The following is a 57,245-nucleotide window of genomic DNA, read 5'->3' as shown; positions in this document are numbered from 1 at the left end:
AAACCGGACAACTCGAAGATATTGTGAGGAACATTGCAAAACCTTTTGAAGCCCAGAAGGAAAAATACGATGTAACCTATTATAATATTCAGCTAAAGGATGATTTTCCTTTTCCCTGGCCTGGTGATGTTTTTTTCAATACCTTTCCAGAGTCTTATTTACAGATTCCAAAAGAAATTCTGCCTCCATCGGAAGAAATTCTGAACAAAAAGTACGACCTTATTCTTTTCGGGTATCAGGTATGGTATCTCACACCATCCATTCCTATCATTTCATTTTTAAAGAGTGGTTATGCAGAACGTATTCTTAAAGATACACCTGTAGTCACTATCTCCGGAACCAGAAATATGTGGATGCTTTCCCAGGAGAAATTAAAGGTATACTTAAGAGATTTACAAGCTAAACTTGTCGGGAATATTGCACTGGTAGACAGACATGACAATTATACAAGTGTATTAACTATCCTTCGATGGCTTACAACAGGGCAGAAAGAAAAATCCGGAATGCTTCCCGCTGCAGGGGTTTCCGATGAAGAAATCACAGGCTCGGTAAAGTATGGCGAGATTATTGAAAGACATTTTAATAATAATGACCTTAATAATTTACAGCCGGATCTCGTAAAAAACGGAGCCATTGAAATTCGTGCGTTTTTAGTACGGGTAGAAAAGGTAGGAAACAAAATTTTCACAGTATGGTCTAATCTGATTATTAAGAAAAAAGAGAAACGCCCATTGCTGATAAAATTCTTTAAGGTATATTTGATGGCAGCGATATGGATTATCTCACCTGTCGTTTTGGTTTTACACCTGCTTACAACCCCTATATTTTGGTTTAAAAGACAAAAACAAAAAAGATATTTACAAGGAATTAATTTAAAATAGAATGTACGACGTATTTATAACAAAAGCATCAAAATACTTACCCAATGAGCCGGTAGCGAATGATGAAATGGAGACTTATCTTGGGCTTATCAATGATGCGCCATCTAAAGCAAAATCACTTATCCTAAGAAATAATAAAATCACAACAAGATACTACGCTTTAGATAAAGAGGGAAATCCTACACACTCTAATGCGCAGCTTACTGCAAAAGCGATTGAGGGACTTTTTGATGAAAATTTCAAAAAGGAAGACATGAAACTATTATCCGTAGGAACTACTTCACCAGACCAGATCCAGCCTTCTCATGCTTCTATGGTACATGGTGAACTGAACATCGGAAAATCTATTGAGATTAATACTTCAACAGGTCTTTGTAACTCAGGGATGAATGCTCTGAACTATGGATTCCTTTCTGTAAAAGCCGGTGTACAGGAAAATGCTGTATGTGCTGGTTCCGAAAGAATGTCTGCATGGATGACTGCTGATAAATTCAACCACGAGGCTGAAAATTTAAAATTACTGGAAGAAAGGCCTATTATTGCTTTCAAAAGAGAATTCCTTAGATGGATGCTTTCTGACGGAGCAGGTGCTTTCTTATTAGAAAATAAACCGAGGGAAAACAGTACTTCCTTAAAAGTAGAATTCATTGATTTCTATTCTTATGCGCACGAAATTGAAGCATGTATGTATGCCGGATGTGATAAACTGGAAGACGGAAGCCTGAAATCATGGGCAGATTACCCTTCTGATGACTGGTTGAAGCAATCTATTTTTGCCATCAAACAGGATACTAAAATCCTTGATAAATATATCCTTGTAAAAGGAGCGGAAAGTTTAAGATCTTCTTTCGACAAACATAATCTGGATCCGGAGAAAATCGACCATGTATTGGCTCACATTTCTTCAGGCTATTTCAAAGATGGGCTGAAAGAAGAATTTGCTAAAAAAGGAATGGATTTCCCTGCAGAAAAATGGTTCTATAATCTTTCTGAAGTTGGAAACATCGGAGCAGGATCTATATTTATTGCCCTTGAAGAATTGATGAACTCCGGAACATTGAAAAAAGGAGAAAAAGTACTTCTTTGTGTTCCTGAAAGTGGAAGATTCGCTTATTCTTGTGCTCTATTAACCGTTTGCTAATGGAAAACAGACTGCCGACCTCCGATAAAGATTTTGTAGAAAGCCTTATTCCGCAACGGTTTCCTTTTGTGATGGTGCATGAATTGTCAGAATATTCTGAAAACCACCTTTTATCCGGTTTTGAAATAAAAGAAGATAATCTTTTTATTCAGGACGGTTTTTTTCAGGCTTCAGGACTGATTGAGCATCAGGCACAGAGTGTTGCGCTGCATACCGGATATAAATATTATCTGCTGGGAAAAGATGCTCCTACCGGATATATTGGAGCCATTAAATCTTTTGAAGCTGAAATTTTGCCTAAAACAGGAGATCATCTGACATCTGAAGTAACAATCCTTAATGAAGTAATGGGAGTAACTCTCGTAGATATCGTTACGAAACTGAACGGTGAAGTGATTGCAAAATCTCAAATGAAAACCGCTGTAAAATAAACTGTAAATGGAAATAAAGGAAGAGAATATCATCAATATACACAACTTTTTACCGCATCGCGAACCGATGCTAATGGCAGACTATATCCTGGAGCTGACCAAAGAAAAAGTAGTGACTTCCTTTGAAATAAAAGAAGATAATATATTTGTTCACAACAATGAGTTTACTGAAGCAGGATTAATTGAAAATCTGGCGCAGACCTGCTCATCTATCCTTGGACAAAGCTTCTTTGAAAATCCTGAGGCAGATACAAAAGTGATCGGGTTTATTACTAATATTAAAAAAATTGAGGTTTTTGCCCTTCCAAAAGTGAATGATAAAATCATTTCCAGAGCTTCACTTATTTCTCAGTTTGAGAACATCTGCCACATCTTCTGTGAGACATTTCATAATGATGAATTATTGATCAGAGCAGAAATCAACCTGTTTATTCAGGAAGTAAAATCTTAAAGATCAATTCAACATATTAAAAAGCTGTACAAAATGTGCAGCTTTTTTTATTCTATATATTAATCTTAAGTAGATTTGTGTATACTTCGGTGACATCTGTGTTTAGAGGTTAGGTTTCGGCTAAAGCCAGTTGATTTTTTCCATTTTTTGCAATTGGGCTAAAGCCCACTCATATTGAATTGATTACAACTGTCTTACAATAAAAAAGCATTCATTTTCATATATTTAAAGCTAATCAACCCAACTACAACTCAACTGATAACCAATGCAATACAAATAAAAAACTTCATCGTAAGAGGAATTATTTCACGTGAAACATTATAAAAATCCGTGAAACTCTGATCATCAGGGAGAAACAGTTTAAAACAAGAAAAAAGCGGAACATTTCTGCCCCGCCTATGATTTTTACTTAAAGGTTTTATTTTTTATAAAACAATAAATTACGATCAGATTTTATCTGAGGTATTGAATATCTCCTTAGATAATCACCTCATAATCATTTCCACCGCAAATCTGCTCTGCAGAAGAAGCAATATCAGTGTTGACATTCACATTACGGATTTGACCATTGGTTCCATTAGCACATGAAATGTAAGCAGTTAGTCCTCCTTTCACTTCTTTTAACTCATTCTTTGTAAGTAACTTTAAATTTTTCATGAAATTTAATTTGTTGTTGATTATTAGTTTTTGTTGTTTAACACAAACAAATATAGATAAAACAATCAAATAAAAAATACATCCTTAATAATTAACAAAACTTTATAAATCTGCTATTTAACATAATTAGATTGGGTCATCAGTACCTATGGAATACTTTTGGTACAGCCTATGTATCAAGCAACAGCTCCCTTAGATTTAATATGATTTACATATAATGTATTTTCACTATTTTAGCCACCTGATTATAAGAATCAGAAAACAGGTGAAGATTTTTCATCTGGAATCTAAAAAAATTGACATTATTTAGATGAAAAAACAAGATCTGCCTCAAGACGAAAGTAACCTGAAATCCGCCAACATGACTGAAGTTCTGTATGTGACGGATGAGAATGACAACTACACGACAGCGAACAGTACCGGCTGGGATGCCAAGAAAGCTGCTCTGGATGAATCGATGGAACTTATTTATGAAAGAATTGAGGAAGCAAAACAAAATGTTGCCCATCATAAAGTAAGCCCCATTGTTTATTTTATGGAACTGAATAAAATGGATCTGGGTGTCCTTGCTTCTTATGTAGGTATGTGGCAATGGAGGGTAAAGAGACATTTTAAGCCCAAAGTATTTAACACACTAAGCGAAACTGCACTGAAAAAATATGCCGAAGCATTCGGGATTTCAGTGGATGAATTAAAAAAATTCAACGGGAAATAAATGAAATAAGGCGATATATAGTGCCTGATCCATTTGACCCATGAAAAGATACAATCAGCAAATGAAATTAAACTTTGAACACCATCAGACTGCGCATTGCGAAAACGGTGTTGCTTCTAATCTACTGCTTAATAAAGGCCTGAAACTAAGTGAGCCCATGATCTTCGGGATCGGTTCCGGGTTGTTTTTTGTCTATCTTCCTTTTTTAAAGGTGAATTTTGCTCCGGGCTTCAGCTATCGTCCGATGCCGGGTGCTATTTTCAGCAAAGCAGCGAAAAGATTAGGAATTAAAATCAAAAGAGAAAAATTCTCAAATCCTAAAGATGCCCAAAAGGCCCTTGAAAGAAATCTGGAACAAAATATCCCTACAGGACTTCAGGTAGGTGTTTTTAACCTTACTTACTTCCCTGAAGAATATAAGTTCCACTTCAATGCTCACAACCTTGTGGTGTATGGAAAAGAAGATGGAAAATTCCTTATCAGTGATCCTGTGATGGATTATACCACTTCTCTTTCCGAAGCCGAACTGGAAAAAGTAAGATACGCCAAAGGAGCACTGCCTCCAAAAGGGCATATGTATTACCCTATTTATGTTCCGGAAAATGTAAACCTTGAAGAAGCCATAAAAAAAGGAATTAAAGACACCTGCAAAAACATGCTGGCTCCGGTACCTCTTATTGGAGTAAAAGCCATGAGATGGGTAGCAAAAAGCATCCCGAAATGGGCAGAAAAGAAAGGAACCAAAGTAACCAACCATTATTTGGGACAGCTTATCAGAATGCAGGAAGAAATTGGAACCGGAGGTGGCGGATTCAGATTTATCTACGGAGCATTTCTTCAGGAAGCATCAGTTATTCTTAAAAATGATGAACTAAAAGAATTATCAAAAGAAATTACTTCTATTGGTGATCTTTGGAGAGACTTTGCCGTGGATATTGCCAGAGTGTACAAAAACAGAAACTCAAAAAGTAATATCTACAATGAACTTTCAAAAACGATGCTGCATATTGCAGATCTGGAAGAAGCTTTCTATAAAAAACTGAGAAAAGCGATCTGATATGGCAGAAAATATGATCGAGATTAAAAGCCTATATAAGAAGTACAAAAATTCTGATGAGTTTTCTGTAAATGATATCTCTCTGAATATCAGCAAAAATGAAATTTACGGAATTCTCGGACCCAACGGAGCAGGAAAAACAACTTTGATTTCTATGCTTTCGGGGCTGATAAAACCTACTTCAGGACAATTTACCATCAATGGATTATCTCCACAGAAGGATGGTTTTAAAATAAGACAGATTATCGGTATTGTTCCGCAGGAATATGCATTATACCCAACGCTTACAGCCAAAGAAAACCTGATGTTTTTCGGAAGTCTGTATGGCTTAAAGCATAACCAGCTTAAAAAGGTAATTGATGAGTCCCTGGAAATCATGGGACTTTCAAAATTTGCCAACAAACAGGTAGGACAATTTTCAGGAGGAATGAAACGCCGTTGTAACCTCATCGCCGGAACGCTTCATAATCCTAAAGTTCTATTCTTAGATGAACCAACCGTAGGAGTTGATGTTCAGTCCAAAAAAGCAATTATTGACTATCTTTTAGATTTAAATAAACAAGGTACCTGCATTATTTATACTTCCCATCACCTTTCGGAAGCAGAAGAATTCTGTACTAAAATTGCCATTATAGACCATGGAAAGATCCATGCAGTAGGAACACCTGAGGAATTGGTAAACAGAGTAGCAAGCGCTGAAAACCTTGAGGATGTTTTCATTTCATTAACCGGAAAAGAACTAAGAGATGTTGTTGTATAAACTGTGGAGAAGCTTTATTAAAGAAATTCTTCTGCTGAAAAGAGATATCGGGGGTATTGTAATCATCTTTGTGATGCCGCTCCTTTTGATTGTTACTATTACCCTTATTCAGGATTCTACCTTTAAAAATCTTGAAGGATCAAAGATTCCGATTATATTCATTGACAATGACAAGTCTGAAGTTTCAAAGAATATAAAAGCAGAACTGGAAAACAGCAAAACATTCCAACTGCTCACTAATTTCAATGAAAAATCTGCTCAGGATGCTGTTTTTTCCGGAGATTATCAGATGGCCATTGTTATTCCCGACAATTTAACGAAAGATTTAAATTCCAATATTGATTCTAAAGTTCAGACCATTGTAAGTTCATTCGGACTGGAAGGAGATTCGGCAAAAGTAAAAACAGCCGCTCCAAAGGCCAAAGAAATTCATTTGTACTTTGACCCTGCGACCAATGCCGGATTCAAAAACTCAGTGATGAATTCCGTCAACAAAATGGTTTTTGAGATTGAAAATAAAAAGATTTACAAAGCGTTCCAGGAACAACTGGGAACAACGGAAAATCTTGATGAAAATAAAAACCTGATCAGCTTTAAAGAAATCACACCAAAGAAAGGTGCAATGGACGTCATGCCGAATTCTGTTCAGCACAACGTTCCCGCCTGGACTCTTTTTGCAATCTTCTTTATTGTAGTCCCTTTATCCATTAACCTGGTGAAGGAAAAAAGCCAGGGAACAAGTGTAAGAGCAAGAATAAGCCCTACTCCGTATTTTGTTCATATTTTAGGAAAAACATTTACTTATCTTATCATCTGTATTATTCAGTTTCTATTGATGGTTGCGGTCGGAATTTATCTTTTTCCATATATGGATCTTCCGGCATTTGATGTATCCGGAAAAATGTTCCAGCTTGTTACTGTAACATTATTTGCAGGATTGGCAGCCATTGGATTTGGAGTTTTATTGGGAACTATTGCCGATACTCAGGAACAGTCTGCTCCATTTGGTGCAACTTCTGTAGTGGTTTTGGCAGCTATCGGTGGAATCTGGGTTCCTGTATTTTTAATGCCGGAATTCATGCAGACCGTAGCGAAATTCTCTCCTATGAACTGGGGACTGAATGCCTATTATGATATTATTTTAAGAAACAGCGGAATTGGTGGAATTACCAAAGAACTGGTTTTCCTTTTCTTATTCTATATTGCCACTGTAGCTATTTCTATATTTTATGAAAGAAAACAAAATGCAGTCTAAAGAAAATATATTAACCTGTACTGAAGAAGTAAGAGTACGATTCAATGAGACAGATCCACTGGGAATTGTCTGGCATGGACATTATATCGTTTATTTTGAAGACGGAAGAGAAGCTTTTGGCCGTCAGCACGGCTTAACCTATCTTGATATCCAGAATGCAGGGTATGTGACACCCATTGTAAAAAGTACCTGCGAACATTTTCTTCCTTTAAAATATGGTGAAACTTTCAGGATTGTAACAACATATGTAAATTCGATATCTGCCAAGCTGATATACAGATATGAAATCTTCAACAAGGAAGATCAATTGGTATGCAGCGGAGAAACCATCCAGGTATTTCTGGACAGTAATGGAAGCTTATGTCTGTACAATCCGGAATTTTTTCAAAACTGGAAAGATAAAATGGGGTTATCATGAGGAAAGAAGTCTATATCACAGATTACAATTGTGTAACTCCGCTGGGATTCACAGCAGATACTAACTGGAAGGCACTTTTGGAAGGAAAATCCGGAGTTGCTTTACATAAAATCATAGACAATCAGGATGCTTTTTATGCTTCCATGATTGATTCTGATAAACTTAATGAAGAATTTAATAGATTCTTCGACAATGCTCAGAATGATATGCTCAATTTCACAAGGCTTGAAAAAATGCTTCTTTTAAGTTTAAGGCCTCTTATTGAAAAACATGCCCCATCAGATAACACCGCTTTTATCCTTTCAACAACAAAAGGAAACATCAGCCTGTTAAAAAACCAACCTGAATTACCGGAAGGCGTTTATTTATCGAAATTAGCACAGAAAATAGCAGATTTCTTTGGATTCACAACAATGCCTATTGTTGTTTCCAATGCCTGTGTTTCAGGAGTAATGGCGATTTCAGTGGCGAAGAATATGATTCAGGCGGGAAAATATAAAGATGCTTTTGTTATTGCGGGGGATGAGCTTTCTGAATTTGTTATTTCAGGATTCAATTCATTTCAGGCTATAGGATCAGGGCCATGCAAGCCTTATGATAAAAACAGAGACGGGATTAATATCGGTGAAGCAGCAGCAGCAGTTTATGTGACCAGCTGTCATTCTGACGAAGGAAGAATCTCACAAAACGAAAAACTTAGATTTAAAATCCTGGGAGATTCTGCAGTGAATGATGCCAACCACATCTCCGGACCTTCAAGAACGGGCGACGGTTTGTATGCCAGTATCAAAAATGCGATGACAGAAGCGAATGTTTCTTCAAAACAGATTGATTTTATTTCTGCCCACGGAACGGCAACTTTATATAACGACGAAATGGAAGCCATTGCCTTCAACAGACTGGAACTCCAAAACGTTCCCCTCAACAGTATGAAAGGCTATTACGGACATTGCCTGGGAGCATCAGGACTTCTTGAAAGTATTATTTCTATGGAAAGTGCTCTTCACAACACTTTGCTCCCATCAAAGAATTTTGAAGAAACAGGGGTAACCCAGCCTTTGAATATCATCAGAGAAAACCAATCTGCAGCTGTAAGATACATTCTGAAAACGGCTTCAGGTTTTGGTGGCTGCAATGCAGCTGTTGTGCTGGAAAAATGTTAAAATAAGCGTCATGAAGAAAACAAACATCTGTACCATAGAACATTCAAAAATAACCGTTGACGGAAATCTTATTTTTGAAAGCCCTGGTGAAACATTTCAGGAATTTGCCAAAGAAGCCTATAAAAGTTTAGACCTAAGCTATCCCAAGTTTCATAAAATGGATCAGTTGAGTAAACTTGCCTTTCTTTCTGCTGAAACCATTTTAAAAGATGAAGATCACAGCAGAACAGCCATCGTTTTTGCCAACAGATCTTCCAGCCTGGATACAGATTTCAAATATCAGGAAAGTATCAATGATCAGGATAACTTTTACCCGAGTCCGGCCGTTTTTGTCTACACTCTTCCTAATATCTGTGTAGGTGAAATCAGCATTAAACACAAAATGCAGACAGAAAATGCTTTTTTTGTTTTGGATGAATTTGATGAAAATTTTTTAAACGATTATTCAGAACAAATCCTGCTGTCCGGGAAGGCTGACAAAGTATTGTGCGGCTGGGTGGAATTGTATCAGGAAAATTACAAAGCTTTTGTATATTTGCTAACCTTATAAAAATGTAACAATATAACAGTGTGATGATATAATGATCTTAATGACATACTGAAGCACTGATAAACCAACTTAATTATGGAAAACTTAAAAACAGAATTGAAACACAAAATTATTGAAGTTCTTAATCTTGAAGACGTATCGGTAGAGGAAATCAAAGATACTGATCCATTATTCGGAGGAGGATTAGGACTTGATTCTATTGACGCTTTGGAACTGATCGTTCTTCTTGATAAAGACTACGGAATAAAATTAGCTGATCCTAAAAAAGGAAAGGAAATCTTTCAATCTATTGACACGATGGCAAAATTCATCGAAGACAACAGAACGAAATAAATTAATATAACAATCTAACAGTGTAGCTATGTAGCAATTATTAATCAATTGTTAGATCGCTGCACTGTTACATTATGTAATACCATGAGTCAAAAAATTGCCATAACGGGAATGGGCATCATTTCCTCCATCGGAAACAATGTGGAGGAAAATTTTATTTCATTACAATCCGGAAAACATGGAATTTCAGACATTGAAATGTTTGAAACCCGACATGCCGGAATTATTAAAACAGGTGAAATAAAATTATCCAACGAAGAACTTGTACAAAAGCTTCAACTTGATGAAGACAACAATGTGACAAGAACTTCTTTATTGGGGATGGTTGCTGCTAAAGAAGCTGTAGAAAGTGCAGGAATTTCAGATATCAACGGATACAAAACCGGATTGATCTCTTCCACCAGTGTAGGAGGAATGGATATTACTGAAAAATACTTCTACTCTTACGAAGACTTTCCTGAAGAGCAAAAATATATTGACGCCCACGATGCCGGAAATTCATCATTGGTGATTGCCGATTATCTGGGATTAAAAGGTATGGTTTCTACCATCAGTACAGCCTGTTCATCAGCAGCTAATGCCATTATGATGGGTGCTAAACTGATCAAAAACGGAGTATTGGACCGTGTCATTGTAGGAGGAACAGATTCTCTTTCAAAGTTTACACTGAATGGATTCAATACCCTGATGATCCTTACGGATTCTTACAATACACCCTTTGACAACAACAGAAAAGGATTGAATCTTGGGGAAGCTGCTGCTTTCTTAGTTCTTGAATCTGAAGAAGTAGTCAAAAAAGAAAATAAAAAGGTTCTTGCTTATCTTTCTGGATACGGAAATGCCAATGATGCACACCATCAGACAGCCTCTTCTGAAAACGGACAGGGTGCATTTTTAGCGATGCAGCAAGCATTAAAAATTTCAGGATTAGAAAAAGAAAATATAGATTATATTAACGTTCACGGAACGGCTACTCCTAATAACGATTTATCAGAAGGAATTGCCATGATCAGAATCTTTGGTGAAAACCAGGTTCCTGAATTCAGCTCTACAAAAGCATTTACAGGACACACTTTGGCCGCTGCAGCAGGAATTGAAGCTGTATTTTCAATATTAGCCATGCAAAACAGTCTTATCTTCCCGAACCTGAATTTCAAAACAAAAATGGAAGAATTTGATCTCACTCCCGTTACCGAACTGAAAGAAAAAAACATTAATCATGTACTTTCCAATTCGTTTGGGTTTGGAGGAAACTGTTCAACCTTAATTCTTTCAAAATCATGAGTGCAGTATACATCAACAGTGCATCCTGTATCTCAGTTCAGGACACTTTAAACGAAAATATTCTTCAGAACCTTACTCCTGAGAATTCTTCCAATATCATCAAAGCAATAGAGCCCAATTATAAAGAGTTCATTCCGCCAGCCATGATCAGAAGAATGTCCAAAACGGTAAAAATGAGTTCTGTAGCCTCACATTATGCTTTAAAAGAAGCAGGTATTGAACAGCCGGATGCTATCATCATAGGAACCGGAATGGGATGCTCACAAGATTCTGAAAAGTTCCTGAAAAATGTGATTGATAATCATGAAGAGTTCCTTACCCCAACCTTTTTCATCCAATCTACCCACAATACGGTAGCAGGACAGATCGCTCTGGGACTACAATGTCATGCTTATAATTTCACCTATGTAAACACCTCTTCTTCACTGGAGTTTTCATTACTGGATGCTCAGCTTCAGATCAATGACGGAGAAGCAGAAAATGTTTTGGTAGGTTCTACAGATGAACAGACTGCCAGAACAATGGAGCTCTACTGTTTAAATAATACGATAAAAAAAGAAGCAGATCTTCCTGCTGATTATTTGCATTCCAATACCAATGGAGTGGTTTGGGGTGAAGGTGCCAGCTTCTTTGTTGTAGGAAAAGATAAGACTGAAAGTTCTTACGCAAAACTTAAGAATATTTGTATCAGTAATAAAATTGAGTTAGATGAAGTACAAGACTTTATCCAGAACTTCGTAGCTCAGAATAATCTTTCAAACGGAGATATTGATGCTGTTATTTTAGGATTCAGCGGAGATGCAGATTCTGACGCTTACTATACCAAAGCAATGGATCTGTTTCCTGACTCATCTTTGCTTTATTACAAGCATTTGAGTGGAGAATTTAATACAGCCAGTGGTTTTTCAACATTTATCGCCTGTCATATCCTTAAGGAACAGCAGATTCCGGAAGTAATGATGATCAATGCAGAAAAAAAGGAAAGTATAAAGAATGTACTTCTTTATAATCATCTGGCAGGTGATGATCACAGCTTGGTATTATTGGAAAAGGTTTAGTTGAAGAAAAAACAATAGTGTTTACAATTAAAGCAGTACAGTTGTCATTCTGACGAAGGAAGAATCTCTTCTTTTCATATTATAGATTCTTCATTTCGCTCCGCTACACTCAGAATGACAAAATGTGTATAAATCAAGAAAGTTAAACCATATAAACCACCCAGCAATGAAACATTATCCATTCATCCTCTTCTATCTTTTTTGTAACGTTTTTATTTATGCGTTTCATGGAAGCTTTTGGGTGTATCTGTTTTGTTTTTTTGCTTTTTCTGCAGTTGTAGTCTGGGGTTCTTTTGATATTGAGCTGGGATATTTCGTTAACAGTATCACTCATAAGCGGACAAAAACTAAAGAAGTAGCTCTTACTTTTGACGATGGCCCTACTGAGTTTACCCCAAAGTTTTTAGACTTACTTAAAGAACATCAGATAAAGGCAACCTTTTTCTGTATCGGAAAACAGATTGAAAAATACCCTGAAACTTTTCAGAGAATTATTGCAGAAGGTCATACAATCGGAAATCATACGTTATCACATTCCAATTCTACAGGATTTTTATCAACCTTAAAAATGATTGAGGAAATTAAAAAGTGTGACGAAGTGATTAAAAATACGGGAAATATAAGCACTAAACTCTACCGTCCACCTTTCGGAGTAACGAATCCCAATATTGCAAAAGCTATCAAAAGAACGCATAAAATAAGCATCGGATGGAATGTCCGCTCTTTAGATACCATCATTGATGATGAAAAGAAAATCTACCGCAGAGTGACTAAAGGCTTGAAAAAAGGCAGTATTATCCTGCTTCATGATACTTCGGAAAAGACCTGTCGCGTGCTGGCCAATTTATTAGTATTTTTGAAGGACAAAAAATATTCAACGTTTACTGTTGATACAATTATAAATTCAAATAGAAATGATTAAAAATATTGCTTTCGGAGCATTCTTACTGGTTTCCGGTTTCTTTTTTGCACAAAACACGGCCATGTCAGGAGCTGAAGCCAAAGCATTTGTGTCGAAAGTATCTTCGGAGACTAAAGAAATTAAAACTTTACAAAGTGATTTTACCCAAACCAAAAAAATGGACTTTCTGGATAAAAGCATTGTTACTTATGGGAGAATGTCACTGCAAACACCCAATATGCTGAGCTGGAAATATACCAAGCCTTATCAGTACAGTATTATTTTTAAAAGCAATAAGATCTTCATCAACGATCAGGGGAAGAAATCATCTGTAGATGCCAAAAGCAAAACATTTGAGAAGATCAACAAACTGATTGTAGGGAGTTCAAACGGAACGATGTTCAATGATCCTGAATTTACGGTAACGTATTTTAAGAATGGCAATTATAATGTGGCGAAGTTTATTCCTAAAACATCACAGCTGCTGAAATACATCAAACAGATTGAGCTGTTTTTCCCAAAGAATCAATCAACGGTTTCACAGGTGAATATGACTGAGGCTTCCGGAGATACTACGAATATTGTTTTCAAAAATACCAAGATCAATGCTTCCATTCCTGCGTCAGAGTTTTCTTTATAGCCTGATCCTGAGTCTGGCTGTTTCCTGTAAAACGTATCAGCTAACTGATGCTAAACCAGTTCCTACCTCTGAAAAGACGGTTGAAAATTTATATTTCTCTTCCGGTGAAGATTATGTGTACAAATGCCAGATGGACATTTATAAAAACCATGTAAGCGGTATTCTGATCATCAAAAAACTGAACGAAACAACGCATCGTGTAGCATTAACATCAGATTTTGGGAATAAACTGATTGATTTTGAGGTTTCTGACAATAATTTCAAGCTGAATTATGTACTTCCTGACCTGGATAAGAAGATAGTCATCAATTTCCTCAAAAATGACTTCCAGCAGCTTTTGAAAAAACAGTACCCGGTAAGCGAAAGTTTTGAGAATGACAATGCTAAAATCTTTCTTTCAAAAATTGAGAATAAAAGCTATTATTTATTCTTCAATAAGGAAAATAGTTTACTGAAACAGATCATTTATACGAAAAATAATAAGGAAAAAATCGATTTTACTTTTGATGCAAAAAAACCTATCTTCGCGGATAGCTTAAACTTACAGCACAAAGATTTTAAGATCAATATAAAACTATTTCAAATAACCGAAACAGAATAATTTCCAACAGGAAAACTGTACAATAAATGAACGTCGTTTTTCAGACCGGACTGTATTGTACGTTTAATCTTAAAAATAAGATCATGCAAACCATTCTTACAGACTTTTATACTTTAACCTCTTATGAGAAAGCAGAAGACGGAAAGTTTACTGCTCACATCCATCTTAATAAAGACCACGATATTTTCAAAGGTCATTTTCCTGGAAACCCGGTAACTCCCGGTGTTTGCATGATGCAGATCATCAAAGAACTGACTGAGGAATTTACAGGTTCAAAATTGTTTTTAAAAACCGCATCCAATGTAAAGTTCATGGCGATCATCAATCCTTTTGAGACTCCTGACTTACAGCTTCAACTGGATATTAACGAAAATGAAGATGATGTTAAAGTAAAAAACACTACTTCTTTTGGCGAGACTATTGCATTAAAACTGTCTGTAAGCTATAAAAAAATACCATCATGAAACTTATCTTATCATTCATAGCAGCATTTGTTTTTTTCTTTCAGTCTGACCTTGAAACGCTGAGAAACAGCTATGCTAAAGCCAATGAATCCAATACCAATACCGCCAGCTTCATCGAAACTGCGGAAAAACAATCCGGTTCTGATGCCGTAACTGTTGGATATAAAGCTGCAGCAAAAATTATGGAAGCAAAAATTGTCAAAAGTAACAGAAAGTCCCTGGTAAAAACAGGAGCTACAAGTCTTGAAACTGTTATCAAAAGTAACCCCAACAATGCAGAGCTTCGTCTGATCAGAATGAGTGTTCAGGAAAATATCCCGAAAATTGTGGGATACCGCGGAAGTCTGAAGGATGATAAAGCATTCCTTCTGAATAATTACAGCAAACAGAATACAGCGCTAAAAGGCTATATCAAAAGGTTTGCAATGCAGTCAAAAACTATTACAGAGGCGGAAAGAGCCACTTTAAAATAAAAAAATGTCCCTTGCTGAAGTACAAAATGCAATTTCTGAAAAGAAGATATGCGTTTTAATACCTACCTACAATAATGAAAAGACCCTGAACAGGGTTATTGACGGTGTTCTCAACTACACCGGAAGTATTATTGTGGTCAATGATGGCTCTACAGATTCTACGCCTGAAATTCTTACTCAATATCCTCAGATTACTATTATCTCATTACCGGAGAACAAAGGAAAAGGAAATGCCCTTAAAACAGGTTTCAGAGCGGCAAAGAAAGCAGGGTATGATTATGCTATCACCATTGATTCGGACGGGCAGCATTATCCGGATGATATTCCTGTATTTGTAGAAGCGCTTCTTCAGGAAAAAGAAGAGGTTCTTCTGATCGGAAACAGAAATATGTCTCAGGATGGTATTCCCAAGAAGAGCAGTTTCGGAAACCGTTTTTCCAATTTCTGGTTTTGGTTTGAAACCGGAATAAAGCTGGAAGATACACAGTCCGGTTACAGACTTTATCCTTTACATAAAATTCCAAAGAAATATTTTACACCTAAGTTTGAATTTGAAATTGAAATCATTGTAAGAACTGCATGGAGACATGTTCAGGTAAAGAATGTTCCGATTAAAGTTTTATATGATCCGGCAGAACGGGTTTCACATTTCAGACCTTTTAAAGATTTTACGAGAATAAGTATTTTGAATACGATTCTGGTAACCATCACCCTATTTTATATTATTCCGAGAAATTTTCTGAATAATTTCAAAAAAAAAAGCTTTAAAAAATTCATACAGGAAGATGTCTTAGAAAGTGACGGAAGCAACCGTACAAAGGCATTTTCTATTGCGCTGGGAGTCTTTATAGGTCTTTCGCCTTTCTGGGGATTTCAGACGCTTTTGGTCATCAGTTTATCTGTACTTTTTAAACTCAATAAAGTACTTGCATTTGTAGCCTCCAATGTGAGTCTTCCTCCTTTTATTCCTTTTATTATTGCCGCATCTCTGTTTCTGGGAGCACCATTTGTAAGTGGTGACAGCGATATTTTAAGTCAGGATTTAAATTTTGAACTGATAAAGAATAATTTGGTTCAATATATCATTGGCAGTTTTATCTTAAGCACTTCTCTTTCTGTTCTTACCGGGGTGGTATCTTTTCTATTTTTGAATAAAGTAAGCCCGGAAACCAATTGAAAAAGCCCGGAATAAAATTCCAGGCCATCACAAAGTAGTTATTATTTTTTTTTCGCTGAATACATTATTTCAGGATAAACTGTACAAGATCTTTCAAAAACTGTTCATCAACTTTTCCTTTTGTTTCATAATCTTTTGGAGATGGTTTTCCGGAACCTGCTATGAATAAGTGGCTTAAGGTTGGGTACAATTTAAATACTGCTGTTTTATCGTTTTTCAAGGTTTCTTTCCAGAGGTTGAAGTCTTTCTCGGTGACCTGGTAATCTCTTCCGCCTTGTGCAAAAAACATGGGAGCTTTTACTTTTTTAACCTCATTAAGCTGGTTGTAGTCTTTTAAATATTTCCAATACGCAGCAGATTGTCCCAATGGAAGTTTTGATGTTGGTGAACTTAAACTGAATTGGGGTGAATTTAAATAGGCAACCTGTTTTTTTACTTCCTGAACAGCTTCAGCAGGAACTTTAGCCGGATCTATGGAATGAAGATAATCATACTGTTCTACCAACAAATTCTGCAGCGGTCTGGCATTACCCGCCATGAAAACATATTTTGAAGCCTGAGCTTTCTCTGCAATTTCAGGCATCATATAAGCTCCCTGGCTATGTCCCAGGATAATGATCTGATATCCTTTATAATCTTCATTGTTTTTAAAATATTGGGTCACATTTACCGCATCATTAATTGTTTCCTCCTCTACAGTAGATTTTTCGTTGAATGTTTCAGGATAAGTATATGTTCTTTTATCATATCGGTAGGAAGCAATTCCATTGTTTAAAAGGTATTCTGCAATATCTTTAAATGGTTTATTTTCTCCAACAGTTTCGTCTCTGTCATGCGCTCCTGAGCCATGGACAAAAATGACTAACCTCTTTTTATCGTTGGAAGGAGGAATCAATAATGTCCCATTCAATTCTATGGCATCACTTTTTATTTTTAATGTGGTCTTTTCATCCTGCTTTTCAAATGGCTTATGAGGAACCAAAAAGAAGCCAACCATTTTATTATTTTCTCCAAAGCTGATCTGAATATCCAGTTTGGCCTTTTCAAATTCTGAATAGTAATAGTAGATATTTCCCTCATTATTCACTTCAAGAACCGTTTTCAAACTTCCAATCTGTCCCTGAAGCTGTTCTGTAACCGCCTTAAGCTGATCTACCGGAATCTGCCCTGCTATGGAAGGATCAAAATAGGAATGTGCTTTTTCAATATTTTTATCTACCAATAACGTTTTGATGAAAGTATTTCCGATCTCTTTTCTGTCCTGAGAAAAGGATAATAGAAAACATACGGTAAAGCATAGGGTTAAAAGTTTTTTCATAGATCAATTATTTATAAACCACATCAGAAAATGCTAACGGAGTCATCATGATGGTGACAAATATCGCAATAATTACCAGAGCTAACTGCGTTATATGATAAATTTTTTCTCTTTCGTTTTCGTCAATATCAAAAGTAAATTTTATTTTATCCGGCCTTCTGATAATCAACCAGATAAACAGGAGAATCACCAGATTCATAAGTACCGGCATCACAAGAAATAGTTTGCTTCCGTAATTGTCCTTCATATTTCCGTACCCATGAATGGTTATGGTTTCAGGTATTGAGCTGTAAACGGTACACAAATAAACCGAATAGCAAATAATGATAATAAAGGGAATGCAAAACAGCAGTTTTATATATTTAGGAATCATTTCAGTTTGTTTAAAGTTTTCTTCAGGTATTTTTCTACATTTTTTCTGTCCGGAACCGTTGTAACTTCTTTCGTCAAAGCTTTTTCAAATTCAGTTTTTGCCTTTGAATATTCTTTTTTGTTAAAATAATATTTTCCTGACTGATAGTAAACCAGCCAAAAATCCGGATTCATAGATTGATAGGAAGGAATAACTCCGTCTGTCAACAGTGTATTTTTATCATCGGCTGCCTCATTGATCTCTTTTCCGTACATTTTGGACAATTCGTAGTTTTTAAATTCCTCAGAGTCTGCAAAGGGATCACGTGGAATATTCAAACTTGATTTTGAAAAGTCATCAGGCTGTAGCCCATTGTCTGAAAAGATTTTATTCAGATCATAGCAAACAAATTCTCCCAGCTGATAAGGATTGGAAGACACCCAAACCAGTTTTTTCTGAGGCGAAAATATAACGGCATGGTGCGCCAGAAGCTGATTGAGTGCTTTTTCATTGCCATAACCAATAGATTCATCTTTTAAACCGGATCTGTTCCTTAAAATGGATGCCATCTTTTCCGGAGTGATCTTTTTTTCTTCCTGCAAAAGCTCCTGAAGTTTTTCATATCGGTATTCCGAATGACTTTCTTCAATATGCTTCTGATTTCTTTTGTCATCTTTATAGACCTCTGACTGGAAATGGTTAGTACAAAGAACCCGGCTGGTATTCTGCACGCTGTACACACCGAAGTTTTTAGGTGAAACTTCAATAATTACGGCATTTTTATCATTGGCACTTCCTACGAGGATAGATTCAGATACAAAAACTTTCCTTTTTTTAGCAATGGCAATGGCTTCATCAATATTTTTAGCGTATTGCAAAATTTCTCTTGTAACAAGGGAAATAGGTGTTTTTGCAGTCAAAGGAATTTTTGATTTTCCTGCGTTAATGGTCACTGTAATTCCTTCTTTATTCATTCCGGATACAACACCAATCATTCCCGGCCAGCTTACCGACATATAGGGAATTCCTTCTTCCGGCTGAACAAACTCTACCAGTTTATTTTTTGCAAAATCGTCACCTACATAAAAATCGAAATTTCTTCCTATCAACAGATCTCCATCTTCCGTATTTTCGTTCCAAACAGCCAGTGAAGTGCAGCCTACCATCGCCAGATCCTGCATGGCATGCCCGATATCATGAGCTCCGTGCAGATAAAGGTTTCTTAAATATTTGGGAGCAATAAAATCATACTGATCAGATGAATATTGTGATAAACCGTATAATTCTGCCTGATAGTCTTCTCTTACATTGAGATACATTTTTCTGTTGTACCATTTTAAAAAGCCCCTCAGCAGCCTCTGTTTAAATTTTGACGGTACAAATCCCTCTACTTTTGAAAAGAAAATACTTTCCTGCTTCTGCATTAAACTTTGGGTGAGTGCTCCATTATTATATCCCAACTGCAATGGATTTCCTTTGATATAAAGTTCCCAGAGCTGCTGTTTATTTTTCGTAAGATAATTCTGTTTATAACTGAAAGTGCTGTCATTGATACGGGTTACTTCCGGAACCTCGAGTGAATAGTGTTTTACATCAGGAATATGATGGATAGATTTTGATATTCCGCAGGCAGTGAGGAAAAAACAAAAAGTAAGGTAAAGAAGAGTTCTTTTATAGGATGAATAAATGGTTTTCGTTTTTTTCACTTTAGTTTTTATTAATCATTTGTGTCAACCGCATGTCAATCGTTTCTTTTCCCAGAATCTCTGCGCAGGTATTAAAAGCACCGATGGTTACTCCTAAAATCCCATGCATATTCACAGATTGTCCTGTCAGAAAAAGATTGTCAATTTTCGTGCGGGGAGAAACCATTGTTTTAAGCGGATTCTCCGAACTTTTCATGTATCCGTACATATTTCCTTCAAAATTCCCGATATAGTCCCGGTAAGACAAGGGAGAAGAAGTATATATGGTTTTGATGGCATGCCTTAGATTAGGAATTTTCTTTTCCAGGGCATCCAGCATTTTCTCAGTCTTTTCAAACTTAAATCTTTCATACGCTTCTCCTCTTTGATGCTCATCAGCTACAGTATTGAATGTATTTTCCCATTCTCTCACCTCATCAAAATCCATATAAGAAATTGCGGTAAGACTTTCTGCAAATTCAGGATGATGTTTTGAAGGGGTAGATGACAGCATATAGGTTTCCGGCCAGACTTCTTTCCGGTAACGGAATGCATTCCAGACCTGTTCTTCTGATGAATAGTGGTATCTGTTGTAATTGAAATTCGGAAGGCTCTGAGGTCTTAAAACCAAATAAATACTAAAGCATGATGAAACCGGCTTCCAGCTCAAAACCCTGTTCAGAAAGGATTTTTTTAGTCTATCCTCCCCGATTAGTTGAATAGTGGAACGAATCTCTATATTTGAAATAAACTGTTTCGCGGAATATTCTTTCCCTGCTTTCGTTTTTACGGATACCAATACATTATTTTCATTAAAAACAAATTCAGAAACTTCCGAATGCTTGTGAACTTCCGCTCCATACTCCCGAAGTTTTCTGATCAGAAGTTTAGAGATCTGACTGCCTCCTTTTACACATTTATAGGCACTTTGGATATAAGAGTTTACTGTTAAAGCATGTACGTAGAAAGGTACATCTTCAGAGTCTCCGGCGTATAAAAAATTAGAACCCAGTAAAACAGCCTGAAGCCTTTTGTTCTGGGTAACGGATTCTATAAATCGTTTGGTATTCAGATGCAGTATTTCCTCGTTGTAATTATCTTTTCCTACTACATGGTATCTTGGAAACTGGCTGCAGACATACTGAATCTCTTCACAGTAGTTTTCAAGGTTTCCTTTCTCTTCGGGGAAATATTTGGAAAGCTGTTCAACAAAATTCTGATAACCCTGTGCATGCGGATATTCTATTTCTTCTTCTCCGAAACTGATTTTGTCATATCCATCTTCATCCATCTGCTGAAGCTCGAGATCATCCATAATTTCCAGATAGGAAAAGAACTGGTTCAGATTCTGGCCTTTGGATAAGCCTCCAAGATAATGAACTCCTGTATCGAAAATCAGTTTGTCACGTGAAAAAGTCTGCAGATTTCCTCCGTATTGATTATTTTTCTCAAGAACGCACACTTTCATACCTTCTTTCGCCAAAATAAGAGCCGAAACAAGACCTCCCAATCCGCTGCCGATTACAAGTATGTCATATGCTTTCTTCAAAAGAGAATGTGCTTTTAATAATTAAGAAACAGGGAATTTAAGATATTTAAAGATTACTTTGGTACAGTAAACAAAGAAATTTTATTTGGAAAATACTATTTAATGATCTTAATTCTTAGTAAATCTTAATGGTTTTTAGTTTTTCGTTTGTTTTTATGGGATAAAAATAGAAAAATTAATCAACATCATCCCAAAAATCAAAATAATTAAACCACTGAAGAGGATATTTTTTCACCATAGTTTCAAGATTCTGAACATATGACTGTAAAAGCCCCTGTGAATCACGATTTTTGATATTCTGAGCCACTCTCGCGTATAAGTGGTAATGAAGATTATTTTCCTTCATCACATACACATATACTACAGGAACGCCTAATCTTGAGGCAATCAAAAACGGACCGGCCGGAAACTTTGCACTTTTTCCCAGCAGTTCTGCTTCCAGATATTTGGATCCTTCAAAATAACGGTCTCCGGTGAAGCAGATCAACTCGTTTTCTGACAAAGCTTTGTTAATTTCAAAGATATGTGACATATCTTCTTTTACATAGATGAACTTGATATTACTTTCTTTTACAGCAACGCTCTCCAGATACTCCTTAATCACGGTAACTTCCTGATCTGTAGTCACCAGATTGATCTGACAGTCGAAGTCGATATCTGCAAAAAAATGTTCAGCAATTTCAAAATTACCGATATGAGCACTGATGAGGACACCTCCTTTTTTAGCAGCTAAAAGATCTCTGAGATTTTCAATACCATCGAATTCATAGGTATATTTTTCTCTGAGCCCTGCAGAAATAGCAGTTTTGTCGATCAGGACTGTTCCGAAAGTAAAGTAGCTTTTAAATATAGAAGTTTTGGATTTCCAATATCCATAGTTCAGCCTTTTTTGAAAGTAATAGCGTATATATTGATTACTCTTTTTCTGAAATAATGAGTAATAAGCCGCGACAAAGTAAAGCACCCCATATGAACTTCTGATCCCGATATTTCTAATACACCAGACGAATATTCTGTATCCGAGTACTGTTCCTTTAGATTTACCTTTCCACTTGTTCATATATAGAATTTAATATAACAGAGAACCAATGTAATAATACCTTTTTTAAGTGTCCATTACTGAATCACCTTGATATTATTACATTGGCTCATTTTTATAGAATAAAGATTTACTCAATAACTACGCGTTTTTTTCAGCAATCTTGTTTTCAATCGTTGTATAGAAATCATCAAATGTTACCATTTTCTTGAAATCTGCTTCTCCTAATTTCACCCCGAAATTAGATTCGATCACGACTACCATGTCGATATAGTCCAGACTGTCTAAGCCCAGTGTATTTTTAAGGTTGGCATCATTACTGATTTCGTCTCCATCAACTTCAAATTCGTTGACAAGAAAATCATTAACAATAGCAACAATTTTTTCCCTTTCCATGTTTTTAATCAAATTTTTTAACTATTAGTGCAGAATTGGTTCCCCCAAACCCAAAAGAATTCGACAAAAATACATCAATTTTTTGATTTTTTGTTTTTGCGACCAAATTTATCTTTTGTGCTTCATTATCAGGATTTTCCAGGTTAATATTCGGGGCAACGAAATCATTCTGCATCATCAGAATTGAGTAGATCACTTCACTTGCACCTGCCATCCAGCACTCATGTCCTGTCATAGATTTGGTAGAACTTACCGGAACTTCACTTCCGAAAATCTCATAGATTGCTTTTGCCTCATTGGCATCACCAATCGGGGTAGAAGTCGCATGAGCATTAATATAATCAATGTCTGAAGCTTTTAATCCTGATTGTTTAAGCGCTCTGTCCATTGCCAAAGCAGGCCCATCCACATTGGGTGTTGAAATATGTCCTCCGTTTGAAGAAAAACCGTATCCGATAATTTCTGCAATAATTGGGGCTCCTCTTCTTTGGGCTGATTCTAAACTTTCAACAATCAGACTGGCAGCACCTCCGCTTGGAATCAATCCGTCTCTTTCTGCATCGAAAGGTCTGGATGCTTTCGTAGGCTCATCTTCTCTGGCTGAGAAAACTCCCAGTCCATCAAAGCTTGCCATAGAATATTTATTGGTTTCCTGAGCTCCCCCGCAAATGATCATATCCTGGAAACCATTTTTAATCATCATATAAGCCAGCCCCAATGAGTGTGAGCCGCTTGCGCATGCTGCACTTATGGTAAGATTGATTCCTTTCAGTTTAAAGATGGTAGAAAGGTTCATTGTCACCGTTGAGTTCATTGATTTGAAGATCGCTCCCGATCCCATCAATGTCGTATCTTTCTTTTCCCTTGCAATATCGATAGATTCTACGACTGCCTGGGAAACACTGTCATTTCCGTATAAGATCCCCACTTCATGAGTATCTAAGAATTCTTCGTCCAGATTCGCCTGCTTCAATGCATCCATGGTCGCCAGATAAGCATATTCGCTTTCTTCTCCCATACTGATACGCTGGCGTCTGTTTAAGAGGTTTTTCAGATCGGGTTTTGGAACAACTCCTGTAAGGCCGGACCTGAAACCAAATTCTTTTCTGTCCGGATCTAAAACAATACCGGATTTACCTTGATATAGGGATTCCCTGACCTCTTCTAAAGATGTCCCGATGCAGGAATAAATTCCCATTCCGGTAATTACAACCCTATTTTCCATGTTATGAATAAATTCCTCCGTTAATATTAATCACTTCTCCTGTAATGTAAGAAGATTTTTTAGATGCTAAGAATGCGACAAGATCTGCCACTTCTTCTGCTTCTCCGAATCTGTTGGCAGGAATCATGGCTTTCAATTCTTCTTCATTGAACTCCTGAGTCATATCTGTTTTGATAAAACCCGGAGCTACTGCATTTACCGTAACGTTTCTTTTGGCAACTTCCTGAGCCAAAGCTTTTGTAGCCCCTACTACAGCACCTTTTGCAGCTGAGTAATTTGTCTGGCCGGCTGTTCCTTTTACTCCGGATACCGAAACCATATTGATGATTCTTCCGTATTTGTTACGAAGCAGCTTTTGGATAAAGAAATTGGTTACATTGAAAAATCCATCCAGACTTGTATTGATCACGCTGTTCCAGTCTTCTTTCTGCATCCACATAAAAAGACCATCTCTTGTGATTCCGGCATTATTGACGATCACTTCTACTACTGCATCAGGATTTTTCTCCTGCCAGTCCGTTAAAACAGTCTTTGTCTCTTCGGTATTTCCTACATCAAATTTAAGAATTTCTCCGGTAGCACCCAATTCTTCCACTTTAGCCAACGTTTCGTTTGCTGCGGTTTCGTTTGAAGCGTAGTTGATAAGGATGTGATAGTTTTTCTCTTCAGCCAGTTTTATACAGATTGCCCTCCCGATTCCTCTGGAGCCTCCTGTTACAATTGCACATTTCATGCGTTAGTGTTTATATCGTTTTTAGTTTTTTTAAGTTGAGAGAGTGTCTTTCATTGAATAGACAATCTATGACAGCTAATAGTTACATTCCTTTCAGATATTTCTTCACTTCCTCCAGGTAAGGATACATCACCATATCATCTGAGAAAGCAGGAATAATTTTTCTGATTTCATCATACAATTCCTTTGTAGAAGATGAAACCTTATCCTGGAACCCAAGATATTCAACAGCCTGAATAATGGTAATCGCCTCTATCGCCAATACTTCAAAAGCATTTTCAATCACTTTTCTGCAGATCACCGCAGCATTGGTTCCCATACTAACGATATCCTGATTATCATTATTGTTTGGAATACTGTGAACATACATAGAATTCGACAGCATCTGGCTTTCTGCCGTGGTAGAAGTTGCCGTAAACTGTACTCCCTGCATCCCGAAATTGAAACCTAATTTACCTAAATTTACAAAAGGAGGCAAAATTTCATTGATTTTAGCATTCAGAAGATAGTTTAGCTGTCTTTCTGCAAGCATCGTAAGTTTGGTAACCACAATTTTCAGCTTGTCCATTTCCAGAGAGATGTAATCACCGTGGAAGTTTCCTCCGTGGTAAACATGCTGGTCTTCAACATTGATAATCGGGTTATCATTCGCGGAATTGATCTCGTTTTCAAGAACTTTCTCTGTATATTCCAGCGTATCTAATACCGGACCCAAAATCTGCGGAACACATCTTAAAGAATAATATTCCTGAACTTTTTCCTTGAATACTTTCTCCTGCTCTTCAAAATGGGTATAAAGATGATCTTCTCTTTTTCTGATCAGTTTACTGTCTGCCAGATGAGCACGCATTCTTTCTGCCACTTTCTGCTGACCGTAATGTTTTTTCGTTCCGTTCAGTGCTGCTGATAAATGGTCATCGTAAGCCTGTACAATCTCATTAATGGCACAAGAAAGTCTAAGGGAAATATCTGTAAGCTGATTGGCTTTATAAGCATTCACAATACCGATTCCTGACATCACAGAAGTTCCGTTCATCAAAGCAAGCCCTTCACGGATCTCTACTTTTATCGGCTCTAATCCTTCTGTTTCAAAAACGTCTTTGGTAGATTTTCTTTCTCCTTTATAAAATACTTCTCCTTCTCCAATCAGTACCAAAGCCAGATGAGCCAGCTGAACAAGGTCTCCGCTTGCTCCTACTCCTCCATGCTCAAAGATCAATGGAGTAATATCTCTGTTGATCAGTTCCTGAAGAAGATAAATAACAGACTGATGCACTCCTGAATTTCCTAATGATAAGGTATTCAGTCTTGCCAGCATGCATGCCTTAACTTCTTCTGCAGGTAAAGGATTTCCGATTCCTGAAGAATGGCTTCTGATCAGGTTATACTGAAGCTGGTGTGTATCTTCATCACTGATTTTGAACTGAGCCATCGGCCCAAAACCGGTGTTCACACCATATATTACTTTATTTTTTGAAAACTCCTTTAAAAACTGAAAACTCTTATCCACTCTTGATAAAAGTGATTCATCCAGTTCTATTTTTTCATTCTCAATGATAATTTTTTGAAAGTCTTTCAGTTCTAAAAAGTTATTTATTTTCATCAATTAAAAGTAATAGTTGATAATTTTGTAAAATATTAATTATTTGTCACTAATTTTGCGGCAAAGATAAAAGTTATTATTAAAATAAAAAATCAAAGATGAGCAAAGAATTTGTTGACGTTCTTGTAATCGGAGCCGGACCTTCCGGATGCGTGTCTTCTTCATACCTGAAGAACAATAACGTCAGCGTGAAAATAGTCGAAAAGACAAAATTCCCCAGACTGGTAGTAGGTGAAAGCTTAATTCCGAGGGTAATGGATCACTTTGAAGAGGCTGGGCTTTTCCCTGCATTAGATAAAATGGGCTTTGAAAAAAAGCTTGGGGCACGTTTCCTTCGTGGTGACGAGGTCTGCATTTTTGATTTCAGCAACAAATTCGGGGAAGGCTGGGACTGGACCTGGCAGGTTCCAAGAGCTGATTTTGATAATACTCTTGCTCAGGAAGTCATTAATAAAGGTGTTGATCTTGAATTTGAGACTGAAGTTATTGACATCAAGTTTAACGGAACAGATTCTGTAACTACAGTAAAAAACAAGGATGGAGAAACGAAAGAGATCCATGCTAAGTTTGTGATTGATTCCAGTGGTTACGGAAGAGTGTTGCCTCGTCTGCTAGATCTTGAAAAACCATCAAGACTGTCTCCTCACTCTGCGATTTTCTCTCATGTAAATGATATTAACAGAGCGCCAGGAGAAGAAGGGACTTTAATTTCTTTTGACATTATTGAAACAGAAGTATGGCTTTGGGTAATTCCTTTTTCTAATGGAAATACAAGTTTAGGAATTGTAGGCCCTACTGAATATATTGATAAATTATCTGAAAACGGAGATACAGCCGAAGCTTTAAGAAAAGCTATTTCTCTTTCTGATTATTATGTAAAACGTTTTGGGGATGTGGAATTCCTTTTTGAACCAAGACATCTGAAAGACTATTCTTGCTCGGTAAAAAGTTTATTCGGAGATGGATTTGCATTAACAGGAAATGCATCAGAATTTCTTGATCCGGTATTCTCTTCAGGAATGGCTTTTGCCACAGAATCCGGAATGTTGGCAGCAAAACTGGCGTTAAGACAATTAAATGGAGAAAAGATCAACTGGCAGACAGAATACACTGATTATATTTTATATGGCGTGGATGTTTTCACCACATATGTAAAAGAATGGTATACCGGAAATCTTCAGGAGCTATTTTTCCACCAGCCGGAAAATCCGGACGTAAAGAAAAAGATCTGTGCTGTTTTAGCAGGGTATGTCTGGAATAAAGACAATCCTTTTGTGAAAAAGCACGATACAGTGATTAAAAATCTTGCAAACCTGATCAAACTAGAAAAACAGGAACAGCAAAACCAAGCATAAAAAAACGGTCTGAATTTTCAGACCGTTTTTTATTATTTTATAACTTCTTTGATTTTTTTTCCTAAATCTTTTCCTGTTTGTTCATATGCCCCTGCAATTCTTCCATATTCCATTACAAATTCTTTATTTTGTGGTTTTCCAAGAATTTTGTCTCCTTTTAGTTTCATCACTACATTTGACGGATTATCTGTTTCTACGAAAATCAGATCCGAGGTTAATTTAGCTTCCTGTCCTATCAATCCACCATGCCATCCCGCATAAATCCATTTTGCATCAACAATTAGCGTATACTTAGCATGAGTATCTTTTTTGAAGGCAATTTTTTTAGACTTTCTGTTGATTCCTTTCAGGAAATAATCCAAATATTCCGTGTTTTTAAACGTTTCCCATGCTCCTATCCATTTTCCCCAAGCTTCTTCACCTTTTTTAGCTACAGTTTCTGTTTTTCTTTTTTCCAGATATTGAGCTTCAGTATAATTCTCTACCTGAAAAGCAACATTTTCAAATTTCACCTGAACATTTACTTCTGTCTGGTCTTTCAGAAAGTCAAAATCCCCGGATTCAACATTAATTTGATTTTGTCCAAATGTCACTACACCAATTACTGCAAAGAGTAAGAATAATAATTTTTTCATGTTTTTTTATTAGCTTTATATATTTAAGGGTTCAAAGATATTATAAAAAAGAAATCTTCCACTCTTTATTTTTAATTTTATCTCAAATCAATAAAAGTGATTGGTTTTCTGCTGTTTGGATTGAAAACCGTTTTGGACAGGATATCAAAATCAATGATTTCAATCTTCGGGCTTACTCTCAATTTTGCACGGAAGTGGTCCCTCACTTCATTCACAAAGCTGTCATGTTCTTCTTCTGTACTTAGTTTAATGATAATTTCGTCAAGACCTATTTCGTTGGCCTGAATAACAATCTGATAGCATAAAATATTGTTGAAATCATTTAAAATATCATTCATTGCCGGCGGATACAGCGTTGTTCCTTTATATTTTATCATCTGCTGTTTCCTTCCTACTACAGGGCCTAACCTCATCGTATTTCTTCCACACTGGCATGGCTCATGGTGTGCTTTTACAATATCTCCGGTTTTAAATCTTAGCAAAGGGATGGCTTCAACACCTAAAGTTGTGATCGTAAGTTCTCCACTTTCTCCTTCTTTAACTGGATTTCCGTTATCGTCCAGAATTTCGGTAATAATTAATTCCGGGTGGTGATGTCCTCCGATCTGGAATTCGCATTCTGTGAAAGCAGTACTCATTTCGGTAGAAGCGTAAGTGGAAAAAAGTTTTATATCCCATTTTTCTTTGATCTTCTGCGAAAGAATATTATCTGTAAAATCCTGACTTTTGATACTTTCTCCTATACATACAGCTCCATAAACACTTGAATTTTTATAATCCAATCCATGTTTCTCGGCATAATCAATCATTTTCAACAGAAAAGAAGGAACAGTAATCAGGTATTTTGGTTTGTATCTGAAAATAGAATCCCATTGCAGTTCGGGAATTCCAGGTCCCATTCTCACTACACTTGCGCCCATTTTTCTTAAGCCAAGAAAGTAAGCGAGTCCCGCCATAAACCTTTTGTCTATGGTAGTAATCATCTGAACAACATCTCCTTTCTGAATTCCTGCACAGGCAAATGATATTGCTTCATTATAAGCCAGCCTTTCAAGATCATTATCCGAAAGTCCAAAAGTAACCGGATCTCCCAACGTTCCGGAAGTGGTACTGTAATCGACAATTTTATCCGGTGTTATGCAAAAAAAATCATGATTATACTGCTGAAGATCATTCTTCGTTGTGGTAGGAATCTTCTGAAGATCTTCCAAAGTACGGATGTCAGCAATATGAATATTATTTTCTTTAAACAGTTTCTGATAAAAAGGTGAATGAGCTTCAAGATAAGTCAAAAGTCCATGAAGTTTTTCTTCCTGAAATATTTTGATTTCCTGAATGCCTGCTTTCTCGATTGACGGATGAAATTCCAATGATTTTAATTTTTAAAGAGCAAATTTATTTAAAATTACATGATTGTAAGATGTATTCATGTAAAATGTATTCATGATTTCTACCACAATTTTTATCTCTGGAAGGCAAAAGTTTGTGTATTGGTATTTCCGGCAGTATTGATGGTGGTTACTTTTAAAGTATGAGATCCTGATCCTTTCGGGCATTTTTCATCAAAGGTGTAGACAAAATTATCTTTTACTCGGGCAAAGCGAAGCCATTTTCCATCCAGCTCAGCCCGGAATGAAATAATATCTCCAACCTTCGTTGTTCCTTTTAACAATAAAGAGATGCTGTTTACCAATGCCCCTTCAGCCCATCCTGAGGAAACAGACGGCAGCGTATTGTCTATTAATAATTTTGCTGTGCCCAATCTGTTGAACTGCCCTTCTGCCCTGCCACCATTCCATTTTGCTTTTACCACATTCTTATCACTTCCATAATCAAGGAGGATAACGACTTTATCCCTTTCAGCATCAGATAACTTTCTATTGGGTTTTATTTTCAAGGTATACTCGCCCTGAACCGGAATGTACGGACTTTGTAGAATAATGCTATTTGAAACAGCATTTGGATCTGTATCCGGTTTTTCATAGGCATTGAAATTTACAGCATCGTAGAGTGCATTTTTGCTGAAGTTAATCTCTGCATTTTCGGTGGAGATTGTTTTTCCTTCATTAGGCATTACAATCTTCCCTGTAGAAGATACTTTGTCTGAAACTTTATTTAACTGAAGTTTTGTTGTTAACCGACTTGTATTTCCCTTTGTATCTTTCAGGACTATTTCAATGTTATGAACCTCCTCATCCTGAAGATTGATAATCCCAGTCAAATCCGGGGTCCTGTAATTCTGAAGTCTCATTCCTGGTAAATCAGCCAGGTGCTGAATTCCCATTTTATCCCTGATGAATTTGGTATAATCTATACAGCCATTAATATAGCGGGTGTCATCATAATGGATTTTATCAATTTTAAAACTGTAAATCAGCTTGCCATCCATCAATAGTTCTGCATTATAAATTCCAAGATTAAACCCTTGATTGGCCTTATCTACTGCCTTAATGGCGAAACTTATTTCAGGAGAGTTCACCTTAACAAGGTTAGAAGTATAAACATTTCCTGCTTTTTTCACTGCAATTCCGTTAGCACCAGGTTCGTAGGTACTGAAACGTCTGTCATACCAATACAATCCACTGATAATTGGAGCTATATTATCAGGAATAGCAAAACCGAAAAGCAATGGATTAAGACATTCTTCTGTTTTGGTATCTCTTATTTCAAAATGTAAATGTGGACCAGCGGAGCCTCCCGTATTTCCACTCGATGCAATTTGCTGTCCTTTCTCTACCGGAAACTGTCCTGGTTGAAAACTTATATCCTGCTCCCACTTTTCATCTTTATATTGTCTAGCCTTTACATATTCATCAAGCTTATTGAAGTATTTGTTCAGATGGGCATACACGGTAGTATAACCATTGGGATGAGTAACATATATGGCATTTCCAAATCCGTAACGCTCTACTTTTATCCTGCTGACATACCCTTCTGCAGCTGCTAAAACCGGCAAATTCTCCTGACTATTGGTTCTTAGATCCAGTCCCATGTGAAAATGATTCGTACGGATCGCACCAAAATTGGCTGCAAGTTGCATAGGAATGTTTAATGGATTTCGGAAATAATTCTGAGGGTAATTATTTTGAGCCTGTACAATAATGCTTGTGTTGATAAAGTAGACAAAAAGCATCAGTTGATAAAAGGTTTTCATACAGCATTTGGGTTTATAGATCTATTTAAATGTACAAAATTCTGGCCAATAAGCAGTTGTTGGGATATTCATTTTTAAGAATCACCTTTGTTTTCTTAACCACAGATTTCTTTTGCTGAGTGAAACGCCTTTGCAAACAATTTTAACCCATTCATAAGATCTTTGCGAACTTTGCGTAATCATTAGGTTTTGGCTAAAGCCATTGGATATGTTTTTATTATTTAAGCGGGCTAAAGCCCACTCCTATTGAATAAATCGCATTAAATTTTATATGAAATACAGTCAGGAAGATTCACTTATTCACCATTCACCATTCACTTTCTCCCACTTTCTTTATTATATTTCTGAAATTGAACTTTTTAATAGATGATATCAAAATAAAACATATATTATAAACCGACAAATTTTAGTAAATTTGCAGACTTAATTAATCAACGATATTGAGATATTTACAATGAGCCAATTTAAAGAATACAAAAACCTCAACCTTATTGACGTAGCAGAGAATGTAGCGGAATTTTGGAAACAAAATAAAACTTTCAATAAGAGTGTTGAGATTCGTCAGGGAAATCCTGAGTTTGTTTTTTATGAAGGTCCGCCTTCAGCAAACGGTATGCCTGGAATTCACCACGTAATGGCAAGAGCATTGAAAGATATTTTCTGCCGTTACCAGACGCAGAACGGGAAACAGGTTTTCCGTAAAGCAGGCTGGGATACGCATGGTCTTCCTGTGGAACTGGGTGTAGAAAAAGAGTTAGGAATCACGAAAGAAGATATTGGCAAAAAAATCTCTATTGAAGACTATAACAAAGCTTGTCGTGAAGCGGTAATGCGTTATACCGATGTATGGAATAACCTTACAGAGAAAATCGGATATTGGGTAGACCTTGATGATCCTTACATCACGTACAAGTCAAAATATATGGAAACCGTTTGGTGGTTATTGAAGCAATTGTATAGCAAAGACTTGTTGTACAAAGGATACACCATTCAACCTTACTCACCGAAAGCAGGAACAGGACTTTCTTCTCACGAGCTGAATCAGCCCGGGACATACCGTGACGTTTCAGACACAACGGTTGTGGCTCAGTTTAAAGTGAAAAAAGACTCTTCAGCATTATTCAATGATGTTGACGGGGATGTTCATATCCTTGCCTGGACGACGACTCCATGGACGCTTCCATCCAATACCGCTCTTACTGTAGGTAGAGATATTGAATATGTTGTAGTTAAAACTTTCAATCAATATACATTTGAACCAGTAACTGTTGTTTTATCAAGAGTTCTTTTACCTAAAGTTTTCGGTAAAAAATATACAGAAGGTACTGATGAAGATTTTGCCAATTACACTCCGGAAACTAAAGTAATTCCTTTCAAGGTTTTAAAAGAATTCACAGGGGAAAAACTTGTTGACACGAGATATGAGCAATTAGTTCCTTGGTTTACACCAAACGACAATGCTGAAAATGCATTCAGAGTAATCCTTGGAGATTTTGTAACAACAGAGGACGGTACAGGTGTTGTTCATACTGCCCCTACTTTCGGTGCTGATGATGCGAGAGTTGCTAAAATGGCTCAACCTGAAATCCCGCCAATGTTGGTAAAAGATGAAAATGACAATCTTGTACCATTGGTTGACTTACAAGGTAGATTCATCAAAGGAGACAATGTGCCTGAGGTATTCTCCGGAACTTATATCAAAAATGAATATTATGATGAAGGAACTGCTCCTGAGAAATCATGGGATGTAGAACTTGCGATCCTGTTGAAAACGGAAAACAAAGCCTTCAAAGTAGAAAAATATGTCCACTCTTATCCACACTGCTGGAGAACAGATAAGCCAGTATTGTACTACCCGCTGGATTCATGGTTTGTGAAAATGACTGCTGTAAAAGACAGACTGGTTAATCTGAACAAAGAAATCAACTGGAAACCGAAAGCTACTGGAGAGGGACGTTTTTCCAACTGGTTGGAAAATGTAAACGACTGGAACCTTTCCCGCTCAAGATATTGGGGGATTCCGTTGCCTATCTGGAGAACAGAGGATCTGAAAGAAGAAAAAATCATTGGTTCTGTAGAAGAATTATACAACGAAATCGAGAAATCAATTGCAGCCGGCCTGATGACTGAAAATCCGTTCAAAGGTTTCATCATCGGAAATATGTCTGAGTCTAACTATGAGCTTGTGGATCTTCACAAAAATGTAGTAGACAAAGTAGTATTGGTTTCTGATTCAGGAAAAGCAATGAGACGTGAAAGCGACTTGATCGACGTTTGGTTCGATTCAGGTTCTATGCCTTATGCACAACTGCATTATCCTTTTGAAAATAAAGAATTAATCGACAACAATAAAGCATTTCCTGCTGATTTTATCGCAGAAGGTGTTGACCAGACCCGTGGATGGTTCTATACGCTTCATGCGATCGGAACTGCTGTTTTTGATTCTGTTGCTTATAAAAATGTAATGAGTAACGGTCTTGTTCTGGATAAAAACGGACAGAAGATGTCAAAACGTTTAGGAAATGCAGTAGATCCGTTCGAAACCCTTTCTGTGTACGGACCGGATGCTACCCGTTGGTATATGATCTCTAATGCAAACCCTTGGGAAAACCTGAAGTTTGACATTGAAGGAATTGACGAGGTAAGAAGAAAGTTCTTTGGAACATTGTATAACACCTATTCATTCTTTGCTTTATACGCGAATGTGGATGGCTTCAACTATTCAGAAAAAGAAGTTGAAAACCGTCCTGAGATTGACAGATGGGTTCTTTCTGAACTGAATCTTCTGATCAAAGAAGTAAAAGCTTTCTATGAAGATTATGAGCCAACAAGAGTAGCAAGAGCCATCAGTAATTTTGTGAATGATAACCTGAGTAACTGGTATGTAAGATTATGCAGAAGACGTTTCTGGAAAGGAGATTATTCTGATGACAAGATCTCTGCTTACCAGACTTTATACACATGTCTTGAAGTAGTTGCAAAGCTATCTGCTCCAATTGCTCCGTTCTTTATGGATCAGTTATATCAGGATTTAAATAAAGTAACAGGTAAAGAAAGTTGTGAATCTGTACACCTTACAAACTTCCCTGTAGCTGATGAAAGTTTAATTGATCAGGATCTGGTTGAAAAAACACATCTGGCTCAGAACATTACAAGTATGGTGTTCTCTCTAAGAAAGAAAGAAAATGTAAAAGTTCGCCAGCCACTACAAAAAGTATTGGTTCCTGTACTGGATTCTAAAACAGAAGAGCAGATTTTTGCTGTTGCTGAGCTGATCAAACAGGAAGTAAACGTGAAAGAATTACAGTTAATCAATGCTGAAGAAGCATCTCACTTAATTGTAAAACAGATAAAGCCTAACTTCAAAGCTCTTGGTCCTAAATTAGGAAAAGACATGAAAGTGGTAGGCGCCGAGATTAGCAATCTTACTACAGAACAGATTTCCAGCCTTGAAAAAGAAGGAAAAATAGACGTTCAAGGATATGAAATCACCCTTGATGATGTGGAAATTTCTACAAAAGATATCCCAGGATGGACTGTAACTTCTGATGGAAAAACAACTGTGGCATTAGATTTGACGTTAACCGATGAGCTAAAATCTGAAGGTATCGCAAGAGAATTCATCAACAGAATTCAAAACCTGCGAAAAGATAAAGACTTTGAACTGACAGACAGAATTTCAATCACATTAGAAGAAAGTTCTCCTTTCTTGAATGAGATTAAGAAAAATGAAGAATATATTTCTTCTGAAGTCTTGTCAAATAAAATAGAAATTGTATCTTCACTTTCAAATTTTAACGAAATCGAAATAGATGAGGTTAATTTTAAGATAAATGTTGAAAAAAATTAACATGTAGTTATTATATTTCAAATTCCATTTCATAATTTTATTAAAAAAGAGAAAGAATATGTCAGACGAAAGAGTTAGATACAGCGATGCTGATTTACAGGAATTTAAAGCGATCATTAAAGAAAAAATAGAAAAAGCAGAAAAAGATCTTCAGCTTATCAGAGAAAGTTTTATCAACGACCAGAATAATGGAACCGATGATACTTCACCTACCTTTAAAGCTTTTGAGGAAGGAGCAGAAACTCTGAGCAAAGAGCAGAACTCTATTTTGGCAGGTAGACAGGAGAAATTCGTGCGTGACCTTAAAAATGCTTTGATCAGAATCGAAAATAAAACGTATGGTGTTTGCAGAGTAACAGGAAAACTGATTCCTAAGGAAAGACTTCTAGCCGTTCCTCACGCTACGCTGAGCATCGAAGCGAAAAATATGCAAAAATAACCGCAAGGTTTGTAAAAAATAATATTGGGTTTATAACGTATTCACGAATACTTTATAAACCTAATTTTTAATGTATACCCATGAGCGAATTATTAATTTTAGGATTTATTATCGCAATAGTATTACTGTTTTTCAACAGAGAATGGATTAAAAACAGATTCTTTCCTGATCAGCAGAAAAACTATACTATTGATGACAAGTTCAATTCTGATAAACGTGACCGGGAGAAAGAGATCGACAGACTTTTGAGTAAGATGGGCAAAAATGGAGTCAATGATCTGTCTGAAAAAGAGAGAAAGAGACTTGATGAGCTGTCCAAAATGTAAATATTTAAATATAAGAAATGGAATCTATCATAGTACATCCTAAAAATTCTATGGAGTTGAGTGCACTGAAAAGTGTTTTGAAGGAAATGGGCATTAAATTTGAAAAAGCTCATGTTAAAAGTTCGTATAACGGACAGAAAGTAGTCAAGAAAGCAAGCGATAATAAGCCGGCTGCAAAGCCTTCAAAACCTAAAGGGCAATAATGAAAAAGATCTTAGCGATAACATTTTTGGTGTTATTAATTGACCAGGCTTCAAAAATTTATATCAAAACTCATTTTAATCTGGATGACAGCGTAACTGTTCTGCCTGGATTTAAACTAACCTTTGTGGAAAACCCGGGAATGGCTTATGGATTCCACTTCGGAGGAATTATTGGAAAATATTTTCTGGTGATCCTAAGAATCTTCCTGATCGGAGGAATGGTATACATGTTCAAAAAATGGTTAAAAGAAGGAGCTTCCAATTATCTTTTGATTCCAATGGCGATCATCTTTGCCGGTGCTATCGGAAACCTTATTGACGGAATGTTCTATGGAATGATTTTCGACAGCGGGACGGTATATGATCCTAGCATTGACCGATGGATCGGCTACGGCGGAATCTCAAAAATCGCTCCTTTCGGACACGGATATTCTACTTTTATGAAAGGATGTGTAGTAGATATGCTTCACTTCCCATTGGTAGACTGGAATGTTCCTGAAAGCTGGCCTTTAATAGGAGGAAAACACCTTGAGTTCTTCAAGTATATTTTCAATGTTGCCGACTCTGCCATTACTGTTGGTGCTGCATTCTTATTAATATTCAGAAAAAAAGCTTTCCCTAACGGACTGGAGTTTTAAATGATCTATTTCGGATGAAAAAAATAATCAAAAATATTTTTAAAATTTTCCTGCTTCTTCTGGTTGCAGGAATTATTTTTATTGCCTGGGCAAATTACAGCATCAAAAAAGATAGTGAACCTTTTGTTTCCTACAATATTGCTAATGTACCGGAAGCAAAAACAGGTCTGTTATTAGGTACCGGAAAAACATTAAGTAACGGAACTCCGAATGCTTATTTCTATAACAGAATTAAAGCCGCTGCTGATTTATTCAAAAGCGGAAAAATACAATACATCATCGTTAGCGGAGATAACAGCACCAAAGACTATAATGAACCTGAAGACATGCAGCTGGCATTGATGCAGAGCGGAGTTCCACAGGATAAAATTATTATGGATCACGCCGGATTCCGAACACTGGATTCTGTGGTAAGAGCAAAAGATATTTTCAGCCAGACAAAAGTGATTATCATCTCTCAGAAATTCCATAATGAAAGAGCCGTTTTCCTTGCCAGAAAAAATGGAATGGAAGCCTTTGGGTATAATGCAGCTGATGTGAATAAATATGCAGGGTTAAAGACTAATACGAGAGAGTATGCGGCCAAGGCTAAGGCATACTGGGATCTTCTTTTTGGGGTAGAACCGAAATTTGGAGGGGAGAAGATTGTGATTCCTTAGTTTTTTTAAGCACGGATTGTCACAGATGATTGTTTAGAAAGATATTGAGATTTTGCTGATTAATAGGTTTTGGCTAAAGCCAATGGAGATGCTTTTTTAATCTGGCTGGGCTAAAGCCCACCCCTATTGAATTTTAATAGCAACATCTTTTATCTTTTATCTTTTATCTTTTATCTTTTATCTTTTATCTTTTATCTTTTATCTTTTATCTTTTATCTTTTATCTTTTATCTTTCGTTATTCGCGGCAAACCTCGTAAATTTGCTATTCATTAATTTTTAAATATAAATTTTAAACAAATGTCAAGAATTCTTACCGGCATTCAAGCCACCGGAACACCCCATCTTGGAAATTTATTAGGGGCCATTATTCCTGCTATCGAACTATCCAAGCAGGAAGGAAATGAATCATTTTTATTTATTGCGAATCTTCACACGCTTACACAGATTAAAGATGCGCAGACTTTAAGACAAAATACCTACGAGATTGCTGCGGCTTGGCTTGCTTGTGGACTAGATACTGAAAAAACATTTTTCTACAGACAAAGTGATATCGCTGAAACCTGTGAACTTTCTTGGCATTTATCATGTTTTTTTCCTTATCAAAGATTAACATTAGCCCATTCATTTAAGGATAAAGCTGACAGACTTCAGGATGTGAATGCAGGTCTGTTTACTTACCCTATTCTGATGGCTGCAGATATTTTATTGTATGACGCAGAGATTGTACCTGTAGGAAAAGATCAGCTTCAGCACCTGGAAATTGCAAGAGATGTAGCTTCCAGATTTAACAATCAAATGGGAGAAGTCCTTGTATTACCCCAGGCAGAACTTCAGCAGGACACGAAATATGTTCCCGGAACTGATGGACGTAAAATGTCTAAATCAATGGGAAATATTATCAATATTTTCTTACCTGAAAAGGAACTGAAAAAACAGGTAATGAGCATTGAATCTGATTCTAAATCTCTGGAGGAACCAAAAGATCCTGAAACGGATAAAACATTCCAGATCTATGAGCTTATTGCCACTCCTGAGCAGACTGAAGAGTTAAGAGCCAAGTATCTTGCCGGAAACTTTGGATATGGCCATGCTAAGAAAGAGTTATTGGATCTTATTCTGGTACGTTTTGAGAAAGAAAGAGAAACGTTCACTTATTATATGAATAATCTTGACGAGCTGGAAGCAAAACTACAGCAAGGAGCCGAAAAAACCAGACCTATTGCACTGGAAACTCTTAAAAGAGTAAGAACAAGCTTAGGATTTTAATTCTAAATTGTAAACATAAGAAAGCCTTTCGTTTGAAAGGCTTTTTCTATTGATATAAAGTATACTTCTTTAATATGCATTATTCTTTGTCAGGATAAAGTAATGCATCTGATCTCCGAATTCATAGACAATATCCCATCCAGGGTATTGTTTTATTATGGTTTTAATGATAGATAATCCTAATCCGGTAGAGGTATGATCTGATCCTTGTTTATAGAAACGATTAAAGATTCTGGATTTATCCAAAGGAACGGATGCACCACTGTTCTGGAATGTAATCCGGTTATTTTCAACAATAATATTTAACGTTCCCTCTTCGTTATTATATTTAATGGCATTTTTCAGAAGATTGGACAGAAGAATATCTGCAAGATCCTGATTAAAATCTGCAACAAACTTTCCTTTTTCTATAATATTAACCTCAACTTTTTTAAATGCGATGAAATCTTCATAATTCTGAACCAACTGGGCAATCATTCCGTTAAAATCAACGTCTGACGTTTTATTAAACTGGCTGTTTTCAATTTTGGAAAGCATTAATAATGATTTGTTTAAGCCTACCATTCTTCGCAGATCATTTTTCACGTCGGTAAGAAAGGTCAGACTCTTTTTATCAAGGTCATCATTCTGAATCAAAAGATCAATTTTGTTAATAACAATAGCCAAAGGAGTCTGAAGTTCGTGGGACGCATTTTCAATAAACTGTTTCTGCTGATAAAAAACAAGCTCGTTACGTTCAATCATTTCATTGATTTCCACATTCAATTCTTCAAACTCAGTGATTTTATAAGTCTGCTTTTCCTGTGAAAAAGGAATTCCAAACTGATATTTTTTAAGTTTATCCAAAATCAGATAGAATGGCCTCATTGCTTTATTCAACAGATATCCGTTGATTACAACAATACTTATTACCAAAAGAATATAAAGCACAATTAAAGCAGTCGTAAGGTCGTAGATCAATTCGTCCTCTTCAACGGTAGAAGTTCTTATAACAAGTCTCTGCTGATTTTTAAACTGATCGATAAAGTCCGCCTCCAGAACTCTGTAAGGCTGGTCCTTATCATCATATTCCATATAATACATCTTATTGTACAGTCTGCTTTTATTCTGATATTCTTCAGCTTTAATGGGATTGATTTTAAATTCATTAAATCCAAAATCATTATTCTTCAACAGCTGAGGATTCAGGTAAACGGCTTTGATAATCTGTATTTTCCGATCTTTTAATCCGTCATCCACATTATCATGCACTTCATCCAGGATATAAGCATAAAACAGCCCTGCCCAAACTGCAATAATGAACAGCAGGATGATAATCAGGTATTTTATGGTATAATATTTTAAAGAAACTTTCATCAGATGAATTTATATCCTATCCCGTACACCGCCTGAAAATCAGCTTCGGCATTGAGTGTTTTTAATTTTTTACGTAGATTTTTAATCTGTGAATAAATAAAGTCCAGACTGTCTGCCTGATCGATATAATCTCCCCAGATAGCTTCCGCCAATGTCGTTTTCTGCAAAGTTTTTTCGGGATGGATCACAAAATAATACAATAGATCATACTCTTTGCGGTTAAGAACCAATTCCTCATTTCCTACTTTCACCGTTCTGTTCTCCGGATCAATACTTATATTTTTATATCGGATGATATTTTCACCATCCTGATTCTTTCTTCTGATCACAGACTTGATTCTCGCCATTAGTTCTGCAAGATGGAAAGGTTTTGCAAGATAATCATCAGCTCCAATTTCCAGCCCGGTTACCTTATCATCCACTGAATCTTTGGCAGAAAGGATGATTACGGGATCTTTCTTGTGCATTTTTTTTATCTCTTTCAGCAGATCTATTCCATTTCCGTCAGGCAGCATAATATCCAGCAAAATACAGTCATATTCATAAGAAATAATTTTCTCCAGTCCGTTACTGTAATTTTCTGCATACTCCACAATGAAATGTTCTGCCTCCAGAAATTTCTGTACCGTATCTTTCAGTTCGGGCTCATCTTCTACTATTAAAATCTTCATACCTCTGGATCTATATGCTCTGCTGCGCGATTAACTTATATCAAATATAGGAAATTATAAGGAGGGAAGCCGGAGATAGGGATACACATCCGAAAGTCTACGAGAATATGATCAGTATAAGGGTTATATGATAAATTACCGATAAGATGTCTACAAAATGGAAATACTCCCTACCTTCTCCCCTCAGGCACTTTTTCATGAATAATCTAATTTGATTTCACATTACGACCGTCTGCATCAAAAACAAGACATAGACCGTTCATCAAATGAATTTTGTAAGCATTGTATTTTTTTTCAATAGATTCAATTACACTGCAAGGGTGGTTTCTTGTCATAAATGAAACTATATTCTTTCTAATCTGAGCAGAAGAAATCTTTCTTCCATTGCTGTTTATTAAATTCCAGTTGACCATAATAATAAAATTTAGTGTCTGTAGTTAAGTGTTAATCATCAATTCTTTTAAAATTTCCGTTTCTGTCGAATTCAAGCTCCAATCCGTTGGAAAGTTCTGCTTTATAAGACCATCTTTTCTTTTCGATTTTGATGATGTAAGTGTTGGGAAAATTCTTTGTACTATAGTTTCTGATTGATACCGGGATAAAACCATAGGGTAGTTTCTGATGTTTCCCATCCACTTCTTTCCAGTTTCCATTGCTGTCAAACTCCATTTTCATTCCGTTAGTCAGATATACTTTGTATTCATCTACTCCATAGATTTCTCTGTCTTCTATAGCCGAGTTTACAGGTATTCCTTTAAAATGGGCTGCTAGAAAGTTTTTGGCTGTTTTAGGTAACTGATTAGCATTGATTGCCCTGTCCTGTGCGGAAACAAAGCTTCCCATGAATAAAAACATGATCATCAATACTCCTGCGATTTTCTTTACATTTTTCATAATATTTAATTTTTCTGTCATTATTATGGAGCAAAGTTCCAAATCAATTTGGGAAAGAATTGGGAATACTCATCCGGTAAAAAAATTAAATCAAAATTTAGGTTGATTTCCCCAAGTCTATAAAAACAGAAAAGCCACTAAGATGATCTTAGTGGCTTATATTTATACTGTAAACTTTACGGTCTTACATTTTATAAGTATTCTTTAATCTGCTGAAGATGAGTAATGGCTTTTAATCCTTCTCTCTGTTTATCTTCCTTATAAACATCAAAGAAAATGGCATCCATTCCAAAGTCTGTTGCTCCCATGGCATCAGCAATCCAGTCATCTCCTATCAGGATACTTTCTTCTTTTCTGGCTTCGGAAAGTCCTAAGGAGTATTCAAAAATCCTGGGATTGGGCTTTCTTACCCCCACAGCATCTGCACTGGTAATGGTCTTAAAATAAGGCGCGATTCCAGACAGGCTACATTTCCTTTCCGTTACTTCCTGAAATCCATTGGAAATAATGTGTAATGTATAATTCTTAGCTTTCAGATATTCCAAGACATCTTCAGCGCCTTCTACCAATTCATTATGACTCACAATATTATCAAGGAAGTTTTCTTCAAAATAAAGAGCCAATTCTTTATTATCTACTCCAAAATGTTTAAAAGAATCATAAAAACGGTGTTCTCTCAAGTACTCTTTGCCAATAATCCCATCTCTGATCTTTTCCCACAAATCTTCGTTGATATCATGGTAAACAGAGTGAAATTCTTCAAAGTCAATATTGTACTTTGAAGTTATTTCCTGTTTTTCAAAAAGTTCCCTGATGGTAAGATAGGCATTTCTACGGTGATCCCAGAGTGTATTATCCAGGTCAAAAAAAACATGCTGCATTTTCATACAGCACAAAGTTAATCATTTTAATTTTTTGTAATAGGATAATTTTTGCTCTTGCTTTTCACAATCTCAAGGCTTTTAGAAAAATTCAGCAAAAAATCAATTGTTTGTTTCTTAGGTTTCAAAGTTTTCACTTTTAAGGAGTCATTTTTTTTCATAAGCGAAGTATGTTTTCCTTAAAACGTGAAATTTCCTGAAATATTATTTATCTGGTTAATATTATATTATTTTCATCCATGATTTTTCTCAGGTTGATCAGTGCATAACGTACTCTTCCAAGGGTCGTATTAATGCTCATATCCGTATGATCTGCAATTTCCTTGAAACTCAGGCCGTCAAAAAATCTCAGTTTGATTACTTCTTGCTGATTTTGCGGTAAAAACTGCAGCATCCTTAAAAGATCTTCCTGTATCTGATTCGTTACAAGCTGATCTTCAATATTCTCAGAAGGCTCTCTGATCAAATCAAAAATAGAATATTCATCAGTTTCAAAAGTAGTTTCTGAAACTTTTATATTCTTTGCTTTTGATCTGAAATGATCGATGATTAAATTGTGGGAAATTCTTTTTGCCCAAAGAATAAATTTACCTTCTTCGTTATAACGCCCTTCTTTAAGCATAACAATAATTTTCATGAATGTATCCTGAAAGATATCATTAGCTAAATCTTCATCATTAATTTTGTAAAAAATGAATGTAAACAGTTCTCTCTGATGTCGGTGAATAAGGGTTGACAATGCACCCTCGTCTCCTTTCTGGTAAAGGGAAATTAGTAAACTATCCGATTTTGATTTCATAACTCTTCTCAATATAAATATTTGTAGACAGGCATTCTACCAGATATTTCATCTGGCTTTTGCTGTATAAACAAAACAGTTCTAGAGTAGAGTCTATTCTATAGGCGGTAGTACAATTATTATGATGTAAATATAATAATTTTTTAATAACTGTTAACCTATTATTAAATTTTATAGAGAAAAATCTAAAAAAAATCATTTAAACATGTCATGAATGAACACGGTAGGGATATTTAATGTAAAATTAACATTCAGTCCTTTCATCTCTTTTCTGTTCAAACGGGTATCTCCGATGGGGAAAGCATAGCCTCCTGTAAGATCCAGCATCCCAAATAAGGTAACTCCTATTTTAGGGGCAATATATTTATTGGTTCCTTCTACTCCTGCTAAAAAGTAATACGAGTGATAGAAGTCTACATTTTTTTCAAAATTAAGAAGAACATCCGCCTGCAGTTTCGGCATAATAGCAAACTTAGAATCTACGGCTCCCATTAAAGCAGATCCACCCAACCTGTAAATCACATCATCATTTTTAAGAAAAAGTAATTTACCCCCTACTTCACCAAAACTTTGATTCTGGTAAGTATACCCCACCGTAATCATTTTATGCATGGTATATTGTGCCTTTGCTAATGTACTTAGCAAAAACAAGGACAGGACGGCAACTACAGTTCGAAAATTCATCATCTTTCTATATTATTAAGGTGTAAAATTAAAAAAAACTGCCTTATCCAAAGATAAAGCAGCTCATTTATTATTCTTTAAAGAGAAATTAAATTCCAAAAGCGGTTTTAATCTCCTCTACTTTGTCTAGTTTCTCCCAAGTAAAGAACTCAAGATTTTTTAATGTAAGCTCATTTTTATGTCCTTTATTGAACGTTTTATCAGCCACATAATGCTCTTTACCCATATGTCCGTAAGAAGCTGTTTCCTGATAAACAGGGTTTCTTAATTTTAAGTTCTGCTCGATAGCATAAGGTCTCAAATCGAAAATCGTAGAAACTTTTTTAGCGATATCACCATCGTGAAGATCAACTTTAGCAGTTCCGTAAGTATTGATATACAGTCCACAAGGCTCAGCTACTCCGATTGCATAAGAAACCTGTACCAAAACTTCATCAGCAATTCCTGCAGCTACTAAGTTTTTAGCAATATGTCTTGTTGCATAAGCTGCACTTCTGTCTACTTTAGAAGGATCTTTTCCAGAGAAAGCACCACCACCGTGAGCTCCTTTACCACCGTAAGTATCAACAATGATTTTTCTACCTGTAAGACCAGTATCTCCGTGAGGTCCCCCGATTACGAATTTTCCTGTAGGATTGATGTGATATTTGATCTGATCGTTGAATAAAGCTTTGATTTCCTCTGTCTGCTGTGCTACAACTCTTGGAACCAGAATGTTCTTAATATCCTCACGGATTTTATTCAGCATTTCCTCTTCAGCTGCGAAGTCATCATGCTGAGTAGAAACTACGATAGAATCAATTCTGATTGGCTTGTGGTCATCAGAATATTCAATAGTTACCTGGCTTTTTGCATCCGGACGAAGATAAGTGATTTCCTTATTTTCTCTTCTGATGGCAGAAAGTTCTTTAAGAATAGTGTGAGCAAGGTCCAATGCAAGAGGCATATAGTTAGCCGTTTCATTGGTAGCATACCCGAACATCATTCCCTGGTCTCCTGCTCCCTGTGCATTTGCTTTTGCTTCAAAAGACTCATCATTTACAGCTCTGTCAACTCCCTGGTTGATATCAGGTGACTGCTCATGGATGGCAGAGATTACTCCACAAGAATCTCCATTGAACATATATTCACCTTTTGTATACCCAATTCCGTTGATTACTTCTCTGGCAATGGTCTGTACATCAAGGTAAGCATCAGATTTTACTTCTCCTGCCAATACCACCTGTCCGGTAGTTACAAGAGTTTCACATGCTACTTTTGAGTCTTTATCATATGCTAAAAAATGGTCGATTAATGCATCGGAGATTTGATCGGCAATTTTATCCGGATGTCCTTCTGAAACTGATTCAGATGTAAATAAATAAGACATATAATTCTTTTGTTTTTAAAGATTTAAAAATAGTATTTACGAAAAATATGAATGAAATTGCCCAGAAAAAAAGAATACTGTTTTAGCATATTTTTATAGAGGTTGCAATCAGGTCAAATTTTTCCTCGTAATAAACGTCAGCAAATTTAAGCACTATTTTCGTAATACTCAAAGATTTTGTTTATTAATTATAATTTTATTTAAATTGATGATTTCTATCACTTTAAAGCATTTCCATTACTGAGGCTTAATGCTTACAAATTCTTTTGGACTTTCGTGATAATTCAACTTAAGTTCTAAAGAAGTTTTGATAGAATGTGACAATTCATCAATAATTTTTTGTTTAAAAGTTGGCTTATAATAAATAATACTGATCTCTCGATAAGGGAAAGGTTTTTTGAATCTGAAAACATTTTTCTTCTGCTCTTCCGAAAGCTGGCTCAATGCAAGTTCCGGCAGAATACTGATTCCTCCTACTTTATCTACCATGTGTACCAGAGTCTGGATATTGGAAGCTAGGAAATCTAAGTTTTTAGGCTTCAATGTATTTTCTTTCAGATGACAGATGTTTTCAAACTGATTTCTAAGACAGTTTCCTTCTTCAAGCAGCCAAACTTTTTCTACATTCAGGTCTTCCGGAATGATGTAAGAATTCTTTTTGTTGGCTTCTGTATTGGAACTGTAAATCATCAGCTCTTCATTGAATAGGAAATCCTGATAAAACTCGTCAGCCGTATCATAAGGAGTTGAGATAATTCCTGCATCCAGTTCTCCGGCTTTTAAAGCTTTAATAATATTATCCGTTGTCATTTCTTTTACATTCATCTGAATCTTTGGATTATCTTCAAGAAATTTGAAGATTTCCGTAGGCAGAATGAAAGATGAAACAGTAGGAATAATCCCCAGATTAAGAGTTCCTCCTAAAATATTATTCAAAAGGTTCGCTTTGTTTTTCAGCTCATTGACAGACTCTATAATAACTTTTGCCTGATCAATAATCTGAAGACCTACATCTGTGGTACGAATCGGGTGAGTAGTTCTGTCGAAAACCTTCACATCCAGTTCATCCTCAAATTTCTGTATCATGGCACTTAACGTAGGTTGTGTAATAAAACATGCCTGAGCTGCTTTACCAAAATGTTTATACTTATCAACAGCGATAAGATACTCCAGTTGCTGAATGTTCATTTGATTAATATTATCTATTACAAAGATATAACGTTTTTGTTATTAGCAATTAAAAATTCAAGTAAATTTGATATTCACTACCTTTACACTTCGATTTAGAAAAAGGAAAAAGAATTACTCAAATCTTCAATTATATGGATTCTAAAAAATTAACGTTAAGCAACGGAGCACCTTACTTTGAGCATCAGGATTCACAGACGGTAGGACCAAGAGGCCCTGTATTGCTGCAAGATTTTATTCTTCAGGAAAATCTTGCGCATTTCGTTAGGGAAAGAATTCCTGAAAGAATAGTGCACGCCAAAGGAAGCGGAGCCTACGGAACCTTTACCGTAACCCATGATATCAGCCAGTACACAAAGGCAAAGCTGTTTTCAAAAATAGGAAATTCGTGCAGGATGTTTGCCAGATTCTCTACTGTGGGTGGAGAAAAAGGAAGTGCAGATACCGCAAGAGACCCAAGAGGTTTTGCTTTAAAATTTTACACTGAAGACGGAAACTGGGATCTTGTGGGAAATAATACTCCGGTATTCTTTATTAAGGATGCTAAAAAATTCCCGGATTTTATTCATACCCAAAAAAGAGTTCCAAAAACCAATTTAAAAAGTGCTACAATGATGTGGGATTTCTGGAGCTTAAATCCGGAATCGCTTCATCAGGTTCTTATATTAATGTCAGATAGAGGAACACCTTACGGTTACAGACATATGCATGGTTTCGGGTCTCATACTTTCTCCATGATCAATGATAATAATGAAAGAGTATGGGTGAAATTCCACTTCAAAACAAAACAGGGAGTGAAAAATTTCACTGATGAAGAAGCTGTAAAAATGGCTGGTGAAAATCCTGACTTTGCTCAGGAAGATCTATGTAATGCTATTGAAAACGGCGATTTCCCGAAATGGACTATGTACATTCAGGTGATGACCGAGGAACAGGCAAAAGATTTCAGATGGAATCCTTTTGATGTAACAAAAGTATGGTTCCATGATGATTTTCCTTTGATCGAGGTAGGAGAAATGGAGCTCAATGAAGTTCCTGTTAATTACTTTGCCCATGTTGAACAATCTACATTTTCACCAAGCAGCCTGATTAATGGAATTAGTTTCTCCCCCGACAAAATGCTGCAGGGAAGATTATTCTCTTATCCTGATGCCCATCGTTACAGAGTAGGTGTCAACGCTCATCAATTAGAAGTAAACAGATGTCCTTTTGCGGTCAACAACTATCAAAGAGATGGCTATATGGCAGATTCAAGCTACTATCAGGACAAACCGAATTACCATCCGAACAGTTTCGATGATATCAAAGCAGATTCTGATTACAAAGGTTTTGAGTATGAATTAGACAGTGCTCATGTTGCCAGCTATAACAGAAATGATAATGACAGCGATCATTATACTCAACCAGGTCTGCTTTATTCAAAAGCAATGAATGCAGAAGACAGAGATCGGCTGATCCAAAATATTATAGGAAGTATGAAAGGCATCAGCGGGCCTAAGAAAGACGAGATTATTAACCGACAATTATGTCACTTTTTCAGAGCCAACATTGAGCTTGGCATGAAAGTAGCTTCTCAGCTAAACGTCAATATTGATGCAAATATGATGAATCATTCCAAATAATCATATTGAATGATAAATTAAAAAAAAGGAAAAAAAAAATAATATTTTTTCCTTTTTTTTGTAAAAAATTCATAATTTGCAAAGGATGATATTTTAAAGTGGAAAAATGAGTTACGAGAACATATTATTAAAAAAAGAAGATAAATTATCTATCATTACCATAAACAGACCTGAAAGTTTAAATGCTTTAAATGCAAAAACGATTCAGGAAATCAGTACCGCACTGGACGAGCTTAACGCCGACAATTCCTGCAGGGTAATTATCCTTACCGGAAGTGGAGAAAAATCCTTTGTAGCAGGTGCTGACATCAAAGAATTCAGCGAATTCGGACAGGAAAAAGCAGAAGAACTTGCAAGAAACGGACAAAATACATTGTTCAATAAAATTGAAAATATGTCTAAACCTGTCATTGCAGCCGTAAATGGTTTTGCATTGGGCGGAGGTTTAGAGCTTGCTATGGCATGCCACATCAGATATGCATCGGAAAACGCCAGATTGGGGCTTCCTGAAGTAACTCTTGGATTAATTCCGGGATACGGCGGAACTCAAAGGCTTCCAAAGCTTGTAGGAAAAGGTATTGCCAACGAAATGATCTTCTCTGCCAAAATGATCCCTGCTCAAAAAGCAAAAGAGATCGGACTTGTCAATGAAGTATATCCTATTGAAGAATTATTAACCAAAACGAAAGAATTAGCAAATACTATTGCCTACAATTCACCAATGGCAATATCCAAGGCTATAAATGCCGTAAATTTATCTGACACGGAGAAAGGTTTTGAAACTGAAATCAAATATTTCGGAGAACTTTTTGAAATGGAAGATAAGAAAGAAGGAGTTAATGCGTTTCTAGAGAAGAGAAAGCCTAACTTCTAGTCTTTCTAAAGACTTTAATCCAAATTATTTCGAAAAAAAACAATGCTGCTGTATGAATAAGTTTGATAAAGCTTATCTAAAAATGGCTCAGGAATGGGCAAAACTCTCCTACTGTAAGAGAAAACAGGTGGGAGCTCTTATCGTAAAAGATAGGATGATTATTTCAGATGGTTACAACGGGACTCCTTCGGGATTCGAAAACTGCTGTGAAGATGGAGAAGGGAAAACACACTGGTACGTATTGCATGCTGAAGCCAACGCTATATTAAAGCTGGCCGCTTCTACTCAATCTGCGAAAGGGGCAACGTTATATCTGACGCTGTCTCCCTGTAAAGAATGCAGCAAGCTGATTTTACAGGCAGGAATTACGAGACTGGTGTATATTAATGAGTATTCAGATGACGATGGGATATCGTTCCTGAGGAACCATAACATTGAAATAGAACAAATATCGGACTGTGAACTAAAAAAATAAGCACAAATGACTTGGGATGAAAAGATCAAAGATTTTGAAATATTTCTTCGTTTCGAAAGGAATTTTTCAGAAAACACTCTCGACGCCTACGTTCGGGACATTAAGAAATTAAAAGATTATGCAAAAGAAGATCTGGCAAACGTCGGTCCAGATTCTATCGGTTACGAAAACCTGCAGGAATACATTTTCAATCTTTCTAAACAGAAATTCAGTGAGAGATCACAGGCAAGATGGATATCTTCCATCAAAGCTTTTTTCAAATTTCTGCTTGAGGATGAATATCGTGAAGACAACCCTGCTGCGTTACTTGAAGGCCCTAAACTGGGATTATACCTACCTGATACCCTAAGCCTGCCTGATATCAACAAAATTATCGCTGCTATTGAAGTCAATACAGATCTTGGCAAAAGAAACCACTGCATCATAGAAGTACTATATGGATGCGGGCTTCGTGTTTCTGAACTGATTGATCTGAAAATCTCCAATATCAACTTTAAAGAGCAATACATCAAGGTACACGGAAAAGGAAACAAAACCCGTTTTGTTCCTTTGGCTGATTATACCGCTGATTTGCTGGAAAGTTATATCAAAGAGGTACGTTCTAAAGGTAAAATCAATAAAAAATATGAAGACACTCTGTTTTTGAACAGCCGTGGGACATCCATGTCCAGAGTGATCGTATTTCTTATTATTAAAGAACTTACAGATAAAGCAGGGGTTAACAAAAAAATATCTCCACACACCTTCAGACATTCATTTGCTACGCATTTACTGCAGAACGGAGCAGATCTTCGTTATATTCAGGAAATGCTGGGACATTCCAGTATTACAACAACGGAAATCTATACACATCTGAAGACGGAAGAATTAAGGGATGTTATTTTGAGTTATCACCCGAGAAATATTAATATTGCTCAATGAAACTATTGAAATATTGCCCAAGCTGCGGCAAAGAGTCCTTACACTGGGATGGCGAAAAAAAATGGAGCTGTCCGGAATGTGGTTTTACTTTGTATAATAATGTGGCAGGTGCTGTAGCAGTTGTCATCAGATGTGGAAACGAAATTTACCTTACCCGAAGAAACAGAGATCCTAAAAAAGGAAAACTTGATCTTGCCGGAGGATTCGTTGACCCTAAAGAAAGTGCAGAGGAAACCTGTAAAAGAGAACTTTTTGAAGAACTTCAGCTTGATATCGATATTTCCAACCTGAAATACCTTACCAGCCTTCCAAACATCTATCAATATAAAGAAATTGATTACAACACCATCGATCTCTTTTATGAGTATCATGTTTCAGAAAAGTTTGAGGTAAATCTTGAACTCTCAGAGATCTCAGAAGTAGTATGGATTCCTTTACAGGAGCTAGACCTTGAAGATATTGCTTTTGATTCTCAGAAGAAATTTTTTGAGGGCTATTTAAAGAAATAATTTTTGTAAATATTCTCCCGTAGATTTTACAGATCAGGCAGATAATTGTTTAAACAATATGCTTAGTGTGTAAAATCTGCGGGAGTTTTTTATTGTAGAACCTAATAGGTCTTCGTCTTCAGCATTTCTTCAAAATACTGAACCAGCAATGCTCTTTCTGCTTCTGAAAGGTTAGCTTCTTTATGATAGACTATGTAACCAGGCATTGGCATTGCTTTGCTTTGGATTGTCTGAATAGATTTAGTGATCATATTCTCCTTCAGATCCTTATTATAAGTTTCCCAGATAGAAAAGTTGAGATGCTCTCTTCCTTCATTTATATGGCTTTTTACAGACCATGAAACAGGTGCGATAAAAGCATATTTCGGATAAACCGTTTCATTGGAATGGCAGTCATAACATGCATTTTTGAGCAGTGTTCTGATCTTTTCGGGTGTTTTCCTTGCATCAACGAAGTTTGCAGCAGAATCAACAGGTTTATTGGTTCTGTCAATAGGAAAAAACTGAATCAGGGCAAATGCTACCAATGTCCAGAATACTATTTTCTTAGCCATTTTTATCTGTTTACTTTGACGGAGTTAAAATGGCGTTACCAGACTTAATTTCTTTTTTCAGCACTTGTTTCGTAGCAGCAGGTTCGGCAGGCAGAGAAGTTTCTGATGACGAAGCAGACGCTGGGACTGGGACTGGAGTTTGAGATGTTGATTTAGGGCTGTCAAGTGTTCTGGTATCCTTCAGATCCCAGTCTTCTCTTGTTTCCCACAATCCTCTTACGATCACTTTCTTATGGAAGATATAGGCATCTTCGGCAAAAATATCATTGGCGAAATCGGCTTCATCCCAATATTTATTTCCGTTATTATCTACCAATATTCTTACAATATATTCTCCTGGTTTCAGTATATCAAACTTTACTTTATCACCTTTTAAATATTTCTGATAGCTGATTTTGTCTGAAGAATCTATCAGTTGAATCCAATAATTCGCTTCCGGAGCATTTGCAATGGAAAACTCAACGCTTCCAAACTGATCTGCTTTAGCAACATCAAAATCAAAACGTTTTGACTGGCTGTTTTTTGCATAGAATGAAGATACCGTTTCCTTAGGAACAGTAAGCTCATAGCTTTTCCCCATCACAAAATCTGATTGAACATGGATCTGGTAAGGATTTGTATCCGAAATTTTAGCGGTGAATGGTAAAGCTGTTAAACTGTCACCTTTCATTTTTAATGTCCATTTGGATGGGTCTATTTTATCAATGATATAGTTTGATGCAAGCTTTAAATCTGCTTTTGGAGCGATTGAAGTTCCGTCGTTATCGCTAACAACATCCATTACATTCTTCTTATTGTATCTGTAAAACAAAGAAACACTGTAAGCACTATCTTTTTTCGGACCTTTATTGTGAGTAAATGTGAGTTTTTCATTGGCTGTCTGCCCCACATCATCTTTTACAGCATCAAACCAGATTCTGACAGAGTCGGATTTTGGGTTGTGTGTTATTTTAATATCCTTTATTTTTTCATTCAGAGACTGAACTTTCACGTCATCAGGATTTCCTTCAAATGACATTATAATCCCACCCGCAATTTCTTTCATATCCGAATATTTCACTGCTTTTCTTGAAGGATATACTTTTAAATTCAATCCTGAAACAGATTTCTCTACCTCTATCGGATCTTTCTGAAACCCAACTTTTTCTTTTCCCGGGTCATACATAGAGTTTCCGTTCTCGTCGTCAAAAGCAATAATTTTATATTTTCCAGGAGTCAGATAATTCAATTCATAGTATCCATCTTCATCTACCTTGGTGATATAGTAAGGTTTTTTCTTATAATCCATGGTATCTTTTACCTGATACAATCCAACCACAAGTTTATTTTCCGTTGTTGCAGCCGTCTTCTTTTTGGTATCCAGCGCATCTTTTACTTCACCACTGATATAAAGATCGTCCAATTTATCTCCTGTAGAAAAAGCAAAATTGAAATACCTCAGTATATTCGACTCGTTATTATCTACAATGGAGTTTCCGAAATTGAAGTTATAAGTTGTATTGGCCTGAAGAGTGTCAGTCCACTGGATCAGCACAAATTTGTTGGCTATATTGGAAGGAAGAATCCTCGTTATCCCTTTAATTGGGGGCGAAATAATCAGGTTTTTATTGATGTCTTTCAATGTCACATATTCATCAAAATCCAGACGGAGCTCGTGAATATCTTTTTTAACATTAATTCTTGTAGTATCAATGTTTGAACTTAAAAACCTTGGTGCCAGAGTATCTTTAGGCCCTCCAACAGGAGATCCTACTCTTGCACATGAATGTACAAGAAAACAGATAACAAATAATAAAAGAAACCTTTTCATGAAAATGTTTAAGCAAAAATAAACATTATTCTCCAAAAACTTCCTGTCCGGAATTTAAAGTATCTTTATTGTCATGCATAACAGTGTGCAGCTTCTCTTTCTGTAAAGGAAAATCCTCAAATAATCCTGATAATGCAAGGGCTGTATATACTTTGTTTGAATACTTGTTTCCGATAGCAACGATGGTAACTTTAGATTTTAAAAGATGGGCAAATACAGAGTTTGTACCATGCCACCATCCGTTGTGATACGTCAGCTTTTCACCATTATCAAAAATTTTCATTCTGAATCCTAATCCATAATTATTCATTCCTGCCTTTTCATTGCTGTAAGGAGCAAAAACCATCTCCATCAGTTCTGGTTTAAGGAAATTTTTCGAATACATTGCTTTTGAGAAGTTATACAAATCTCTTGGAGTAGTGTACACATTTTTATCACCATAAATAAGATCCAATCTGTCTAAAGGATACAATTTATTTCCTCCATAATAGAAAGACTGTGAAGCTGTAGGAATATCTTTTTCCTGAAAGATATAAGTGTTGTTCATTTTCAGCGGAGTGAAAACCATTTCTTTCATCGCCTGCGGGAAAGGAGTTTTTGTTACTTTCTCAATCAATAATGCCAATAAAGCAAAGTTGGTATTACAGTACATAAATCCTGTATCGGTATCTCTTGCCAGATCAGGTTTGTATTTGATAATCATATTCAACACATCCTGATTCGTAATAAATTGTTTGGAAAGTTCTGCCGGTGCAGGCTGTATTTTGGTAATAAAATATTCGTATTTCGGAAGACCGCTTCTTTGATCCAACAAAGTCTGAACGGTAACATTCGGATATGGGAATCCCGGAAAAAACTGGGTAAGATGATCTGTAAATTTTATTTTCCCTGCCTCAATCAGTTTCATCATCGCCATCGCTGTTAATGTTTTTGAAACCGAAGCTACGTGCAATGGTGTATTTTTATCAATCGGCATCTGATTGCCTTCTCTTCCGAAGCCTCTGTAGTTTTCGTAAAGAATTTCATCTCCCTTAGCCACCAGAATTCCACCGCTAAGGTTACCTTCTTCCCATATTTTTTTGTAATACTGATCTATATAGCTTACCGTTGTCTGTTTGTTCAAAAGCTGTCCATCACCTTTGACGAAAATACTTCCGAAGTCTACATTTCCATAGTTGGGTAGATTAGTCGTGTTTTCAGCTGAAACTTCTTTGGCTTCAGACTTTTTTTTACAGGAAAATATTGATAAAAGAACAGTTAGGATAAGTACAAAATTACGCTTCGTCATGAGATTCAAAATGAGCGGCAATTTAATAAAACTCAAAAATAAATAATAACCAAGAGAGGGACATTATGAATTATTTAACATAAATGAAAGGAAAAGGAAAATTTGAAGGGACAAAATCATAAAAAAACGAATTCACATTTGTAAATCCGCTTTTTATCTTTTTATTTTTCTTTGTCTAACAATGTGATGCTATAATTTTATCTACAATAAACTGAGCCAGCTTTTCTTTGCTTTGATGGGTCCAGCCTGCAATATGTGGTGTAACAATTGCTTTTTCAGATTCAAGAAGATATTTTAAATCTTCATTTTCTGTTTCAATATGCTCGAAAGAAGACTTTTCGTATTCCAATACATCCAGACAAGTGCCTTTTACCTTTCCTGACTTCAATGCTTCTACTAAACTTTTAGTTTTTACATTCTTTCCTCTTGCCGTATTGACAAAATAGAAATCGTTTTTCATTTCTGCAATGAACGCTTCATCAATAAGATAATGAGTTTCTGAAGTCAAAGGAATATGAAGACTCAAAACTTCAGCAGACTGCTTCAGCTCTTCCAGTGAAACCTGTGCTGCATATTCATCTGAAAGACCAGGAAGAATATCATGGAAAATCACTTTACAGCCAAATCCGGAAAGTCTTTTAGCAGTAGCTTTTCCCATATTTCCATATCCGATAAGCCCAACTGTTTTTCCCAACAATTCATCTCCTCTGTTCTCTTCACGTTTCCAGATTCCGTTTTTCACTTCCTGAGAAGCAATAAAAAGTCTGTTCATCATCACAAGCAGCATTCCTACCACATGCTCTGCTACAGAATCTCTGTTTCCTTCAGGAGAATTGATCAGTTGGATTCCCAGCTTTTCAGCAACAGGAATATCTATATTTTCCATTCCGGCTCCTACTCTTGCGATAAACTTCAGGTTCTTCCCTTTCTCGAGAAAATTTTGATCTAAAGGGATACGGCTTCTGATGATAATCCCGTCATAGTTTTCAATTTTATCACAAACCTCATCATAAGACGACGTAAAATCCTCTTCCAATATAAAATTCTGAGCCAAAAGCTGTTCAGTGATGAGAGGATGGTTTTTATCTAAAAGAAGTATTTTCATTTTTATTTAAAATTTAGAAATTAAAAAATTCAGAGATTGAGGAAATTAGCAATGATTATTTCTGAATGATGAAATTTAGTATAAAGTCTAATCTTAAAAAAACAAATGCTTTTAAGCTCGCAAAAGCGTTAAAGCTCAGCAAAGTTTAAAAGCATTCTTATTGATAGAATAATAAATATTATTTTTTGTCTTTCTTGGATTCCTGCGGTTCCTGGAAGAGTTTTTTAAGTTCTACAGATTCCAAAGGCTTCATTCTTCCGGAAAGAATTAATGAAAGTTCTTTTCTACGGAATGCAGCTGCAAATCTTTCTTTTTCTTCATCTGTTTCAGGAATCATTTCCGGGATAGGAATCGGGCGGTTGAATTCATCCACTGCAACGAAAGTATAAATACCTGCATTGGTGTGAATTTTCTTCTGATTGATTGGATCATCCAACCATACATCTACATATACTTCCATAGAAGTAGAGAATGCTCTGGAAACTTTAGATTCCAATACCACTACTCCGCCTTCCGGAATCGGATGATTGAAAGATACATGGTTTACAGAAGCTGTTACTACTCTTCTTTCGCAGTGTCTTGCTGCAGAAATAGACGCACAACGGTCCATTTTTGCTAACAATTCACCCCCAAAAAGATTTCTTAAAGAATTGGTTTCGTTCGGAAGAACGATATTGGTCATAATAGTCAGAGATTCTGACGCTTTTTTTATTTTTGCCATCTAGTCTTAGTGTTGTTTGGAACGGCCGGAGCTGGTTTTACAGCTTTTCCGACAGGTTTTGCTAATGAATCTTTTTTCAAAGAATCTGAAACGGTTGTTTTCGGGCTATGTACCATCACTTTAATGGTATCTTTTACAATTCTGTGAGTAGAGGTCTGTACAGAAACCTTATTGAAAGATTTCTTACCAAAAAGAAGTTCCTGCTGGGTAATAGCCAGATATAAAATCCCCAAAACCGGAATAACCAAAAGGAAAATCCAGAGAATAGTTTTTCTGAATTTAAAATCTTTTTCACGATTAACTGAAGGATTTACCTTTTCTCCGTTATTGATATCTGAAAATCTGATCTCTTCCAGCCCATAAAAGTCCGGACGCCCTGATTCTATTCTTTTTCCTTTGAAATGAGTATGTCCTTCTTCAATGAAAACTGTTCCAAGGTTTTGAATTTCAAGAACCTGCTCGGCCTGAAGTTTCTTCTTCCAAAAATCTGTCTGGATCTTAAGATCACTTCTTGAAGCTTCTAAAGACATTTGTTTCTGTCCTGCAATAAAAGCAGTAAGATCTTCAGCCTGTACTTCGTAGTCTATTGTAAATTCAATCTGACTGGCTGGAGGTAAGATGCTCCCGTTTTCGGAATTGATAATTGCCTTAGAATTTTTCAGTGAAAACACCCCAAAGCCTGGAACCG

61 protein-coding genes (2 of these 61 only partly in view) are annotated in these 57,245 nt (G+C 36.2%); 33 read left to right on the top strand and 28 right to left on the bottom strand.

The features are described from left to right. The 4 genes in view from LC457_RS20145 to LC457_RS20130 are tightly spaced (at most 7 nt apart) and all read left to right on the top strand, a layout consistent with a single transcriptional unit that may run on beyond the window. Window positions 1–881 carry the 3' portion of a dialkylrecorsinol condensing enzyme DarA gene (locus LC457_RS20145; RefSeq protein ID WP_223601444.1) on the top strand. Its footprint begins 34 nt before the window's first position, so 881 of the gene's 915 nt are visible here — the last part of the coding sequence; its start codon lies off the left edge, out of view; it ends in the stop codon at window positions 879–881. A gap of 1 nt (window position 882) precedes the next feature. Next, window positions 883–2,022, top strand: coding sequence for a beta-ketoacyl-ACP synthase III (locus LC457_RS20140; protein ID WP_223601443.1), 1,140 nt, complete (start codon window positions 883–885; stop codon window positions 2,020–2,022). Then, on the top strand, window positions 2,022–2,453 hold the full coding sequence (locus LC457_RS20135; RefSeq protein ID WP_223601442.1) for a hypothetical protein: 432 nt from the start codon (window positions 2,022–2,024) through the stop codon (window positions 2,451–2,453). Before LC457_RS20140 ends, LC457_RS20135 begins: the two co-directional genes overlap by 1 nt. Before the next feature lie 7 nt (window positions 2,454–2,460). Continuing rightward, a complete protein-coding gene (locus LC457_RS20130) occupies window positions 2,461–2,904 on the top strand; it encodes an ABC transporter permease (protein WP_223601441.1) in 444 nt (147 codons plus the stop codon). A 477-nt stretch (window positions 2,905–3,381) separates the two neighbouring features. Here the strand turns inward: LC457_RS20130 and LC457_RS20125 are convergent, their stop codons facing one another. Continuing rightward, window positions 3,382–3,561: a hypothetical protein gene (locus tag LC457_RS20125; RefSeq protein WP_180564740.1), complete on the bottom strand. Its 180-nt coding sequence runs from the start codon at window positions 3,559–3,561 to the stop codon at window positions 3,382–3,384. A gap of 310 nt (window positions 3,562–3,871) precedes the next feature. Between LC457_RS20125 and LC457_RS20120 the strand changes: the two genes are divergently transcribed. The 16 genes from LC457_RS20120 (at window position 3,872) to LC457_RS20045 (ending at window position 16,410) form a co-directional block, all read left to right on the top strand. Next, entirely contained in the window at window positions 3,872–4,276 is a 405-nt protein-coding gene (locus LC457_RS20120) for a hypothetical protein (protein ID WP_223601440.1), read from the top strand. A gap of 61 nt (window positions 4,277–4,337) precedes the next feature. After that, on the top strand, window positions 4,338–5,333 hold the full coding sequence (locus LC457_RS20115) for a BtrH N-terminal domain-containing protein (RefSeq protein WP_149835523.1): 996 nt from the start codon (window positions 4,338–4,340) through the stop codon (window positions 5,331–5,333). Between the two features lies 1 nt (window position 5,334). Continuing rightward, window positions 5,335–6,093, top strand: coding sequence for an ABC transporter ATP-binding protein (locus LC457_RS20110; protein WP_223601439.1), 759 nt, complete (start codon window positions 5,335–5,337; stop codon window positions 6,091–6,093). Beyond that, window positions 6,080–7,348 carry an ABC transporter permease gene (locus LC457_RS20105; RefSeq protein ID WP_223601438.1) on the top strand — a complete coding sequence of 423 codons (1,269 nt, stop codon included), beginning with the start codon at window positions 6,080–6,082 and terminating at the stop codon, window positions 7,346–7,348. The genes LC457_RS20110 and LC457_RS20105 overlap by 14 nt, the downstream gene beginning before the upstream one ends. Then, the gene (locus LC457_RS20100) at window positions 7,323–7,766 is read left to right on the top strand and encodes an acyl-CoA thioesterase (RefSeq protein WP_374200568.1); all 444 of its coding nucleotides are present in this window, start codon (window positions 7,323–7,325) and stop codon (window positions 7,764–7,766) included. Before LC457_RS20105 ends, LC457_RS20100 begins: the two co-directional genes overlap by 26 nt. Continuing rightward, entirely contained in the window at window positions 7,763–8,929 is a 1,167-nt protein-coding gene (locus tag LC457_RS20095; protein ID WP_223601437.1) for a beta-ketoacyl synthase N-terminal-like domain-containing protein, read from the top strand. Before LC457_RS20100 ends, LC457_RS20095 begins: the two co-directional genes overlap by 4 nt. 10 nt (window positions 8,930–8,939) lie before the next feature. Beyond that, a complete protein-coding gene (locus tag LC457_RS20090) occupies window positions 8,940–9,479 on the top strand; it encodes a 3-oxoacyl-ACP synthase (RefSeq protein WP_223601436.1) in 540 nt (179 codons plus the stop codon). A gap of 75 nt (window positions 9,480–9,554) precedes the next feature. Beyond that, window positions 9,555–9,812 (top strand): phosphopantetheine-binding protein, encoded by a 258-nt coding sequence (locus LC457_RS20085; RefSeq protein ID WP_034692439.1) that lies wholly within the window; start codon window positions 9,555–9,557, stop codon window positions 9,810–9,812. A gap of 84 nt (window positions 9,813–9,896) precedes the next feature. Continuing rightward, window positions 9,897–11,096 carry a beta-ketoacyl-[acyl-carrier-protein] synthase family protein gene (locus LC457_RS20080; RefSeq protein WP_223601435.1) on the top strand — a complete coding sequence of 400 codons (1,200 nt, stop codon included), beginning with the start codon at window positions 9,897–9,899 and terminating at the stop codon, window positions 11,094–11,096. Further along, window positions 11,093–12,154, top strand: a complete 1,062-nt coding sequence (locus LC457_RS20075; protein WP_223601434.1) for a beta-ketoacyl synthase N-terminal-like domain-containing protein — start codon at window positions 11,093–11,095, stop codon at window positions 12,152–12,154. Before LC457_RS20080 ends, LC457_RS20075 begins: the two co-directional genes overlap by 4 nt. Before the next feature lie 166 nt (window positions 12,155–12,320). Continuing rightward, on the top strand, window positions 12,321–13,076 hold the full coding sequence (locus LC457_RS20070; RefSeq protein ID WP_223601433.1) for a polysaccharide deacetylase family protein: 756 nt from the start codon (window positions 12,321–12,323) through the stop codon (window positions 13,074–13,076). After that, window positions 13,069–13,695: an outer membrane lipoprotein carrier protein LolA gene (locus LC457_RS20065; RefSeq protein WP_223601432.1), complete on the top strand. Its 627-nt coding sequence runs from the start codon at window positions 13,069–13,071 to the stop codon at window positions 13,693–13,695. The genes LC457_RS20070 and LC457_RS20065 overlap by 8 nt, the downstream gene beginning before the upstream one ends. Continuing rightward, window positions 13,661–14,296, top strand: coding sequence for a hypothetical protein (locus tag LC457_RS20060; protein WP_223601431.1), 636 nt, complete (start codon window positions 13,661–13,663; stop codon window positions 14,294–14,296). Before LC457_RS20065 ends, LC457_RS20060 begins: the two co-directional genes overlap by 35 nt. Window positions 14,297–14,379: 83 nt before the next feature. Beyond that, the gene (locus tag LC457_RS20055) at window positions 14,380–14,760 is read left to right on the top strand and encodes a 3-hydroxyacyl-ACP dehydratase (protein WP_223601462.1); all 381 of its coding nucleotides are present in this window, start codon (window positions 14,380–14,382) and stop codon (window positions 14,758–14,760) included. Next, complete coding sequence (locus LC457_RS20050; RefSeq protein WP_223601430.1) at window positions 14,757–15,233, top strand: hypothetical protein; 477 nt, start codon at window positions 14,757–14,759, stop codon at window positions 15,231–15,233. The genes LC457_RS20055 and LC457_RS20050 overlap by 4 nt, the downstream gene beginning before the upstream one ends. A 4-nt stretch (window positions 15,234–15,237) precedes the next feature. Then, on the top strand, window positions 15,238–16,410 hold the full coding sequence (locus tag LC457_RS20045) for a DUF2062 domain-containing protein (protein ID WP_223601429.1): 1,173 nt from the start codon (window positions 15,238–15,240) through the stop codon (window positions 16,408–16,410). Window positions 16,411–16,474: 64 nt separating this feature from the next. Here the strand turns inward: LC457_RS20045 and LC457_RS20040 are convergent, their stop codons facing one another. The 9 genes from LC457_RS20040 to hutH form a co-directional block, all read right to left on the bottom strand. Beyond that, window positions 16,475–17,728 carry a DUF3887 domain-containing protein gene (locus LC457_RS20040; RefSeq protein WP_223601428.1) on the bottom strand — a complete coding sequence of 418 codons (1,254 nt, stop codon included), beginning with the start codon at window positions 17,726–17,728 and terminating at the stop codon, window positions 16,475–16,477. Between the two features lie 7 nt (window positions 17,729–17,735). Continuing rightward, the gene (locus LC457_RS20035; protein WP_223601427.1) at window positions 17,736–18,101 is read right to left on the bottom strand and encodes a hypothetical protein; all 366 of its coding nucleotides are present in this window, start codon (window positions 18,099–18,101) and stop codon (window positions 17,736–17,738) included. After that, entirely contained in the window at window positions 18,098–19,786 is a 1,689-nt protein-coding gene (locus LC457_RS20030) for a C45 family autoproteolytic acyltransferase/hydolase (RefSeq protein WP_374200567.1), read from the bottom strand. Before LC457_RS20030 ends, LC457_RS20035 begins: the two co-directional genes overlap by 4 nt. A gap of 1 nt (window position 19,787) precedes the next feature. Further along, on the bottom strand, window positions 19,788–21,314 hold the full coding sequence (locus LC457_RS20025; RefSeq protein WP_223601426.1) for an NAD(P)/FAD-dependent oxidoreductase: 1,527 nt from the start codon (window positions 21,312–21,314) through the stop codon (window positions 19,788–19,790). Between the two features lie 175 nt (window positions 21,315–21,489). Beyond that, window positions 21,490–22,374: a lipid A biosynthesis acyltransferase gene (locus LC457_RS20020; RefSeq protein WP_223601425.1), complete on the bottom strand. Its 885-nt coding sequence runs from the start codon at window positions 22,372–22,374 to the stop codon at window positions 21,490–21,492. Between the two features lie 120 nt (window positions 22,375–22,494). Continuing rightward, on the bottom strand, window positions 22,495–22,749 hold the full coding sequence (locus LC457_RS20015) for an acyl carrier protein (protein ID WP_047377388.1): 255 nt from the start codon (window positions 22,747–22,749) through the stop codon (window positions 22,495–22,497). 4 nt (window positions 22,750–22,753) lie between these two features. Next, window positions 22,754–23,974 (bottom strand): beta-ketoacyl synthase, encoded by a 1,221-nt coding sequence (locus tag LC457_RS20010; protein WP_223601424.1) that lies wholly within the window; start codon window positions 23,972–23,974, stop codon window positions 22,754–22,756. Between the two features lies 1 nt (window position 23,975). Next, entirely contained in the window at window positions 23,976–24,707 is a 732-nt protein-coding gene (fabG, locus tag LC457_RS20005; RefSeq protein ID WP_142718894.1) for a 3-oxoacyl-ACP reductase FabG, read from the bottom strand. Window positions 24,708–24,789: 82 nt separating this feature from the next. Then, on the bottom strand, window positions 24,790–26,310 hold the full coding sequence (hutH, locus tag LC457_RS20000) for a histidine ammonia-lyase (RefSeq protein WP_223601423.1): 1,521 nt from the start codon (window positions 26,308–26,310) through the stop codon (window positions 24,790–24,792). 98 nt (window positions 26,311–26,408) lie between these two features. Between hutH and LC457_RS19995 the strand changes: the two genes are divergently transcribed. Then, on the top strand, window positions 26,409–27,665 hold the full coding sequence (locus LC457_RS19995) for an NAD(P)/FAD-dependent oxidoreductase (RefSeq protein WP_223601422.1): 1,257 nt from the start codon (window positions 26,409–26,411) through the stop codon (window positions 27,663–27,665). Window positions 27,666–27,697: 32 nt separating this feature from the next. On the opposite strand, the gene LC457_RS19990 is transcribed toward LC457_RS19995, so the two are convergent. From LC457_RS19990 to LC457_RS19980, 3 genes are all read right to left on the bottom strand, one after another. Continuing rightward, on the bottom strand, window positions 27,698–28,300 hold the full coding sequence (locus LC457_RS19990) for a hypothetical protein (RefSeq protein WP_223601421.1): 603 nt from the start codon (window positions 28,298–28,300) through the stop codon (window positions 27,698–27,700). Window positions 28,301–28,377: 77 nt separating this feature from the next. Further along, window positions 28,378–29,670: a phenylacetate--CoA ligase family protein gene (locus LC457_RS19985; RefSeq protein ID WP_223601420.1), complete on the bottom strand. Its 1,293-nt coding sequence runs from the start codon at window positions 29,668–29,670 to the stop codon at window positions 28,378–28,380. Between the two features lie 92 nt (window positions 29,671–29,762). Next, a complete protein-coding gene (locus LC457_RS19980) occupies window positions 29,763–31,454 on the bottom strand; it encodes a M23 family metallopeptidase (protein ID WP_223601419.1) in 1,692 nt (563 codons plus the stop codon). A gap of 454 nt (window positions 31,455–31,908) precedes the next feature. Here LC457_RS19980 and ileS point away from each other — a divergent pair, with 454 nt between their 5' ends. The 7 genes from ileS to trpS all read left to right on the top strand — a co-directional run bounded on the left by ileS (window position 31,909) and on the right by trpS (window position 38,836). Beyond that, window positions 31,909–35,304: an isoleucine--tRNA ligase gene (ileS, locus tag LC457_RS19975; protein ID WP_223601418.1), complete on the top strand. Its 3,396-nt coding sequence runs from the start codon at window positions 31,909–31,911 to the stop codon at window positions 35,302–35,304. Between the two features lie 58 nt (window positions 35,305–35,362). Further along, entirely contained in the window at window positions 35,363–35,743 is a 381-nt protein-coding gene (locus tag LC457_RS19970; protein WP_002983772.1) for a TraR/DksA C4-type zinc finger protein, read from the top strand. Window positions 35,744–35,823: 80 nt separating this feature from the next. After that, window positions 35,824–36,069, top strand: coding sequence for a DUF6576 domain-containing protein (locus LC457_RS19965; RefSeq protein ID WP_223601417.1), 246 nt, complete (start codon window positions 35,824–35,826; stop codon window positions 36,067–36,069). Window positions 36,070–36,086: 17 nt separating this feature from the next. Then, window positions 36,087–36,272 (top strand): DUF2683 family protein, encoded by a 186-nt coding sequence (locus LC457_RS19960; protein ID WP_223601416.1) that lies wholly within the window; start codon window positions 36,087–36,089, stop codon window positions 36,270–36,272. Next, window positions 36,272–36,910, top strand: a complete 639-nt coding sequence (locus tag LC457_RS19955) for a lipoprotein signal peptidase (protein ID WP_223601415.1) — start codon at window positions 36,272–36,274, stop codon at window positions 36,908–36,910. The genes LC457_RS19960 and LC457_RS19955 overlap by 1 nt, the downstream gene beginning before the upstream one ends. A gap of 14 nt (window positions 36,911–36,924) precedes the next feature. Then, window positions 36,925–37,569 (top strand): vancomycin high temperature exclusion protein, encoded by a 645-nt coding sequence (locus LC457_RS19950; protein ID WP_223601414.1) that lies wholly within the window; start codon window positions 36,925–36,927, stop codon window positions 37,567–37,569. 298 nt (window positions 37,570–37,867) lie between these two features. Next, the gene (gene trpS / locus LC457_RS19945; protein WP_223601413.1) at window positions 37,868–38,836 is read left to right on the top strand and encodes a tryptophan--tRNA ligase; all 969 of its coding nucleotides are present in this window, start codon (window positions 37,868–37,870) and stop codon (window positions 38,834–38,836) included. 69 nt (window positions 38,837–38,905) lie between these two features. Here the strand turns inward: trpS and LC457_RS19940 are convergent, their stop codons facing one another. The 9 genes from LC457_RS19940 to LC457_RS19900 form a co-directional block, all read right to left on the bottom strand. Beyond that, window positions 38,906–40,192 carry a HAMP domain-containing sensor histidine kinase gene (locus LC457_RS19940; protein WP_223601412.1) on the bottom strand — a complete coding sequence of 429 codons (1,287 nt, stop codon included), beginning with the start codon at window positions 40,190–40,192 and terminating at the stop codon, window positions 38,906–38,908. Beyond that, complete coding sequence (locus LC457_RS19935) at window positions 40,192–40,863, bottom strand: response regulator transcription factor (protein ID WP_047381613.1); 672 nt, start codon at window positions 40,861–40,863, stop codon at window positions 40,192–40,194. Before LC457_RS19935 ends, LC457_RS19940 begins: the two co-directional genes overlap by 1 nt. 206 nt (window positions 40,864–41,069) lie before the next feature. Continuing rightward, entirely contained in the window at window positions 41,070–41,279 is a 210-nt protein-coding gene (locus LC457_RS19930) for a PepSY-like domain-containing protein (protein ID WP_374200569.1), read from the bottom strand. A 28-nt stretch (window positions 41,280–41,307) separates the two neighbouring features. Further along, window positions 41,308–41,757 (bottom strand): PepSY-like domain-containing protein, encoded by a 450-nt coding sequence (locus LC457_RS19925; protein ID WP_223601410.1) that lies wholly within the window; start codon window positions 41,755–41,757, stop codon window positions 41,308–41,310. 191 nt (window positions 41,758–41,948) lie between these two features. Further along, window positions 41,949–42,644, bottom strand: coding sequence for a YjjG family noncanonical pyrimidine nucleotidase (locus LC457_RS19920; protein ID WP_223601409.1), 696 nt, complete (start codon window positions 42,642–42,644; stop codon window positions 41,949–41,951). 202 nt (window positions 42,645–42,846) lie between these two features. Next, entirely contained in the window at window positions 42,847–43,437 is a 591-nt protein-coding gene (locus tag LC457_RS19915) for an RNA polymerase sigma factor (protein WP_047377368.1), read from the bottom strand. A 195-nt stretch (window positions 43,438–43,632) separates the two neighbouring features. After that, a complete protein-coding gene (locus tag LC457_RS19910; RefSeq protein ID WP_223601408.1) occupies window positions 43,633–44,124 on the bottom strand; it encodes a hypothetical protein in 492 nt (163 codons plus the stop codon). A gap of 85 nt (window positions 44,125–44,209) precedes the next feature. Beyond that, a complete protein-coding gene (gene metK / locus LC457_RS19905; RefSeq protein WP_223601407.1) occupies window positions 44,210–45,490 on the bottom strand; it encodes a methionine adenosyltransferase in 1,281 nt (426 codons plus the stop codon). A 237-nt stretch (window positions 45,491–45,727) separates the two neighbouring features. After that, complete coding sequence (locus tag LC457_RS19900; RefSeq protein WP_047377365.1) at window positions 45,728–46,678, bottom strand: LysR substrate-binding domain-containing protein; 951 nt, start codon at window positions 46,676–46,678, stop codon at window positions 45,728–45,730. Window positions 46,679–46,812: 134 nt separating this feature from the next. On the opposite strand from LC457_RS19900, the gene LC457_RS19895 reads away from it, so the two are divergent. The 5 genes from LC457_RS19895 to LC457_RS19875 all read left to right on the top strand — a co-directional run bounded on the left by LC457_RS19895 (window position 46,813) and on the right by LC457_RS19875 (window position 51,079). After that, a complete protein-coding gene (locus tag LC457_RS19895) occupies window positions 46,813–48,300 on the top strand; it encodes a catalase (protein ID WP_223601406.1) in 1,488 nt (495 codons plus the stop codon). A 106-nt stretch (window positions 48,301–48,406) separates the two neighbouring features. Further along, window positions 48,407–49,174 carry an enoyl-CoA hydratase/isomerase family protein gene (locus tag LC457_RS19890; protein ID WP_223601405.1) on the top strand — a complete coding sequence of 256 codons (768 nt, stop codon included), beginning with the start codon at window positions 48,407–48,409 and terminating at the stop codon, window positions 49,172–49,174. A gap of 52 nt (window positions 49,175–49,226) precedes the next feature. Then, complete coding sequence (locus tag LC457_RS19885) at window positions 49,227–49,649, top strand: dCMP deaminase family protein (protein WP_034692520.1); 423 nt, start codon at window positions 49,227–49,229, stop codon at window positions 49,647–49,649. 6 nt (window positions 49,650–49,655) lie between these two features. Next, window positions 49,656–50,570: a site-specific tyrosine recombinase XerD gene (gene xerD, locus LC457_RS19880; protein WP_142718876.1), complete on the top strand. Its 915-nt coding sequence runs from the start codon at window positions 49,656–49,658 to the stop codon at window positions 50,568–50,570. Beyond that, window positions 50,567–51,079, top strand: a complete 513-nt coding sequence (locus LC457_RS19875; protein ID WP_223601404.1) for an NUDIX domain-containing protein — start codon at window positions 50,567–50,569, stop codon at window positions 51,077–51,079. The genes xerD and LC457_RS19875 overlap by 4 nt, the downstream gene beginning before the upstream one ends. Before the next feature lie 101 nt (window positions 51,080–51,180). Here LC457_RS19875 and LC457_RS19870 read toward each other — a convergent pair whose 3' ends face one another. The 6 genes from LC457_RS19870 to LC457_RS19845 form a co-directional block, all read right to left on the bottom strand. Beyond that, on the bottom strand, window positions 51,181–51,639 hold the full coding sequence (locus tag LC457_RS19870) for a heme-binding domain-containing protein (protein ID WP_223601460.1): 459 nt from the start codon (window positions 51,637–51,639) through the stop codon (window positions 51,181–51,183). 4 nt (window positions 51,640–51,643) lie between these two features. Beyond that, complete coding sequence (locus LC457_RS19865; protein WP_223601403.1) at window positions 51,644–53,443, bottom strand: Ig-like domain-containing protein; 1,800 nt, start codon at window positions 53,441–53,443, stop codon at window positions 51,644–51,646. 25 nt (window positions 53,444–53,468) lie between these two features. Further along, window positions 53,469–54,731 (bottom strand): serine hydrolase, encoded by a 1,263-nt coding sequence (locus tag LC457_RS19860; protein ID WP_223601402.1) that lies wholly within the window; start codon window positions 54,729–54,731, stop codon window positions 53,469–53,471. 175 nt (window positions 54,732–54,906) lie between these two features. Then, complete coding sequence (locus LC457_RS19855) at window positions 54,907–55,836, bottom strand: 2-hydroxyacid dehydrogenase (protein ID WP_223601401.1); 930 nt, start codon at window positions 55,834–55,836, stop codon at window positions 54,907–54,909. A gap of 178 nt (window positions 55,837–56,014) precedes the next feature. Continuing rightward, window positions 56,015–56,557 (bottom strand): acyl-CoA thioesterase, encoded by a 543-nt coding sequence (locus LC457_RS19850; RefSeq protein WP_105702355.1) that lies wholly within the window; start codon window positions 56,555–56,557, stop codon window positions 56,015–56,017. After that, window positions 56,545–57,245, bottom strand: partial view of a hypothetical protein gene (locus tag LC457_RS19845; RefSeq protein ID WP_223601400.1) — the 3' portion only. Its footprint extends 52 nt past the window's final position; only the last 701 of its 753 coding nucleotides appear in the window; its start codon lies off the right edge, out of view; it ends in the stop codon at window positions 56,545–56,547. The genes LC457_RS19850 and LC457_RS19845 overlap by 13 nt, the downstream gene beginning before the upstream one ends.

It is taken from the genome of Chryseobacterium sp. GVT01B, assembly GCF_019970045.1.
Lineage (GTDB): Bacteria > Bacteroidota > Bacteroidia > Flavobacteriales > Weeksellaceae > Chryseobacterium.
This window is presented reverse-complemented; position numbering and strand designations above follow the sequence as displayed.

Excerpts from the sequence above, each read along its gene's own strand:
- LC457_RS20140 (WP_223601443.1), top strand. The coding sequence starts at position 883 with ATGTACGACGTATTTATAACAAAAGCATCAAAATACTTACCCAATGAG.
- LC457_RS20135 (WP_223601442.1), top strand. The coding sequence starts at position 2,022 with ATGGAAAACAGACTGCCGACCTCCGATAAAGATTTTGTAGAAAGCCTT.
- LC457_RS20130 (WP_223601441.1), top strand. The coding sequence starts at position 2,461 with ATGGAAATAAAGGAAGAGAATATCATCAATATACACAACTTTTTACCG.
- LC457_RS20125 (WP_180564740.1), bottom strand. The coding sequence starts at position 3,561 with ATGAAAAATTTAAAGTTACTTACAAAGAATGAGTTAAAAGAAGTGAAA.
- LC457_RS20120 (WP_223601440.1), top strand. The coding sequence starts at position 3,872 with ATGAAAAAACAAGATCTGCCTCAAGACGAAAGTAACCTGAAATCCGCC.
- LC457_RS20115 (WP_149835523.1), top strand. The coding sequence starts at position 4,338 with ATGAAATTAAACTTTGAACACCATCAGACTGCGCATTGCGAAAACGGT.
- LC457_RS20110 (WP_223601439.1), top strand. The coding sequence starts at position 5,335 with ATGGCAGAAAATATGATCGAGATTAAAAGCCTATATAAGAAGTACAAA.
- LC457_RS20105 (WP_223601438.1), top strand. The coding sequence starts at position 6,080 with ATGTTGTTGTATAAACTGTGGAGAAGCTTTATTAAAGAAATTCTTCTG.
- LC457_RS20100 (WP_374200568.1), top strand. The coding sequence starts at position 7,323 with ATGAAAGAAAACAAAATGCAGTCTAAAGAAAATATATTAACCTGTACT.
- LC457_RS20095 (WP_223601437.1), top strand. The coding sequence starts at position 7,763 with ATGAGGAAAGAAGTCTATATCACAGATTACAATTGTGTAACTCCGCTG.
- LC457_RS20090 (WP_223601436.1), top strand. The coding sequence starts at position 8,940 with ATGAAGAAAACAAACATCTGTACCATAGAACATTCAAAAATAACCGTT.
- LC457_RS20085 (WP_034692439.1), top strand. The coding sequence starts at position 9,555 with ATGGAAAACTTAAAAACAGAATTGAAACACAAAATTATTGAAGTTCTT.
- LC457_RS20080 (WP_223601435.1), top strand. The coding sequence starts at position 9,897 with ATGAGTCAAAAAATTGCCATAACGGGAATGGGCATCATTTCCTCCATC.
- LC457_RS20075 (WP_223601434.1), top strand. The coding sequence starts at position 11,093 with ATGAGTGCAGTATACATCAACAGTGCATCCTGTATCTCAGTTCAGGAC.
- LC457_RS20070 (WP_223601433.1), top strand. The coding sequence starts at position 12,321 with ATGAAACATTATCCATTCATCCTCTTCTATCTTTTTTGTAACGTTTTT.
- LC457_RS20065 (WP_223601432.1), top strand. The coding sequence starts at position 13,069 with ATGATTAAAAATATTGCTTTCGGAGCATTCTTACTGGTTTCCGGTTTC.
- LC457_RS20060 (WP_223601431.1), top strand. The coding sequence starts at position 13,661 with ATGCTTCCATTCCTGCGTCAGAGTTTTCTTTATAGCCTGATCCTGAGT.
- LC457_RS20055 (WP_223601462.1), top strand. The coding sequence starts at position 14,380 with ATGCAAACCATTCTTACAGACTTTTATACTTTAACCTCTTATGAGAAA.
- LC457_RS20050 (WP_223601430.1), top strand. The coding sequence starts at position 14,757 with ATGAAACTTATCTTATCATTCATAGCAGCATTTGTTTTTTTCTTTCAG.
- LC457_RS20045 (WP_223601429.1), top strand. The coding sequence starts at position 15,238 with ATGTCCCTTGCTGAAGTACAAAATGCAATTTCTGAAAAGAAGATATGC.
- LC457_RS20040 (WP_223601428.1), bottom strand. The coding sequence starts at position 17,728 with ATGAAAAAACTTTTAACCCTATGCTTTACCGTATGTTTTCTATTATCC.
- LC457_RS20035 (WP_223601427.1), bottom strand. The coding sequence starts at position 18,101 with ATGATTCCTAAATATATAAAACTGCTGTTTTGCATTCCCTTTATTATC.
- LC457_RS20020 (WP_223601425.1), bottom strand. The coding sequence starts at position 22,374 with ATGAACAAGTGGAAAGGTAAATCTAAAGGAACAGTACTCGGATACAGA.
- LC457_RS20015 (WP_047377388.1), bottom strand. The coding sequence starts at position 22,749 with ATGGAAAGGGAAAAAATTGTTGCTATTGTTAATGATTTTCTTGTCAAC.
- LC457_RS20010 (WP_223601424.1), bottom strand. The coding sequence starts at position 23,974 with ATGGAAAATAGGGTTGTAATTACCGGAATGGGAATTTATTCCTGCATC.
- fabG (WP_142718894.1), bottom strand. The coding sequence starts at position 24,707 with ATGAAATGTGCAATTGTAACAGGAGGCTCCAGAGGAATCGGGAGGGCA.
- hutH (WP_223601423.1), bottom strand. The coding sequence starts at position 26,310 with ATGAAAATAAATAACTTTTTAGAACTGAAAGACTTTCAAAAAATTATC.
- LC457_RS19995 (WP_223601422.1), top strand. The coding sequence starts at position 26,409 with ATGAGCAAAGAATTTGTTGACGTTCTTGTAATCGGAGCCGGACCTTCC.
- LC457_RS19990 (WP_223601421.1), bottom strand. The coding sequence starts at position 28,300 with ATGAAAAAATTATTATTCTTACTCTTTGCAGTAATTGGTGTAGTGACA.
- LC457_RS19980 (WP_223601419.1), bottom strand. The coding sequence starts at position 31,454 with ATGAAAACCTTTTATCAACTGATGCTTTTTGTCTACTTTATCAACACA.
- ileS (WP_223601418.1), top strand. The coding sequence starts at position 31,909 with ATGAGCCAATTTAAAGAATACAAAAACCTCAACCTTATTGACGTAGCA.
- LC457_RS19970 (WP_002983772.1), top strand. The coding sequence starts at position 35,363 with ATGTCAGACGAAAGAGTTAGATACAGCGATGCTGATTTACAGGAATTT.
- LC457_RS19965 (WP_223601417.1), top strand. The coding sequence starts at position 35,824 with ATGAGCGAATTATTAATTTTAGGATTTATTATCGCAATAGTATTACTG.
- LC457_RS19960 (WP_223601416.1), top strand. The coding sequence starts at position 36,087 with ATGGAATCTATCATAGTACATCCTAAAAATTCTATGGAGTTGAGTGCA.
- LC457_RS19955 (WP_223601415.1), top strand. The coding sequence starts at position 36,272 with ATGAAAAAGATCTTAGCGATAACATTTTTGGTGTTATTAATTGACCAG.
- LC457_RS19950 (WP_223601414.1), top strand. The coding sequence starts at position 36,925 with ATGAAAAAAATAATCAAAAATATTTTTAAAATTTTCCTGCTTCTTCTG.
- trpS (WP_223601413.1), top strand. The coding sequence starts at position 37,868 with ATGTCAAGAATTCTTACCGGCATTCAAGCCACCGGAACACCCCATCTT.
- LC457_RS19940 (WP_223601412.1), bottom strand. The coding sequence starts at position 40,192 with ATGAAAGTTTCTTTAAAATATTATACCATAAAATACCTGATTATCATC.
- LC457_RS19935 (WP_047381613.1), bottom strand. The coding sequence starts at position 40,863 with ATGAAGATTTTAATAGTAGAAGATGAGCCCGAACTGAAAGATACGGTA.
- LC457_RS19925 (WP_223601410.1), bottom strand. The coding sequence starts at position 41,757 with ATGAAAAATGTAAAGAAAATCGCAGGAGTATTGATGATCATGTTTTTA.
- LC457_RS19920 (WP_223601409.1), bottom strand. The coding sequence starts at position 42,644 with ATGAAAATGCAGCATGTTTTTTTTGACCTGGATAATACACTCTGGGAT.
- LC457_RS19915 (WP_047377368.1), bottom strand. The coding sequence starts at position 43,437 with ATGAAATCAAAATCGGATAGTTTACTAATTTCCCTTTACCAGAAAGGA.
- LC457_RS19910 (WP_223601408.1), bottom strand. The coding sequence starts at position 44,124 with ATGATGAATTTTCGAACTGTAGTTGCCGTCCTGTCCTTGTTTTTGCTA.
- metK (WP_223601407.1), bottom strand. The coding sequence starts at position 45,490 with ATGTCTTATTTATTTACATCTGAATCAGTTTCAGAAGGACATCCGGAT.
- LC457_RS19900 (WP_047377365.1), bottom strand. The coding sequence starts at position 46,678 with ATGAACATTCAGCAACTGGAGTATCTTATCGCTGTTGATAAGTATAAA.
- LC457_RS19895 (WP_223601406.1), top strand. The coding sequence starts at position 46,813 with ATGGATTCTAAAAAATTAACGTTAAGCAACGGAGCACCTTACTTTGAG.
- LC457_RS19890 (WP_223601405.1), top strand. The coding sequence starts at position 48,407 with ATGAGTTACGAGAACATATTATTAAAAAAAGAAGATAAATTATCTATC.
- LC457_RS19885 (WP_034692520.1), top strand. The coding sequence starts at position 49,227 with ATGAATAAGTTTGATAAAGCTTATCTAAAAATGGCTCAGGAATGGGCA.
- xerD (WP_142718876.1), top strand. The coding sequence starts at position 49,656 with ATGACTTGGGATGAAAAGATCAAAGATTTTGAAATATTTCTTCGTTTC.
- LC457_RS19875 (WP_223601404.1), top strand. The coding sequence starts at position 50,567 with ATGAAACTATTGAAATATTGCCCAAGCTGCGGCAAAGAGTCCTTACAC.
- LC457_RS19865 (WP_223601403.1), bottom strand. The coding sequence starts at position 53,443 with ATGAAAAGGTTTCTTTTATTATTTGTTATCTGTTTTCTTGTACATTCA.
- LC457_RS19860 (WP_223601402.1), bottom strand. The coding sequence starts at position 54,731 with ATGACGAAGCGTAATTTTGTACTTATCCTAACTGTTCTTTTATCAATA.
- LC457_RS19855 (WP_223601401.1), bottom strand. The coding sequence starts at position 55,836 with ATGAAAATACTTCTTTTAGATAAAAACCATCCTCTCATCACTGAACAG.
- LC457_RS19850 (WP_105702355.1), bottom strand. The coding sequence starts at position 56,557 with ATGGCAAAAATAAAAAAAGCGTCAGAATCTCTGACTATTATGACCAAT.